The sequence below is a fragment of the Paenibacillus sp. 2KB_20 genome (assembly GCF_052115765.1).
Lineage (GTDB): Bacteria > Bacillota > Bacilli > Paenibacillales > Paenibacillaceae > Paenibacillus_AQ.
The window spans coordinates 403,701-461,371 of record NZ_JBFRHH010000002.1 but is presented as its reverse complement, the minus strand read 5'-3'; the positions used below and the strand labels follow the sequence as shown (position 1 = coordinate 461,371).

General features: G+C 49.2%; 42 protein-coding genes (2 of these 42 cut by a window edge). 36 read left to right on the top strand and 6 right to left on the bottom strand.

The window, feature by feature from the left end; all coding sequences use genetic code 11:
* The 12 genes from AB4124_RS07865 to AB4124_RS07810 all read left to right on the top strand — a co-directional run.
* Positions 1 to 272 carry the end of an ABC transporter permease gene (locus AB4124_RS07865; RefSeq protein ID WP_076322523.1) on the top strand. Its footprint begins 784 nt before the window's first position, so only the last 272 of its 1,056 coding nucleotides appear in the window; its start codon lies beyond the left edge, outside the window; its stop codon occupies positions 270 to 272.
* A 6-nt stretch (positions 273 to 278) separates the two neighbouring features.
* The gene (locus tag AB4124_RS07860) at positions 279 to 1,232 is read left to right on the top strand and encodes an ABC transporter permease (RefSeq protein WP_076322522.1); all 954 of its coding nucleotides are present in this window, start codon (positions 279 to 281) and stop codon (positions 1,230 to 1,232) included.
* A gap of 227 nt (positions 1,233 to 1,459) precedes the next feature.
* Positions 1,460 to 7,687: a 5'-nucleotidase C-terminal domain-containing protein gene (locus AB4124_RS07855; protein ID WP_441972199.1), complete on the top strand. Its 6,228-nt coding sequence runs from the start codon at positions 1,460 to 1,462 to the stop codon at positions 7,685 to 7,687.
* Positions 7,688 to 7,937: 250 nt separating this feature from the next.
* On the top strand, positions 7,938 to 8,720 hold the full coding sequence (gene rfbF / locus AB4124_RS07850; protein ID WP_441972197.1) for a glucose-1-phosphate cytidylyltransferase: 783 nt from the start codon (positions 7,938 to 7,940) through the stop codon (positions 8,718 to 8,720).
* A gap of 53 nt (positions 8,721 to 8,773) precedes the next feature.
* The gene (locus AB4124_RS07845) at positions 8,774 to 9,472 is read left to right on the top strand and encodes a hypothetical protein (RefSeq protein ID WP_441972195.1); all 699 of its coding nucleotides are present in this window, start codon (positions 8,774 to 8,776) and stop codon (positions 9,470 to 9,472) included.
* Positions 9,469 to 10,386, top strand: coding sequence for an NAD-dependent epimerase/dehydratase family protein (locus AB4124_RS07840; protein WP_441972193.1), 918 nt, complete (start codon positions 9,469 to 9,471; stop codon positions 10,384 to 10,386). Before AB4124_RS07845 ends, AB4124_RS07840 begins: the two co-directional genes overlap by 4 nt.
* Complete coding sequence (locus AB4124_RS07835; protein WP_441972191.1) at positions 10,334 to 11,461, top strand: class I SAM-dependent methyltransferase; 1,128 nt, start codon at positions 10,334 to 10,336, stop codon at positions 11,459 to 11,461. The genes AB4124_RS07840 and AB4124_RS07835 overlap by 53 nt, the downstream gene beginning before the upstream one ends.
* Positions 11,462 to 11,524: 63 nt before the next feature.
* Positions 11,525 to 12,103: a dTDP-4-dehydrorhamnose 3,5-epimerase gene (gene rfbC, locus AB4124_RS07830; RefSeq protein ID WP_441972189.1), complete on the top strand. Its 579-nt coding sequence runs from the start codon at positions 11,525 to 11,527 to the stop codon at positions 12,101 to 12,103.
* Positions 12,093 to 13,913, top strand: coding sequence for a glycosyltransferase family 2 protein (locus AB4124_RS07825; RefSeq protein ID WP_441972187.1), 1,821 nt, complete (start codon positions 12,093 to 12,095; stop codon positions 13,911 to 13,913). Before rfbC ends, AB4124_RS07825 begins: the two co-directional genes overlap by 11 nt.
* A 39-nt stretch (positions 13,914 to 13,952) precedes the next feature.
* The gene (rfbG, locus tag AB4124_RS07820) at positions 13,953 to 15,035 is read left to right on the top strand and encodes a CDP-glucose 4,6-dehydratase (protein WP_441972185.1); all 1,083 of its coding nucleotides are present in this window, start codon (positions 13,953 to 13,955) and stop codon (positions 15,033 to 15,035) included.
* Between the two features lie 155 nt (positions 15,036 to 15,190).
* Positions 15,191 to 15,679: an RNA polymerase sigma factor gene (locus AB4124_RS07815; RefSeq protein ID WP_430137532.1), complete on the top strand. Its 489-nt coding sequence runs from the start codon at positions 15,191 to 15,193 to the stop codon at positions 15,677 to 15,679.
* The gene (locus tag AB4124_RS07810; protein WP_441972183.1) at positions 15,679 to 16,665 is read left to right on the top strand and encodes a hypothetical protein; all 987 of its coding nucleotides are present in this window, start codon (positions 15,679 to 15,681) and stop codon (positions 16,663 to 16,665) included. Before AB4124_RS07815 ends, AB4124_RS07810 begins: the two co-directional genes overlap by 1 nt.
* A 139-nt stretch (positions 16,666 to 16,804) precedes the next feature.
* Here AB4124_RS07810 and AB4124_RS07805 read toward each other — a convergent pair whose 3' ends face one another.
* Positions 16,805 to 17,242: a helix-turn-helix transcriptional regulator gene (locus AB4124_RS07805; RefSeq protein ID WP_441972181.1), complete on the bottom strand. Its 438-nt coding sequence runs from the start codon at positions 17,240 to 17,242 to the stop codon at positions 16,805 to 16,807.
* Positions 17,221 to 17,652: an AraC family ligand binding domain-containing protein gene (locus tag AB4124_RS07800; protein WP_441972179.1), complete on the bottom strand. Its 432-nt coding sequence runs from the start codon at positions 17,650 to 17,652 to the stop codon at positions 17,221 to 17,223. Before AB4124_RS07800 ends, AB4124_RS07805 begins: the two co-directional genes overlap by 22 nt.
* 160 nt (positions 17,653 to 17,812) lie before the next feature.
* Between AB4124_RS07800 and AB4124_RS07795 the strand changes: the two genes are divergently transcribed.
* Complete coding sequence (locus AB4124_RS07795) at positions 17,813 to 19,132, top strand: sulfatase-like hydrolase/transferase (protein WP_441972178.1); 1,320 nt, start codon at positions 17,813 to 17,815, stop codon at positions 19,130 to 19,132.
* Between the two features lie 115 nt (positions 19,133 to 19,247).
* On the opposite strand, the gene AB4124_RS07790 is transcribed toward AB4124_RS07795, so the two are convergent.
* The gene (locus AB4124_RS07790) at positions 19,248 to 21,164 is read right to left on the bottom strand and encodes a beta-N-acetylhexosaminidase (RefSeq protein ID WP_441972176.1); all 1,917 of its coding nucleotides are present in this window, start codon (positions 21,162 to 21,164) and stop codon (positions 19,248 to 19,250) included.
* Positions 21,165 to 21,536: 372 nt separating this feature from the next.
* Between AB4124_RS07790 and AB4124_RS07785 the strand changes: the two genes are divergently transcribed.
* From AB4124_RS07785 to AB4124_RS07730, 12 genes are all read left to right on the top strand, one after another.
* Positions 21,537 to 22,010 (top strand): hypothetical protein, encoded by a 474-nt coding sequence (locus AB4124_RS07785; RefSeq protein WP_430110226.1) that lies wholly within the window; start codon positions 21,537 to 21,539, stop codon positions 22,008 to 22,010.
* Between the two features lie 438 nt (positions 22,011 to 22,448).
* Complete coding sequence (locus AB4124_RS07780) at positions 22,449 to 27,410, top strand: pullulanase (protein ID WP_441972174.1); 4,962 nt, start codon at positions 22,449 to 22,451, stop codon at positions 27,408 to 27,410.
* Positions 27,411 to 28,018: 608 nt separating this feature from the next.
* On the top strand, positions 28,019 to 28,762 hold the full coding sequence (locus tag AB4124_RS07775; protein ID WP_441972172.1) for a hypothetical protein: 744 nt from the start codon (positions 28,019 to 28,021) through the stop codon (positions 28,760 to 28,762).
* A gap of 15 nt (positions 28,763 to 28,777) precedes the next feature.
* The gene (locus AB4124_RS07770; RefSeq protein ID WP_441972170.1) at positions 28,778 to 30,466 is read left to right on the top strand and encodes a VWA domain-containing protein; all 1,689 of its coding nucleotides are present in this window, start codon (positions 28,778 to 28,780) and stop codon (positions 30,464 to 30,466) included.
* 67 nt (positions 30,467 to 30,533) lie between these two features.
* Positions 30,534 to 31,673 (top strand): toxic anion resistance protein, encoded by a 1,140-nt coding sequence (locus AB4124_RS07765; RefSeq protein WP_127594015.1) that lies wholly within the window; start codon positions 30,534 to 30,536, stop codon positions 31,671 to 31,673.
* Positions 31,674 to 31,839: 166 nt separating this feature from the next.
* The gene (locus tag AB4124_RS07760) at positions 31,840 to 32,790 is read left to right on the top strand and encodes a phosphotransferase enzyme family protein (protein WP_441972168.1); all 951 of its coding nucleotides are present in this window, start codon (positions 31,840 to 31,842) and stop codon (positions 32,788 to 32,790) included.
* Between the two features lie 267 nt (positions 32,791 to 33,057).
* Positions 33,058 to 34,656: an ABC transporter substrate-binding protein gene (locus AB4124_RS07755; protein ID WP_430110236.1), complete on the top strand. Its 1,599-nt coding sequence runs from the start codon at positions 33,058 to 33,060 to the stop codon at positions 34,654 to 34,656.
* 99 nt (positions 34,657 to 34,755) lie between these two features.
* Positions 34,756 to 35,706, top strand: a complete 951-nt coding sequence (locus tag AB4124_RS07750; RefSeq protein ID WP_441972166.1) for an ABC transporter permease — start codon at positions 34,756 to 34,758, stop codon at positions 35,704 to 35,706.
* 15 nt (positions 35,707 to 35,721) lie between these two features.
* Positions 35,722 to 36,627 carry an ABC transporter permease gene (locus tag AB4124_RS07745; RefSeq protein ID WP_430110241.1) on the top strand — a complete coding sequence of 302 codons (906 nt, stop codon included), beginning with the start codon at positions 35,722 to 35,724 and terminating at the stop codon, positions 36,625 to 36,627.
* A 22-nt stretch (positions 36,628 to 36,649) separates the two neighbouring features.
* The gene (locus AB4124_RS07740) at positions 36,650 to 37,672 is read left to right on the top strand and encodes an ABC transporter ATP-binding protein (protein ID WP_441972163.1); all 1,023 of its coding nucleotides are present in this window, start codon (positions 36,650 to 36,652) and stop codon (positions 37,670 to 37,672) included.
* On the top strand, positions 37,656 to 38,657 hold the full coding sequence (locus AB4124_RS07735) for an ABC transporter ATP-binding protein (RefSeq protein ID WP_430110246.1): 1,002 nt from the start codon (positions 37,656 to 37,658) through the stop codon (positions 38,655 to 38,657). The genes AB4124_RS07740 and AB4124_RS07735 overlap by 17 nt, the downstream gene beginning before the upstream one ends.
* A 31-nt stretch (positions 38,658 to 38,688) precedes the next feature.
* The gene (locus AB4124_RS07730; protein WP_441972161.1) at positions 38,689 to 39,108 is read left to right on the top strand and encodes an OsmC family protein; all 420 of its coding nucleotides are present in this window, start codon (positions 38,689 to 38,691) and stop codon (positions 39,106 to 39,108) included.
* A gap of 150 nt (positions 39,109 to 39,258) precedes the next feature.
* On the opposite strand, the gene AB4124_RS07725 is transcribed toward AB4124_RS07730, so the two are convergent.
* The 3 genes from AB4124_RS07725 to AB4124_RS07715 form a co-directional block, all read right to left on the bottom strand.
* Positions 39,259 to 39,672 (bottom strand): DUF2500 domain-containing protein, encoded by a 414-nt coding sequence (locus AB4124_RS07725; protein ID WP_441972159.1) that lies wholly within the window; start codon positions 39,670 to 39,672, stop codon positions 39,259 to 39,261.
* An 86-nt stretch (positions 39,673 to 39,758) separates the two neighbouring features.
* A complete protein-coding gene (locus AB4124_RS07720; RefSeq protein ID WP_441972157.1) occupies positions 39,759 to 40,352 on the bottom strand; it encodes an NAD(P)H oxidoreductase in 594 nt (197 codons plus the stop codon).
* On the bottom strand, positions 40,349 to 41,353 hold the full coding sequence (locus AB4124_RS07715; protein WP_441972155.1) for a hypothetical protein: 1,005 nt from the start codon (positions 41,351 to 41,353) through the stop codon (positions 40,349 to 40,351). The genes AB4124_RS07720 and AB4124_RS07715 overlap by 4 nt, the downstream gene beginning before the upstream one ends.
* 178 nt (positions 41,354 to 41,531) lie before the next feature.
* Here AB4124_RS07715 and AB4124_RS07710 point away from each other — a divergent pair, with 178 nt between their 5' ends.
* The 11 genes from AB4124_RS07710 to AB4124_RS07660 all read left to right on the top strand — a co-directional run.
* Entirely contained in the window at positions 41,532 to 41,870 is a 339-nt protein-coding gene (locus tag AB4124_RS07710) for a winged helix-turn-helix transcriptional regulator (RefSeq protein ID WP_076322498.1), read from the top strand.
* Between the two features lie 375 nt (positions 41,871 to 42,245).
* Entirely contained in the window at positions 42,246 to 44,261 is a 2,016-nt protein-coding gene (locus AB4124_RS07705) for a bifunctional diguanylate cyclase/phosphodiesterase (protein ID WP_441972152.1), read from the top strand.
* A gap of 301 nt (positions 44,262 to 44,562) precedes the next feature.
* Positions 44,563 to 45,573, top strand: coding sequence for a LacI family DNA-binding transcriptional regulator (locus AB4124_RS07700; protein WP_076322496.1), 1,011 nt, complete (start codon positions 44,563 to 44,565; stop codon positions 45,571 to 45,573).
* 149 nt (positions 45,574 to 45,722) lie between these two features.
* Positions 45,723 to 48,053: a glycoside hydrolase family 65 protein gene (locus tag AB4124_RS07695; protein ID WP_441972149.1), complete on the top strand. Its 2,331-nt coding sequence runs from the start codon at positions 45,723 to 45,725 to the stop codon at positions 48,051 to 48,053.
* Between the two features lie 20 nt (positions 48,054 to 48,073).
* On the top strand, positions 48,074 to 49,369 hold the full coding sequence (locus AB4124_RS07690; protein WP_076322494.1) for an ABC transporter substrate-binding protein: 1,296 nt from the start codon (positions 48,074 to 48,076) through the stop codon (positions 49,367 to 49,369).
* Positions 49,370 to 49,428: 59 nt separating this feature from the next.
* Positions 49,429 to 50,325 carry a carbohydrate ABC transporter permease gene (locus tag AB4124_RS07685; protein WP_441972146.1) on the top strand — a complete coding sequence of 299 codons (897 nt, stop codon included), beginning with the start codon at positions 49,429 to 49,431 and terminating at the stop codon, positions 50,323 to 50,325.
* Positions 50,326 to 50,339: 14 nt separating this feature from the next.
* On the top strand, positions 50,340 to 51,182 hold the full coding sequence (locus AB4124_RS07680; protein WP_076322492.1) for a carbohydrate ABC transporter permease: 843 nt from the start codon (positions 50,340 to 50,342) through the stop codon (positions 51,180 to 51,182).
* Between the two features lie 28 nt (positions 51,183 to 51,210).
* Positions 51,211 to 53,436, top strand: a complete 2,226-nt coding sequence (locus AB4124_RS07675; RefSeq protein ID WP_441972144.1) for an alpha-L-rhamnosidase-related protein — start codon at positions 51,211 to 51,213, stop codon at positions 53,434 to 53,436.
* Positions 53,437 to 53,695: 259 nt separating this feature from the next.
* Positions 53,696 to 54,451, top strand: a complete 756-nt coding sequence (locus AB4124_RS07670; RefSeq protein ID WP_083659640.1) for a response regulator transcription factor — start codon at positions 53,696 to 53,698, stop codon at positions 54,449 to 54,451.
* Complete coding sequence (locus AB4124_RS07665) at positions 54,420 to 56,069, top strand: sensor histidine kinase (protein ID WP_430204462.1); 1,650 nt, start codon at positions 54,420 to 54,422, stop codon at positions 56,067 to 56,069. The genes AB4124_RS07670 and AB4124_RS07665 overlap by 32 nt, the downstream gene beginning before the upstream one ends.
* 196 nt (positions 56,070 to 56,265) lie before the next feature.
* Positions 56,266 to 57,671 carry the 5' portion of an ABC transporter substrate-binding protein gene (locus AB4124_RS07660; protein WP_441972141.1) on the top strand. It continues 232 nt past the right edge of the window, so 1,406 of the gene's 1,638 nt are visible here — the first part of the coding sequence; its start codon is at positions 56,266 to 56,268; the stop codon falls past the right edge of the window.

The window sequence follows — 57,671 nt, the reverse complement described above, 5'->3', positions numbered from 1 at the left end:
AGATCGGCATTCTGCCGAGCCAGGGATTTGACGGGATTGCCGTAGCTCTGCTCGGAATCAATGCACCTATCGGTGTATTGGTGTCGGCCTTGTTCTTCGGAATTCTCTATTCGGGCAGAGGGTTTATGAATGCCATGACGGAGATTCCGCCGGAAATCGCCGATTCGATTATCGCCATCATTATCTATTTTGCGGCAACCAGCATCTTGATCGAACGACTATACCGTAAAATGAAGCTGCGCCGCGCGGCTAATAAAAAGCAGGGGGAGTAAGGACATATGTGGACAACGATTGAACAGATTTTTCCGTATGCCATCGCTTACACGATCCCGCTTTTGATTACCGCCTTGGGCGCGCTGTTCAGTGAACGAAGCGGGGTCGTCAATATCGGCCTTGACGGCTTGATGATTGTTGGTTCTTTCATCGGAGCCTTTGTCATATTCAAAATGCAGGCCCAATGGCCCGGCCAATCGTGGGTACTTTGGGTAGGATTATTGGCAGCAGCGGCAGCGAGTGCACTATTCTCGCTATTACATGCCTTTGCCAGTATCAACCTCAGTGCCAACCAGATTATAAGCGGTACGGCGATCAATATGATCGCGGGTGCCCTGACGATTTTCCTTGCCCGTAACATTACGGGTAGCGGCAAGATCAGCATCACGAATGGTTTTGCACCGTTTGATGTGCCTGTGCTGTCTAAGATACCGGTTATTGGGGATTTGTTTTTTACCAAAACCTATGCAACAACTTGGCTTGTTCTATTAGTGTTAGTGCTCAGCGCACTAATATTGTACAGAACGCCGTTCGGTCTGCGACTCCGGTCCTGCGGCGAGCATCCGCACGCAGCGGAAGCAGCAGGTATTAAGGTACAGTCCATGCGGTATGTCGGTGTCATGATCTCGGGTGCTTTTTCCGGACTTGGGGGGGCTGTCATTCTGTTGACGTATTCCGGTGAATTTACGGGGAACGTAGCAGGACTAGGGTTCCTGGCGCTGGCGTCCCTCATCTTCGGACAATGGAAGCCGCTCGGCATCCTGCTGGCCACCTTGTTCTTCGGATTTGCCACGACGGTAGCCAACGTATCGCAGGTGATCCCGTCATTGGCGGTGATCCCGCCGGTCATTCTCAAGATTTTCCCTTATGTTGTCACGCTGATCGCACTCGTGATTTTCTCCAAATCCTCGAATGCGCCGAAAGCCGTAGGGGAGCCGTTCGATTCAGGTAAACGGTAACGGATTGCGCAAGTCGATGTAAGACATCTAGAACCTCTGATATGCCTATGCCCACTTAGGGTTAGGTCTATTGGAGGTTTTTTTACATTTAGCATACTTTAGGTTAGAACTCCCAAAACATCTCTGGTATATATAGTAAATAAGGCTACAGAATTTAATAGAATAGAGGAGTGAAAACCTGAATGCGCATTCGATTACATAGGTGCCAAAAGCAGCTAAGTATGTTTATGGCTATTGTAATGCTTCTGAGTCTCATCGTTCCTTTCAGTCCCGTGAAGGTGGCGGAGGCTGCTCCCCAACATGATCAGGTTGTAATCAGCCAAGTGTATGGCGGCGGCGGGAATGGCGGGGCAGTGTATACGCATGATTTTATCGAATTGTTCAATCCGACGGGCAGTCCGGTTGACCTTACAGGCTGGAAGGTACGTTATGCAAGCGCAGCAGGCAGTTTTAACGGCACGACCTCTTTAACTGGTATTATAGAGCCTTATTCTTATTATTTAATCCAACAACAGAGTAGTGGCTCGGTAGGTGCTACTTTGCCGACAGCTGATGTTGCAGGAACACTGAACTTAAGCGGCTCTAACGGCAAAGTAGATCTGGTAAACGCCGCGGGCGATCGTATCGACCTCATTGGCTATGGATCGGCATCAGAATCTGAGACGAGACCGACAGCAGCTCTATCCAGCAGTACGGCTGCGATTCGCAATGAATTGACCGTTGGTCAAAATGACCGCGGCCGCGACACGGATAACAATGTTTCCGATTTCACCGTTACCAAGCCGGAGCCCCGGAATAGCGCGAGCCCGAAGACACCGGTCGCTCCTAGTACGGGTTTAGGACCAGTAACAGCCAATCCGGAACCTAATGCCTGGCCTGCCGGAACGGAAATCACGCTGAATCCGCCTACGGTGGGTGCTTCCGTTTATGCGGATGTATACCTGTCCGGAGGAAACGGATCCGGCTTCCAGCTCGTCAATGGCCCGATCAAGATCAACGAGCCTACACGAGTGGATGCCTATGCAGTCCAAGATGGCTTACCGGATGGACCGATCTCCTCCTTCCAATACGATATTTTAACGCAAACGTCCGTCGCTGAGGCCCGCACCAAGGCAAAAGGCGAGCATGTCTGGACGGAAGGCGTCATTACGCATATCGAAGGCAGAGAAACCTATATACAAGATGATACAGCCGGTATCGTGCTCTATGACTACCCGCTTAATGCCAGCGTTGGCGATCGGGTGAGCGTGGCCGGCGTAATGGAGATTTATAACAATCTTCAGGAGATTAAACCACACGCTTTGCTGCCACAAGATGTGACAGGGAACCAAGTCGGAGTACCACAAGCTCTCCCAATCACCGGAGCAGATCTATCCGAAGCTGCAGGAGAGACTTATGAGGCAAGACTAGTCTACCTGGATGATGTGACTATCAAATCCGAAAATAGACCTGGCGAATACACGGCTGAGCAAGGCGGGCATGAATTCATCATCTATTCCGGGTTGTCCAAGCTGAAGACGGTGAAAACCTTCAGCCGCGTCACGGGCGTGGTCAAGCAGTTCGGCAACATCTATGAGCTGATCCCTCTCGGCGAGCATGCCTTAATCGAGGAGATGTTCTCCGTGATTGCCAGTCCGGGTGCGGGACCGATCATCATCGGGGGAACGGTGACGCTGTCCAGCCCTACGCAAGGGGCGAGCATTTATTATACGCTCGATGGGTCAGACCCGACGCAAGCTAGTACACAGTACAGCTCGCCGATTCAAATAGACCGTGACACGACCATCAAAGCGGTTGTTGTCTCGGGTGCAGATGTGAGCAAGGTATATGAATTTGCTTATAAAGCTACTCAGCAGCCGCGCATCGCGGATATTCAAGGCGAGGACCATACTTCGCCGTATACAGGACAGACGGTAACCGATATTGAAGGTGTTGTAACCCAATATGGTTATACGTTCTCTAACGGCAATATCAAGGGATTCTATATCCAGGATCCGAAGCCGGATTCCAATCCGAATACCTCGGATGCGATTTTTGTGTATTCCACGGATCCAAGCCGGCCTCAAATCGGAGATCTGGTGAGCGTAACCGGAAAAGTGGCCGAGTTTAACGAGGGAAGCTCCAGCAACTTGACCTCCACCCAAATCGAGCTGCAATCCATCAAGAAGCTTGATCAGGCTCAGCAGCTGCCCGAACCGGTTACCTTAGGTAAAGGCGGGCGCCCGATTCCTGCCGCCATTATCGATAATGACAGCATGACAACGTTCGATCCGGGCGAAGATGCCATCGACTTCTACGAATCTCTGGAGGGCATGCTGGTCAGACTTCCGCAGCCAACGATCATTAGTCCGTATTGGACAAGCAGCGGAACCTACAACATTGCGACCCGGGTCGAGAATGATACCGCGGATGTCATTACGCCTGCTGGAGGTCTCGTTCTGAAAGAACAAGGCAATTTCAACCCGCAGCGTCTTATCATTGCTTACGGCAATCCGGGGCAGGAAGTAAGCACCGGCGATACGTTTGCCGATGATGTGATCGGTGTAATCGGTTATAACAGTGGCAATTTCAAGGTGATTCCGGCTAAAGGCGAGTTGCCTGCAATCCACAGCAGCTCTTTTAAGCAAGAGGTATCCACTATCGACGTGAATGACGGACAGCTCAGAGTAGCGACGTATAATATTGAAAATTTTTATCCGGGCGTAAGCTCCACCAAAATCAACAAGCTGGCGGAGTCGATCGTAAACAACATCAAGTCTCCGGATATTATCGGCCTTGTAGAAGTACAGGATAACAACGGAGAGCTGAACAACGGAACTACCGCGGCAGATCAAAGCTACCAGACCTTGATTAACGCCATCAAGGCAGCGGGAGGACCCACGTACGGCTTTACCGATATTGATCCGGTGAATAATAACGATGGGGGAGCGCCGGGAGCGAACATTCGGGTCGGATTCCTCTATAACGCCGATCGTGTCCAGTTATCGGACAGTGTAAAAGGCAATAAGGGGTCGCCGACGGAATCGGTTGCGTATGATGCGGCAAAGGATCAGTTAACCCTGAATCCGGGCCGGATTGATCCGCTGAATTCGGCATTCAACGCATCGCGTAAGCCTCTGGCCGCACAGTTCGAATTCCAGGGCGAGAAAGTGATCGTCATCGCGAATCATTTTAACTCGAAATCCGGGGACCAAGGACCATTCGGCAATACCCAGCCGCCGGTTCTCTCCAGCGAAGCTCAGCGCCATCAGATTGCAGCGGTCGTGAACGGGTTCGTGAAAGACGTTGTGTCCGCTAATCCTGATGCGAACGTCGTCGTTCTGGGAGATTTGAATGATTTCCAATTTACCGAGACGGCGAACATTTTGAAAGGAAACGAATTAGACAATCTGATCGATACGCTTCCGCTTAAGGAGCGGTATACCTACACGTATGATGGGAACTCGCAGGTACTGGATCATATTCTCGTCAGCAAGAATCTGACCCGTTCTACGCAAGCCGATGTCGTGCATCTGAACGCCGACTTCCCGGCTTCCAAGGGCCGCGTATCGGATCATGATCCGGTTGTCGCGCAGATCGACCTGAAGGGAGAAGCCGTGAACGGCTTCCCGCTGACGATTTTGCATACCAATGACACTCATGCCAATCTGGATACTGTAAGCTCACCGGATAACATTGCGCGCCGGGTGACGGCGATCAAGGAAGCCAGAGCAAACGCGGTCAATCCTCTGCTCGTGGATGCAGGGGACGTATTCTCCGGCACGCTGTATTTTAATCAATATTTGGGACTGGCGGATCTGGAGTTCATGAACCTGGTTCAATATGATGCCATGACCTTCGGTAACCATGAGTTCGATAAAGGATCTGAGGTGCTGAACGATTTCATTGAGCATGCGGAATTCCCGTTTGTTTCCTCGAACGTGAATTTTTCGGCCGATGCTTTATTGACCCAGAAATTCAAGAATGAAGTGACCCGGGATGCCAAGGATGCAACCATCTACCCGGCCATCATCATGGAGGTAGACGGGGAGCAGGTTGGCCTCATTGGACTTACAACCGAAGACACGGCGAACATCGCTTCGCCTGGAGACGTCACCTTCGATGATGCGGTGCAAAAGACAAGAGACACCGTGGCGATGCTGCAGAAGGAAAGCATTAACAAAATCGTCGTGCTGTCGCACCTCGGTTATGACGTGGACGTTAACCTTGCTAAGGAAGTTGAAGGCATCGACATCATCGTGGGCGGTCACAGTCATACCAAGCTGGATCAAGCGGTCGTGGACAGGTCGGACAGCGAACCGAAGCTGATCGTGCAGACAGGGGAAAAAGGACAATTCTTAGGTCGGCTTGAGGTCGTATTTGACGACGAGGGTGTTCTGCAGGAGTGGAACAGTAACCTCATTTCTGTTGACGAGAAAGATAGTGCCGGCCAATACGTGGTACAGCCGGATCCCGAAGCCTTGCAAATTCTGAACACCAAATATAAGCCGGGCGTGGAGGAACTAAAACAAACGGAAGTCGGTTTGACCGAAGTGAAGTTGAACGGCGTCCGGGCCGATGTCCGCACGAAGGAAACGAATCTCGGCAATCTGATTGCCGATGGCATGCTGGATGCGGCGCAAGCAGCCGGCACGAATGCGGTCATCGCCCTGCAGAACGGCGGCGGGATACGCGAATCTATTGAGGCAGGCAAAGTCACAATGGGTGACGTGATGACGGTGCTTCCGTTTAACAATGATCTGGTCACGATTACGTTAACGGGCGCCGAGATTAAAGAAGCCATGGAGAACGGGGTTTCCAAGACGCCGGCACAGGACGGGCGCTTCCCGCATATCGCGGGCATGAAGTTTATCTATGACTCCACCAAGCCGGTTGGATCACGCGTCCTGCGTATCGAGGTCAAAGGCAAGAACGGATACGAGCCGATCGATATGAATAAATCCTACGAGGTAGCGACGAACGCGTTTACCGCTAAAGGCGGCGACTTCTATGCTTCGCTCGAGAAGGCTTATCTGGAAGGGCGTGTGAACCTGCTCTATAAGCCTGACTATGAAGTATTCTCGAACTATGTGAAAAAAGTAGGCACCATCACAGCCAAAACCTCCGCCGTCGAAGGACGGATTACGGACTTGAAGGGAGCGCCGCTTCCAGGAGGACCTGATCCGGGCGGACCGGGAGAGCCTGGACCGGGGAACCCTGGGAACCCGGGCACCCCTGGAACTCCAGGACCGACGACGCCTCCCGTGAATCCTTCGAATCCTGGCACGACACCTCCGGTCGAACCAGGCAAGGTAAAGGTTCCGGTTAAGGTGGAGAATGGTGTGGTAACAGGCAGCGTCACTGGGGCTGCCATGAAGGAAGCACTGAAACAGCCTGTTGGCGGGAAAATTACCGTAGAGGTAACAAGCACGCAGCCAATCTCTTCTTCATCCGTTACCATCGAGAATGAAGCGCTCCAGGCATGGCTTGATCAAACAAGCGCACAGGTGCTGGTGGTAGCGACGCCTTACGGAAGCTATGAGCTTCCGAAGAAGGAGATCAATCTCCAAGCTCTGGCTGCGCAAACCGGCTCGGATATTAGCGGCCTTCACTTGGTCATTCAGCTTGAAGTGGATTCGGATGCTCTTAAATCAGCAGCTTCCAAAGGATATCATGCGCTGCAGGCTGTGAGCTACACCTTGACAGCGAAGTCCAGTAATGGCAAGACCATCACGCTCGGTTCATTCCAATCGTATGTGAAGCGGTCCCTGAATGTCGACAAAGCGCATGCTTTGACCGATATTGCGGTTGTTCGAGTGGGCGGAAACGGCAATGAATATACGCCGGTACCATTCAAGGTGAATGGTCAACGAATCGATATCTATAGCCGTACCAACAGCACGTACCTGGTGCTGCAGAACCCGGTAACGTTCCAGGATATTGCTACGCACTGGTCCAAGGCAGACGTTGAATCGCTTGCGGCCAAAATGATCGTAACCGGACGCACAGAGCAGACCTTTGTTCCGAACGCATCGGTCACTCGAGCCGAGTTCGCAGCGCTTGTCGTCCGGGCATTGGGCCTTTCTGCAGACGCTGCGTCAGGCAGCTTCCAGGATGTGGTGTCATCCGACTGGTATGCCGGAGCTGTCCAGGCAGCCGTCGATTCCGGTATCATTACCGGCTACACGGACGGCACCTTTAAGCCGAACCGGACGATCACGCGCGAAGAGATGGCAGTGATGGCCTACAACGCGCTGGAGTATGCCGGATACAACCAAGCCGATGCGGCAAAAGCCCATTTTGCCGATGCGACCTCGATCGGTGGTTGGTCCAAGACAGCGGTGTATGAATTGGCGGCTCTTGGTATTCTGAACGGAGACCAGAATCAGCGCTTCAACCCTAAATCGAGTGCCACCCGTGGGGAAAGTGCTGCTGTGCTCCATCGCATGATGCAGGATTTGACGTATACCAAATAAACATGATGTATAGCGGCAGGCCGAAGGCTGATTTCGCAATCTGCGTGAAAAAAGCCGAAAATAAAGATCAAGAAGAGGGCTACCCTTAGGGGTAGCTCTTTTTAATTCGTTTATAGTTTGGTCTGTGCAACAAACCTTTCCCCATGTTTCTAATTAATTTTTATTGGAAAGTAGTCGATTAGTATAAGAGAAGATAATATCTTTGCTATTAATAGATTTACATTAAAAATCAGTTGAGGAAGTGCAAAATATGAAAGTTGTCATCTTGGCAGGTGGAAGAGGAACACGAATAAGTGAAGAGTCTCATCTTAAGCCCAAACCTATGATTGAAATCGGAGACGCACCAGTATTGTGGCATATTATGAAGACATACTCTCACTATGGATATCATGAATTTATCATTTGTCTTGGTTATAAAGGCTATATCATCAAGGAGTACTTCGCTAACTATTACCGACATATGTCCGAAGCGGTAACCTACGATTTTACTTCTGGCAATACCGTCGAGGTGCATCAGAACACGGTAGAACCCTGGAAAGTTACTTTGGTGGAGACGGGACTAAATACAATGACGGCTAGTCGTATTAAACGAATTCAGCCTTATGTCGGTAACAATCCTTTCATGCTTACGTATGGAGATGGTTTGGCAGATATTAATATTGATCAGCTTGTTCGCTGCCATAAAGAAAGTAATAAGCTTGCAACCATTACAGCCGTGCAACCAGACGGCCGATTTGGACGGTTGGAATTGGATGGCGATACGGTTACTGGATTTACTGAAAAAGTTAGGGGAGATGGAGGTTGGATAAATGGAGGGTTCATGGTGTGTGAGCCCCAAGTATTCAACTATATCAAAGATAGGGATACGACGATCCTAGAACAGGAGCCTTTGCAAAATCTAGCGCGGGATGGTGAATTAAATGTCTATAGGCATGATAGTTTCTGGCAGCCAATGGATACTCTGCGCGAAAAGATTGTTCTTGATGGGCTCTGGGAAAGTCAAAAGGCACCTTGGAAAATATGGAATACCTAATATAACCGAAAATTGAAAATGAGTTGGAAATATTACTACTCTAGGAGCTGATTATGTTTAAACTGACTCTTTCAAAGGAAGATTTGCAAGCTTATGTGTTTCATCAGGTGAGTCGTTTTTTTCCTGATAATCGTTTGTCTCCCAAGGACACATTATTTAGCCGGTCATTTGATCTAGCCTTGGAGCGCTCGGAGTTTTGTTTTCAACATATCGCTTTAAGGTCGTTTCATCATGAAGGCACTACCTTTTTTTCACATCTTCATTCTGATCAATACACATTATTCCTGTGGTTTTTGTCTAATTCGACATGGAAGGAGTTTGAGACTGAGGAGATCGCGTCCAAATTCTTTTACTTAAATAAGGCGTTAAACGGTGTTGTATGTATGTACGATGCGGGAATGCCTGATATCTTTCTTATTGTGCATGGTGGTGGTGTAGTGTTAGGTAAGGCGGTTTATAGTGACTTTTTTGTATGTTACCAGGGATGCACCGTAGGCGCAATAAATGGTGTTTATCCTGTTATCGGCAAGGGAGTGGCTATGGCCCCGCAATCAGCAATCATTGGTGACTGCTGTATCGGCGACCATGTGACGATCGGAAATCAAGCTTTATTACGTAACACCAACTTGAACAACGGATCATTATACTATCGCCATACAGAAACTGGTCAGCATATAACTCAGCAAACGGATAAACCCTGGGCACAGTCTTTTTTTAATGTACCAATTCCGCAAAATGGAGGAAGTTCATGAAATCAAACACCATATTGATTAGCGGTGCTAATGGTTATATAGCACTTCATCTGGCCCAATGCTTAAAAAAGCACCATTATAATGTTTTGACTGCTACGAGAGATAGTGGAGGGGATCTTGGAATGGATTTCTCTAAACCGACTGAAGTAGCATCGTTGATTAGTAATGGAATCGATACGATGATTCATACGGTTTCTCCAAACGAAATGCTTTATAAAACAGATCCTTACCGAGCCTTGTCTGAAAATGTAACCGGAATCCGAGCAGCACTTGATTTTTGTAAAAATAATAATATTAAGAATTTTATATATTTTTCGAGTTTTCATGTTTTTGGAGTACAGGAAGGGAAATTGACAGAGAGCACTCCTGTCGCTCCAAGTAACGATTATGGATTGGCACATTATACAGCCGAACAAACAGTTAGGATGTACGATCGAGCTAATCTGCTAAATGCATGGATAGTGAGACCCTCTAATCTATTTGGAGTTCCCGTAAACCTTAATACATTCAAACGGTGGAATTTGATTCCGTTTTTATTTTGCAGGGAAGCTGTAGAGAGTAACACGATAACGCTTTTGACTCCAGGGAGCCAACTTCGTAATTTTGTAGGTGTGTCGGATGTATGTAAGAAAGTGAAATGGATATTGGAACAAAGACCAAAAGAGCGGCTGTTTCATGCTTACGGAAATGAGACGATGAGTGTTTTACAGTTTGCCTTATTAGTTCAAAAGGTCGCGTTAGAGATTTTCGGAATGCCCGTACGAATCATTCGCCCCGAGGGGAACGACCGAGTTGTTGACTTTAACTTTACTAGTGTAAACGAATATAAAGGCCTGGAACCAAATGATAAGGTGGAGACTTTTGTCATCGAACTACTCAAAGCCCTTCTCACCAGTAATGAAAGGATTGATTAACATCATCTGTAATATTTGTGGTCAAACATGTGCTTTTGAAGAGAGATATATTCGAGCGCCTCATAGTTTAATGAGTGTATATAACTCGGATAAACTGAATTTACGTGATCTGGAGATTTATCACTGTGATTTATGCGGGCATACCCAGATTCCGGTGCACATTACTGAAGAGTATTACCAAGATTACTCCATGGGCTCTTTTTGGGGAGCTAGCTTCAAGCGGATCAGGGAAAGTCAACTTGAGCGTCTGGCGATGCTAGCGCCGGCACGTGGGCGATTTTTAGATATTGGCTGTGGTGTGGGGCATTATCTAGCACTAGCTAACAACCATTTTGAAGAACTATTTGGGGTTGAACCATCCACTTCTAGTGCTATGACAGCACGGCAACAAGGATTTACCGTCATAAACGACTATTTCCATGAAGAGTTAACATTTGAGTCGGGATTTGATGCAATAAGTATAATTGAAGTGCTGGAGCACCTCGAACAACCTGCCGTTTTATTTGCTCAGGCAGCCCAATTATTGAATGAAAATGGCATTCTTTTAGTTGAGGTTCCAAATGGACAACGAATCGTTGAAAAGCGCCTGTATTATAATTTATGTACGGATCACATCCAGTATTTCTCTGTTACTAGCTTGACAACAATGGCACACAGGGCAGGTTTGACAGTTGTTTGCGTGCAAGAATCACCCGACCCTAATTTGCTTGAATTATATGTAAAAAAGGTCTCTAAACCCTCCTATACTTTTACTAGTAAACGGCAATCATCACTCGATCAGCTTGTTTCAAAGCTTTCGGCAAATGCGAGAGTAGCGGCATGGGGTGCAGGAGCTGAGTCGACTTGTTTTCTTGCAATGATGGAGGAGAAGGTTCATATTGAATGCCTGTTTGACAACGATCTTAATAAACAGGGACACCACATTGCGGGTATTCCCATCATTAAGCCAACTTCCGAATATGTTTGTTTATTTGACACCATTATTCTTTTTGCAAATGCACATAAACAGCAAATCCAAGAGCAACTTATACAGCTAGGGTTCATTGGAGCACTTTTTACTTTTGATGTAGGTTAATTTTGGAGACCTATAAGAGCTTAAAAGTTCAAGACGAAATTTTAGGTTATAAGGGGGAGCAGGATGTTAGTTCATACTACACCGCTTGAAAAAGCCGCAGTAATTGAAATGGAGCCCGTTCAGGACAGTCGTGGTTTTTTTGCCAGAAGTTTCTGTAAAAAAACGCTGGCTGAGCAGGGGGTTTTTTTTGATGTGGTTCAAACAAATGTGGCATTTAACCATCAAGCTGGCACGCTAAGGGGGATGCATTTCCAGTTTGCTCCTTTCTGTGAGCAAAAGATCATCTCTTGTCCTCAAGGAGCCATCTACGATGTTATCATTGACCTAAATCGGGATAGTCTTACATTTGGGAAATGGTTCGGACTTACATTATCTGCCGAGAACCGTTTGTCTCTATATGTACCAAAGGGATTTGCCCATGGATACCAAACGCTTACCGAAAATACAAGCATTCATTATATGGTCAGTGAGTACTACACTCCTAGTCATGAATCTGGAGTTCGTTGGAACGATCCTGCTTTTGAGATAGAGTGGCCTCATGTGGAAGATCTCATTATTTCACAGAAAGATAAGCAGTGGAAAGACTTTGATTTGAGTACAGATGGTGTAATTTTGTCTGAAGGAGAAGGACATGGATCATAATATAGCAGCGCAAATTCTCGATAATTTAGAGGTTGGACACGAAGGTATCTGTTATTTGGAAAGTTGTATTCAAAAAGGTGAGTTAAGTCTGTCTGATTTATTAGTATTGGACACCATGGTTGAACTGCTCGATGCAGTCGAAAATGTGACACTGGAAGTGTCTGTTCCTCACCGGATAAAAGATATCAATGCTAATATTTTCTTCTATATAGAAAAGCTAAAACAGAATGCAATAAATGATAATGTTGAGGTTTTTTTATATGATTTTCGCTTTCACTTTCGCTCTCTTTTTCGGATACTAGAGTTCGAAGTTGCTTATATCGTGGAGAATCTCGTCTCTAAAAAGGACTATCCACGTTTTTATCCAGATGTAGGAATCGTTGATCACGATGATATCTGGACAAAGGGGGAGAAGGCGGATTGCAAAGTAAGTGTGGTTTTACTTGCATACAATAATCTAGACTATACACGGGATTGTGTTGAAAGTATTTTGAAGAATACTGCTGATGTGGAGTATGAATTGATATTGGTTGATAACGGCTCTACGGACGGAACCAAAGAATATTTTGATTCCATACCTGACGCAAAGGTTATTCATCTGAAGTATAATATCCATCTTGTGAAGGGCTTTAATATTGGTTTGATGGCGGCGGAAGGTAGATATTGCGCTGCAGTATGCAATGATTTTATTTTTACTCCGAACTGGTTAAAAAATCTGATGATTTGCATTGAATCGGACCCCGGCATTGGGTTTGTGTCTCCGGGTGCCACTTCTATTTCCAATTTGCAGCAAATTTCGATTCCGTTCCACTCTATAGAAGATTTTCAGGAAAAAGCCAGAGAATACAATGTAAGTGACCCTTCAAAATGGGAAGAACGAGTGGTTTTGTTGCCCAATGTTTTATGTTGCCCCACAGCACTACTGGATCGAATAGGCTATTATGACACCCGCTTTTTTCGTGGTGAATTTTTAGATGATGACATCAGCTTTCGAATTAGACGAGCAGGATACAAGCTCGTTTATTGTGCGGATACCGTGACTCACCATTACGGTAGTCTAACAACCTCCAGTGATCATCAGACGAATTCTATGGAAGAAGGAAGACAAACCTTTGTAGAGAAGTACGGTTTGGATGCGTGGTTGGATGCGCGTATGAATCTTGCTCATCTGAAGATAGATTTCAGTCAGCTATCTACCGTGAAGACCATACTTGGAATCGATGTAAAGTGCGGTGCCACTCTGCTTCAAATTAAAAACCGCATATGGTCAAATCATGGTATTAAGCCACATGTCTCCGTTTGCACAACAGAGCACAAATATGAAGTGGATGTAAGTTCTATCTCGAAAAAAGTGTTTCTGCTGGATCATATCGGTCGGTTACCGGAAGAACTTAATGGCACAATCGATTTGGTTTATATTGAGAAGCCCTTGGATTGTTACTCTGAGGATTTGGATTCCATCTTCAGCGCTATCTCAAAGGTCATGAGTGTTAACGGAAAAGTGATTTTTATGGTTAACAATAGTGCGAGTATAGAAACATTATATGAAATGCTTTCTTCTTCGCATACCGTACACAATCGCAAAATCTATATACGTGACGTACTTTGTTTGCAGGCAAAAGCACACGGGTTTGAGCAATCTTCAATTATTAGTTTCGTACCGGAGCGGAGCCCGCAGAGCAAACAGGTTATTAAGGACTTCGCAATGTTTCTTGCTGGAGGACGGCAAGCGGATATGAATTATTTGGAGTCGTTATTGGAATCCAATGTTGGAATGTATCAAATGAACTACCAGGGAACATCGACATAATTATTCAGCACATAAATTCAAATCAGGAGTGTCTATATAATGAATTCAGGTATGGTGGAGCATAGTTTCTGGTCGGGCAAAAAGGTATTCCTTACAGGACATACAGGCTTTAAAGGGAGCTGGCTCAGCATTTGGCTTCATAGTATGGGAGCCAAGGTAACGGGGTACTCGCTATCAGCCCCAACCACTCCGTCTTTGTTTGAGTTGGGAAATGTTGAGGAAGTTCTAGTAGATTCAGTAATTGGTAACGTGACTAATTTGGAAATACTAAGGGACACCATGCAAGATGCAAATCCGGAAATCATTATTCACATGGCCGCGCAGCCTCTAGTCCGGAAATCTTATGAAGACCCTGTCCTAACCTATCAAACGAATGTTATGGGTACTGTAAATGTAATGGAAGCCGCACGTACTTGCAGTTCGTTACGCGTTATTCTCAATGTGACAACAGATAAGTGTTATGAGAATCAGGAGTGGCATTGGGGGTATCGTGAGAATGAGCCGCTGGGAGGTTATGATCCATATTCCAGCAGTAAAGCATGCTCAGAGCTTATAACCTCAGCGTACCGCAGCTCTTTTTTTGAATCATCAGTGGTCAAAGTGGCCACTGCAAGAGCCGGCAATGTAATAGGAGGAGGCGACTGGGCTGAAGATCGGTTGATTCCTGACTTAATGAAAGCATTGGCGAACGGAGAGCTCATCAAAATACGGAATCCCGAAGCGGTTCGACCTTGGCAGCATGTACTTGAACCGTTGTCTGGATATCTGTTGCTTTGCCAACAACTGTATTTGGAGGGTCAGGAGTATGCGCAGGCATGGAATTTTGGACCTCAGGATCGTGATGCCAGGTCTGTTCAATGGATTGTCACTCAAATGTTAAGCAAGTGGCCGCATCAGCATCCTGGCTATCAGGTGGTTAATCTGAATTCTAAACATGAAGCAAATATGCTTAAGTTGGACTGTTCAAAAGCATCACACGAGCTCAATTGGAACCCAAGGTGGACATTGGAACAGGCATTGGATGTCACCATCCAATGGTTTGAGGAATATTTGCAAGGTAAAGATGTAAGAGAACTGTGTAAGCGTCAGATTGCTGAATATGAGCGTGAGGGTTTATCCTAGACTTTAGGACTTTATAGATGGCTTTTAAAAACACTCAATGAGCTAAAAGGGCTACCCCTAGGGGTAGCCCTTTTATAATCCGAAAAAATCCGTAAACAAAATGTGACCGATTCGCGTCCATAACTGTGTTAAGGGTAAAAGGAGGTCTAAAGGCGATGCAGATCGATTCGCTCCGGCCGGGCGGAGATATTACGGAAACCTATGAATTATACGGCGACATGCTTTTTAAAATAGCAATGGTGTACCTGGGAAACAAACAGGATGTAGAAGAAGCTATTCAGGAGACGTTTATGAAGCTGATATATAAATCGCCTGACTTCAGGGACCAGGAGCATAAGAAAGCTTGGCTCATTCGAGTGATTACGAACCATTGCAAGAACATGCAAGGAAGCCTGTGGCGCAAGCGGGTAACCAAAATGGAGCATATGAATGATTATTTTGTGGAGCCGACAGAACGAACCCTGATGGATAACGTCATGAGTTTGCCGTTCAAGTATAAGTCGGTGATCCATCTGTTTTATTACGAGGATTATTCCGTTAAGGAAATCGCCGGGATCTTGCAGATTAATGAGTCTGCGGTCAAGATGCGTCTTCAGCGCGGCAGGAAGCTGCTGCGCATGGACTTGGAAGGAGAGGACGATTGATGAATCGGAATGACTACAAAACATTGATAGATCGAATAGAACCTGATAAAGGATTGGAGGAGCGCCTGATGAAAGGAATGAAACAAAATCAGTATCAGACGACAAGAAGGAATCGATGGGGTATGGTAGGCGTTAGCGCGGCCATCATGCTGGGGCTGGTGGTGGTGGCTTCGCTGGTATTGAATCTTGAGAACGAGCCAGCGGTTAGCGATATCCCGGTTGCTAAACAAGGGACTGGAGAGCATACCCCGCCGACCGCCCAGGCCGGTCATGACCCGGTAACCATCCCTAAAATCGAGCTTCCGGGTGAGAGCAACGTCAAAGCCGACATGATCGGTTTGGTTGTATACCAGGGCAATATTTACACCCAAACAGGTACGCAAATCACGCCGGAAATTGCCAAGCAGCTGCGGGGCGACAAGCTCGGTCGGTCGAAATCGGGGATTACGGAATGGAGCTCCTCCGAAGATTACACGGAGCTTGCTTCGACAATCGGCGAAATGGACATTTTCTCGGTTAAGGGATATGACGCCGATTTTAGAATCATGTCCTACATGGAGCACGACGGAGAAGTCTATGCTGAATTGTATGAGCATCTAAATGGGATTACGGTGGCCAAGGGCGAGGATATCATAGGCAAACTGAATCTGATGGGGAACATGACGTCTGTCAAATGGCAGGATTTCGACAGCTGGAACATGGGCGAGAATAAGCAACACGAGCTTTCCGGTGATGCGGCGGTGCAAGCTTTCGTCGAGGCATTATACGAGGCGAAGCCGGTAGCGGCCGAACCTTTGTTTGAGCAAGGGATCTACGAGACCGGGTCGGGCGAGCAGAAGTTTCTATATATCCAGTTGCAGGACGGGACGGAGGTCCAGTTAAGATTGTTTAAAGGCGGCCAATATGTGCGATATGCCAACGCGCCTGTGTTCTTTCAATTGGAGGACGAGGCGTTCACCACGCTGTGGAAGCTGATGGAGGAGTAGGTCGTCCTACCGTTTATAGCAACGAAAAAAAGGTAATGTAAAAAACTAGAGGCTATCCCTAATCGGATGGCCTCTAATCATTGATGTAGGGTCACTAATGGCGCCCCCTTTATCGCATGGCGGTCCCTTGCTATTCGCGTTAAGTCGATGATGGGCGGTTCGCTTTCACGAATGCACTCGGCGTCATTCCGAAATACCGGGTAAAGGCGCGGGAAAACGTGAACAAATCCGAATAGCCCAGGGATAAAGCGGTCTGCGTGATGCTGATGCCCTCGGCGGATAATAGGCGGGTCGCTTTCTCCATGATCAACTGCTGCATGTAGCGGGACGGAGAGATGCCGTATCGGCGGGTAAACGCGCGGGTAAAGTGACTGCGATGCACGCCGGCCCACGCGGCAAGCTCCTCCACGGACAGGTTCTCGGTACAGTGAAGCTGCATATACCCGGGGATGGATTCGAGCCAGTCGGATGCAGCAGAAGAAGGAGATTGGTGCCGGTTCGAATTGATGCTGTGGATCAATTGGAATCCCAATGACATCAGCTGAAGACTGTGGTCTAGCTGGGGCTGCCGGAGCAATCTCTGAATCTCCTTGATGATCGCCAGGGTATCGTCCCCGAAGGCGTTTGTCGATAGGGCCGCTCCGGACATAAATCGACATGCTTCAATATGGATGGCATCAACTCGCCCATAAAAGCCGTCCAGGTGATCGTGGTAGACGGCTGCTCGCAGTCCTTGACATAGGTATAGACCGAGCCGGGGAAGAGGCAGAACAAGTCGCCTTCCGAGAGGGAGACGCTGCTGCCGTCCCATCCGAATTTCACCTTGCCGCTTGCAACGAAATGTATACTATAAAATCCGACGGACCGGGGACCGACTTTTTCGGTGAAAAAGGGGTGCGTACCGGATTTGTATATCCACAATCCCATTTTTGTCTCAAATGGAACCGGATTGTTAAAGTATTCTTCTCTGGATAGTCTTGGGTTCACTGTTACGCCTCCTCCTGCCAGCTGTTCCTGATCATTTTTCTTGTTGTTGCTACTATGCAACATATTGTATAACGATTGCAAGGATTGAGCATTCCTTGTGGGCCTGTCAAAAGGTACGATGATGAGGAACAAGTCGAACATAGTAGAGGTGAATTAAGATATGAAACAACCGAATTTTATCGTCGTATATTGCGATGATCTAGGGTATGGGGACCTTGGGTGTTACGGTTCGGAAACCGTGAAAACCCCGCACCTGGACGGATTGGCTGATGAGGGTATTCGTTTTACGAATTGGTATTCCAACTCTCCGGTCTGCTCTCCGTCACGAGCCTCTTTATTGACAGGCAAGTATCCAGTCAGAGCGGGAGTCGGTGAAATCCTGGGGGCGAAGCGCGGCTCGCATGGCCTGCCTGCCGCCGAGGTAACGTTGGCGAAGGCGCTTAAACCCGCCGGCTACAGAACGGCATTGTATGGAAAATGGCATCTGGGTCTGTCAGAGGCAACCAGTCCGAACGCGCATGGGTTTGATGAGTTTTTCGGATTTAAGGCGGGCTGCGTCGATTTTTACTCGCACATCTTTTATTGGGGCCAAGCCCATGGCGTCAATCCCCTTCATGATCTATGGGAAAACGAAACGGAGGTTTGGGAGAACGGCCGGTATATGACCGAACTGATTACGGAACGATCCGTTGATTTCATTAAGCGGTCTCGGGAGCAGAAGGCTCCGTTCTTCTTGTTTACGTCATACAATGCGCCGCATTATCCGATGCATGCACCACAGGAATACATGAACCGGTTTGCGCATTTGCCTTGGGATCGGCAGGTCATGGCCGCCATGATTGCAGCGGTGGATGACGGCGTCGGGGAGATCGTGAAGGCGCTGAAGGAAGTGGGTTGTTATGAGGATACGGTCATCTTCTTCTCCAGCGATAACGGACCGTCCTCCGAGAGCCGGAACTGGCTGGACGGGACGGAAGACATTTATTACGGCGGGAGCGCGGGGATCTTTCGCGGGCATAAAGCAAGTCTGTTTGAGGGCGGAATCCGCGAACCTGCCATACTAAGCTGGCTGAACGGATTGGAGGGCGGACAAGTACGCGATGAGGTGGCGGCCATGATGGACATCGTACCGACCTTTCTGGATCTGGCGGGCGTCGATCCGGCGGCGGGACCGCTTCAAGGCGTTGCACTGGATGGAAGCAGCCTGAAGGGGATGCTGCGAATGGGCGAGCCGTCGCCGCATAAGCAATTGTTCTGGGAGTATCAAGGCCAACTGGCTGTCCGGGAAGGGAATTGGAAGCTGGTGCTGAACGGGAAACTCGATTTCGACCGCGTGGTTCCCGATCAAGTTCATCTGTCCGATCTGTCCAAGGATCCCGGGGAGCGCTCCAACCTGGCGGACCGTTACCCCGAGATTGTGGAACGGCTTAGCCGGGACGTGCGAGCTTGGTACGAGGAAGTGCAAAGTAACGGATCATAAGCGTGGATTAGAGCGAATCATATAAGCCTTAGCGATTATGCAAAAAAGCCCCGGCAACGGGGCTTATTCATATCGGTTGGTGACAGGTATCAGCAGATTCCGGTAGCTGGGTCCCTTAAAAAGGATTCAGCACATGGTAGAACACGTTCGGCGAAGCCATGCGGTAATAATGACTGCACCAGCCGACCCCTTTGTGGTTGTCGCGGTTGGTCGTGCTGAACACCAGCCGTTCCTGCTCAAGCTCTTCAATGCTTGCCGTCCGTCCCTCAACGTATTCCAAAATGCGGAACGATGCGGTATCCAGGCGAGTGATGACGCCGCCATAGCGGATGTCGATGACTTCCCAGCCGAAGGGCTTAAACATCCGGTGCCACTGCGTGCGGTGGGCAATGCGCAGCTCTTGAACGGCTCTGGAAATGGCAGGGAGCACGACCTTGGCCATATGTCTTAAGGTATCGGTGTCCTTGGCATCATAGGCTTTCTTCAGCAGAATGCCAATCTCGCTCTTGCGTTTAAGGACGGCGCTCAGCTTCTCCGGCATCTCGAACAGATAGTCCAGCTCGGCGCTGCTATCGCGCTTCACACGCAGGTTTTGCTCCAGCTCGGCATAGTGGTTCGAGAGATCCAGACCTTCGATCTGTTTGTCGAACATCCCGAGGAGCACGTCCTGATACAGCAAAAATTTCGACGGGTTGCTCTGCTTGGCGTTGTTCGGCTCCTGGCCGGGGATTTCGTCCAGATCCTTCAGCAGGAAGAACATGTCCATATCGATGCCCGTACAGAATTTCACCCGTTCCGCCAACAGAGCCAGTGAAGGCTTCTGTTCCGAGTAGGCATGCTCGGCATAGAGCTGCAGACCGAGCAGCGCCGCGAACGGATTTCCTTCGTTGCCGTCATCACCCCACATCGTGGCGTATACCTCGCGGATTCCCTCCTGCTTGCACACTTGAAGCGCAACATCCGAAGCGTTCAGGGACAAACCGTAGTTGACGCCGAAGGTGTTGAAAATCCAGACAGCGCCTGCAAACACGAGGTTGCAGCCCAGCGGACGGTGATTGGCGATCAGCTTCTCATAGTCCTCCGGCTCCATGTGGGTATAGTCCCAGTACACCATGTCCACATCCTTCGGGATGCGGCGGGCCATATCCTCCGGAATCGAGGTGTCCTTATCGTAATATGCCGCATCGCCGCCTCCGCCGGAAGCGAGCTTCAGAAACATATCGCTCCACATCATCGGCTTCAGGCCGCGCTTGCGGACCGCAGCCAGAACCTTGTCCAGATGGGCGATCATAATGTCGAAACGGCTCACATAACCGTTGTGATCCAAATATTTTCCCCGTCCAAGCTCCTCCGCTTCGTCCATCCCGATATGAATCTTGCTGCTGCGGAACGGAGCGCTGGCAGCCTCGATCATTCGTTCAATCAGGGAATCGGTCTGCTCGCTGCCGACGAACAGGGCCCCCTTCGTATCACGGTAATGCTTGATAGGCTCCCACTTCAGAAACTCCTCCAGGTGCGCCAAGGTCTGGATGCTCGGAAAAGCCTCGATGCCGAATTCATTGGCATAATCGTCTATCTCTTTCAGCTCCGCCTGCGTATAGCGCCCGCGCATATAACCGAAATAAGGCTCGCCTTCGATCTGGTAGGTATCCTCCAGGTATAACATCACGCTGTTCATTCCCATCAGGGCCATCTTGTTTAGCATGAGCTTGAAGCTGTCCACGGTCAGCACGGCGTTGCGGGACAGGTCGAACATCGGGCCGATCTGATCAAATTGCTGACGTTCCTGTAGGTGGAACGAATCGCTTTTGCGGCTATGTTGAACCAGCAGGCCCAGTCCTCGGAAAAATTGATGCTTCCTTCCGTAACGAATATAAGCGTGAGTCCGGTCCCTGCCGACCTCCAGGTCGCCCTCCGACAAGTCTATCTGAACGGGGACTCCGTCCTCCGCAAGCCCTACGCCAAGCTCATCCAGCAGCAGCTGAATACCTGGCATGACATCCGTAACAGCGCCCTCAAAACGAAATTTCATATGAAATCCCCCTGCATCCATGATTTTATGAACATTAAACATTATATCATTATAATGTTTAATGTTATGGGAATCGTTGCGGGAAATCAATCATTAGTTTGCGAAAGTATCCTTCCAATTCATCTTACTAGAAACGCTATATTTCTCGCTTATGCGAGAACATTGGATAACAAAGTATGCATGCTAACAAAGATATTACACATGGGGGGTATGTATGAAAAAGATATCATCCCGGTTCAAAACAAAAATAGTAATAATGATGATATGTGACATGAATTCTGGAAAAAGTGATGTTACAACGAAACATTTACTGGGCAATCCACGTCTGAATAGGAAAGTATTGTAAATCAAAAATGATAAGGTGGGAATTTGATGAAGACACGAAGAAAAGTAATCATTTCCTCAATTGCCTTTCTCTTATTTATTCCTTCAGTGGCCTCAGCTAAAGAAGCAGAATTGAAGGCATCTGCTGTCAAAACAGTGAAGGCCCAAAAAATCTGCCCTGCAGCCAAGATCGAAAGAGAGAAACAAAAAATGGAGGGAGACCGAACCGTGAAAGGTGCAGTAATCCTTGAACCACTGCAAACGCTTATGGACGACTACAAACTGAATAAAACAGAAGAACAGATCGAAGTAAGTATTATGCTTAGATATGATCTGAACATATCGAAACAAAACTTTTTAAAAACGAAGTTCTCTGCGTTTAAGGAGGCTGTAACGGACAAGGATGGTTTCGGAGGATACAGTTTTTTTGCTAAGTTGACAATCAAAGAAATTGAGGAAGTGAGTACATGGGATGAAGTCTCCACCATTTCACTTCCATCGGATACGGTGTCCATTTATTAATTATGTTGAGAAGCCTGTACTACGCTGATTCTTTGGGAATTTGGCGAGGTATTGGTTTTTTTTTGATTTTCGGAAATATAGGAGCGCAGCATGTATCCGGTTCCTCTGACAGAGATAATAAATCGGGTCGTTCTTGGATGGCCCTAACTGGAGAGAGTCCCGCTTGAGCCGGAAAATAGTTCTTGAAAACAGGCCAAAATGTGGTTGACGGCAAGGAACCTCGATACTACAATAAAGAATGCAAACGTTTCCATTGTAATCGCTTTCACCTAAATTGTTTCATTCTATATTTCGAACATATTCTCTAACCATTGTCAGTAACTGTCGTACTTTACTTGATGGAAGATCAAACCTGTTTATGCAAGCGTTTGCGCAATGATTGGCATCAACATCGTATCAACTGCACCTAATTCAAGAACAGAAGGAGGCTATTTGTTCATGGGAATGACTGTTTCAAGCAAACGAACGTGGTCCATCATCATGATTTTCTCGTTGATTTTCTCCATGCTTGGTGTTCCGCCATCACCGGCTAATGCCAATAACACGCCAAGCCAGGTTACGCTGGTGGGGACTCTGCAATCCGAATTAGGCCATAGCTCGGATTGGGATCCGACTGCCGCCGCGACAACGATGCACGATATGGGGAACGGAGAATACAGGTTTACCGGGAACTTGTCTGCAGGATCGTACGAATACAAGATTGCGATCGATGGCAAGTGGGACGAGGATTACGGATTTACTAATTATACGAATCCTAATGGGGTTAGTCAGGGTGAGAATATTGTAATTAAGCTGGATCTGGATACGGAGGTCACTTTTTACTATAATCACGAGAGCCACCGGATCGCCGATTCTACATACTACGCTCCGATCGAACCGGATAAGCTTCCAAGAGTGATCGGCAGCTTCCAGTCGGGTATTGGTGAAACGGCCGACTGGTCGCCTGCGGATGCGCGCTTGATCATGCAGGATTCCGATTATGACCATGTATACACGGTGACGGCCGATGTGTACGAAGGGGATCATGAGTATCAAATCGCTTTGGGCAGCGATGCGGCAAGTCCGGTTTACCCCGCTAATCGGGAAAGGCTTCAACTGCCGCAAGACGTGAAGGTTACGTTCAGCTACAATGCGAACGATCATGGTGTTGCCGCTCATTTCACGGTGCCTGCAGATCCGGGAACGCCGGTTCCCGCTAATCATCTGCGCGTCCATTACAACAGGGCAGACGCGAATTACGGCAGCATCGGGCTGTGGGTTTTTGATGACGTTGCAGCTCCGTCCACCAACTGGCCGACAGGGGCAACGCCATTCCCTAGTGGTCAGCAGGACAGCTACGGTGCCTTCGTCGACATTCCGTTGAAGGAAGGTGCCCAAAAAGTTGGCATCGTTGTTGTCGACCGTGTCAGCGGCAACAAAGACGGCGGCGACAAAAAATTTGCCTTAGCCTCGCCGGACATGAACGAAGTATGGCTCAAAGAAGGCTCCGATACGGTATATAGCTTTGAGCCTGTTGACCTGCCGGCAGATACCGTGCGTATCCACTATCAACGGCAGGATCAGAACTACGATCCGTACGGTTTGTGGATATGGGGTGATGATGTCGCTGCGCCTTCGAAAGACTGGCCGACAGGAGCCACCATGTTCCCTCCAGGCCAAACCGACCGTTACGGTGCTTACGTGGACGTACCGATGAAGCCGGGGGCCCAGAAGATTAGTTTCCTCGTGCTGGATCCGTCCAAGGGAGATGCCGGGAAAGACGGCGGCGACAAGGGTTTTACCTTGGTAGACCGATACCAGCATCTGTTCATTAAAGAAGGCGACAATACCGTCTACACATCTCCGCATGGAGAGGTGCCTACGGGGTTAGTCTCGGCAGAGGTATTGGCTCCTGGAAAGCTCCAGCTCGGATTTACGATGACCGATGGCTTGGAAGCGGATACGCTGAAGAATGAGCTGCAGATTAAAGATAAGGACGACCATACGGTTAGCATTCAAGACGTGAAGATTGTCGGAAACACTACCATCGAAGTGTCGGCATTATTCCAGTTGGATCAAACTCCGCTTAAGGTAACCTACGCCGGAAAAACCGTATCGGCCTCGACCGGATGGAGAATGCTGGATGAAATGTACGCTTACGACGGCGATGATCTCGGGGCGACCTATCAGGCTGGAGGAGCCGAGCTCAAGCTGTGGGCACCGACGGCAGCCGAGGTCACCGCGAATGTGTACAGCAAGGATGATGCAACGGAGTTGATCGGCAATGTAACCCTGCAAAAAGGCGATAAAGGGGTCTGGTCGGTTCAACTGAAACCGGGGGATCTCGGAATCCCGGATTTTAGAGGATACTTTTATCAATACGAAGTGACCAACAACGGCGTGACGAAAACCGTGCTTGATCCATATGCCAAATCGATGGCGCAGTTCAGAGTGAACACCAAGGGTGAAGCAGGGCCGGACGGCGATACCGTCGGCAAAGCGGCTATCGTCGACTTCAGCCAAACGGATCCCGCCGGTTTCGGTTTTGCGGACATTCCTGGTTATGAGCAGCGGGAAGACGCCATCATCTGGGAGATTCACGTCCGGGATTTCACCTCGGATCCAATGATCGAGAACGACCTTCATAACGCCACTTGGGGCTCCTACGATGCGTTCAAAGAGAAGCTTGAATACATCAAGTCCTTGGGCGTTACCCATGTTCAGCTACTGCCCGTGATGGCTTGGTATTACGGGGACGAAGCCGCCATGAAGAACAGGGAGCTGGAATATTCAGCAAAAGACAATGAGTACAACTGGGGGTATGATCCACACAGTTATTTCTCCCCTGATGGTGCTTACTCCGAGGATCCTACGGATCCCGAGCTTCGTATCAAAGAACTGAAGGCGATGATTAACGCCATCCACGAGGCGGAGATGGGCGTCGTGCTGGACGTGGTGTACACACATATGGCCAAGGCAGAATTCTTGAATGATATCGTGCCGAACTATTACGCCTTCCAGGACGCCAACGGCAATTTCATCGGAGGCTTCGGCAACAACTTGGCAACCAACCACAAGATGGCCGAGAAGCTGATGGTGGACTCCGTGAAATACTGGTTTGACGAATACAAAATCGACGGTATGCGCTGGGACATGATGGGCGACGCCACGTATGAAGCCGTGCAGAACGCCTATGATGCCGCGACCGCCATTAACCCGAACGCCCTGTTTATCGGCGAGGGCTGGGTCACATTCGGCGGACATCTGTCGGATCCTTCTCTGGCAGGTAAGGGCGCAGACCAGAACTGGATGGATAAGACGGACGACGTCGGTGTCTTCTCGGATGAGTTCCGCAACGAGCTGAAATCCGGTTTTGGCAACGAAGGCGAGCCTCGATTTATTACGGGCGGCGCACGCGACATCCAAACGATTTTTAACAATATCAAGGCGCAGCCGAGCAACACGAAGGAAGATGACCCGGGCGACATCGTTCAATACATTGAAGCCCATGACAATCTGCCGCTGTACGACATCATTGCACAATCTATCAAGAAGGATCCTTCGATAGCAGCGAATGATCTGGAGATTCATAAACGCATTCGTCTGGGCAACCTGATTACTTTGACTTCGCAAGGAACGGCTTTCCTCCATGCAGGACAGGAATACGGGCGGACCAAGCAATGGCTGGGTCAGGGTGTACCCGAGCAAAAATATCACGAATTAGAGGACGAGGCGGGGAACCGTTTCGGTTATTTCATCCACGACTCCTACGATTCTTCCGATGCCATCAACATGTTTGATTGGGAGAAGGCTACGGATGAAGCTAAATATCCGGAGAACAACAAGACGAGGGAATATACGACCGGGTTGATCGAGTTAAGAAAATCGTCTAACGCTTTCCGCCTGGGCGATCAGTCCATGGTGAATTCGAATGTGACGCTGCTGCAGATTCCCGAAGTGAAAGCGCAGGATCTGGTTATTGCGTATAAAAATAAAGCTACGGATGGAACCGGCACTTATTATGTGTTCGTAAATGCTGATAACCAGTCGAGATCGCTTACGCTTAGCGAGGATCTGACCTCCGGTGAGGTGCTGGTCGATAACAACGAAGCGGGCACGACCGGCGTTAAGGAGAAGTCCGGATTTACGTTAACCTCCGGCTCGATTGCGCTAGAGCCACTAACGGCCGTTGTGATTAAAATGAATGCTAAGATCGATGACGGCGGCAACGGAAGTAACCCTGGAAGTGGAAGTGGAAGCGGAAACGGAGGCGGGGGAGCAGTCGGCAATCCGTCGACCAATCCCGGACCGAAGCCAAATCAGGGTCAGCGGGTCATTAACGAAGAATCGCTGCGCGGCGAGCAAGAGAAAGTGACGATTCAGCTGGGTGCCGAGGATATCGAGGTTCTCTTGCCGCTGACGGCAGGGGACATCCTGGGAGCGAAGCCGCTTGCGCTGAAGCGGGATGGCGTGAGTATACAGCTTCCATCCGCGCTGCTCAAAGCGCTGCGCCAGCTCGTACCGGCCGATCAGGCTAAGGATGCGCTTATCTCGTTTAAGCTGGAAGAGGTTGGATCGCAGACGACTGCCTCTCTTATAGCCAAAGCAGCTGCTTCCGAGAAGGCTAAACTGAAGCAGGGCAGCAAGATATATGATTTAAATCTTTCGATCCGCACGAAAGACGGCAAGGAATATAAGCTGGAGCATTTTATAGCACCCGTAACGATTGGGTTTGCAGTCGACAGCACCATTCATGGCAAGTTAGCCGGTATCTACCATATCTCGGATCAAGGCCGTCTGAAATATGCTGGCGGCAAGCTGGTAAACGGGCTGCTAACGGCTGAAGTAAGCCAATTCAGCACGTATGCTGTATTGGAATACGACAAATCGTTTGCAGACCTTACCGGCCATTGGGCGGAGCAAGCGGTAAAAGAGCTTGCCGCCAAGCAAATTGTGAATGGCACCAGTGATACGATATTCAGTCCGAATCAGCAGCTGACACGCGCGCAGTTTGCCTCAATGCTCGTCCGTGCCCTGAGCCTAGAAAGCACGGAAGGCACGACATTCACGGATGTGGACGACGAAGCATGGTATGCTTCGGCGATTGCGGCGGCTTACCAGCACGGGCTGGTGAGCGGCAGAGGCAAGGACACCTTCGCGCCGAACGCGGCCATCACCCGCGAGGAGCTGGCCGTCATGCTTTACCGTGCATACGGGGCCAAGGGGAATGCTACCACTTCGGCGGAAGCACCAAATCTGAAAGATAAGCAGCAAATTTCTCCATGGGCAGTCCAAGAGGTGAATAAAGCCTTGTCCCTTGGCTTGATGAAGGGGCATGCCAATGGCACGTTCACGCCTAAAGCGATGACCACCCGGGCAGAAAGCGCCCAGGCTATGTTGAATTTGCTGGACCGACTCTGAAGTAGCACCAGATATTCTTAAGCAAGAAGATTAAATCAGGAAAAGAGCCCTGGATGATGGATGATTCCAGAGGCTCTTTTTACCGTCATACGACAGTATTTGCGTTTTTCTTACTCATCCGCCTTATAAATAGAAAGTAGCAACTCTAGCCTACCGTCGACTCTAGTACGCAGAGTTATATGAGTGGTCTTGGTTGGTTCGACTGTCATTCTCTTATAATTTAGAAGTCTTCAGGCAATCCCTGAAGGACTTTTTTTGTGCCTTTTGTCGCAGAGCCATTGGATTATTTATGTGATTTTGTTATAGTTACCCTGATCTAGCTTGCCTCAGCTCGACCTCCTGTTCTTCCAGCAACTCTCTGCGTCTACACCTTGCGTTCAAGGCACAGGACGAAAATGTGAACGTCATCTTGACCAGGTGAGGTTCTGATACCAAATGGAATGAATTGTGAATCGGCAGGCCTATCGCGCGAGGAAAATGCATCTAACTTCGATTTGAGACGTAGTATGTGTTATATCCTTCATTTACCTATGTTTTACGAATATTTAAAAAGGCGGTTATAAGTCGAATCAGTCATCGCTCTATAGGAGTAAGGGAGGTGTTAATTCTTGAATGGCTCGAAATCCGTGAAGCTGCTCCTGCTTATGGCGGTTATCGCGATCGTGAATATCGTGCTGGTTTCACCCGGGCTGCTCGGATTCCATATTGGCGGCGATAGCGCCTTCCAGTCGGCATCGGTCCTTACCGTATGGATTGTTAGTGTTCTTGCACTCTTTTATGGCAGTTATGTTTTATTATTCAAGCCTCCGGCTGTGAAGGCGATCCAAACGATTCAGACCCGTGAGGATTACATAGACGCGCTTCATCATTATCGCAACGTGAAAGTGCTGAAGAATGATATCGCCCTTGCCCTGGACCAGTTGGAACGAATCGAGAAAAAGAGAAACGCGCTGCTGGATGTCCTGGGTCAGCGTTTTGAGCAAACGGAGCTCAGTTACAAGAAATTCATTGCGGTCATCGATGAGGTTGAGAAGCTGTTCTATCTCAATATCCGAGGGATTCTGAACAAGCTGGGCGTCTTCGCCGCATCCGATTTCAACCACATGGCCGATCAGCCCAAAGCATCCCAGCTATCCAGCAAGGTGGCGCAGAAAAAAACAGCCTTATACCAAGAGTATCTGGCTTACGTGACCGGTTATCTGGAAGCGAATGAAGAAATCATGCTCAAGCTCGATAAACTGCTGCTGGAGATTTCCTTGCTTGGCAGCACCGATTACCGGGATGTGGAGGAGATGCCATGCATGAAGGAAATCGATACGTTAATCAAGCAAACCAAACTATATAAGCAATAAGAGAGGGAGATGATTATGCGAAGCAAAGGGAGTGCCTTTGTCGTATTAGTGGCCATTGCAGTGGTCGTGTTTGTTCTGGTGTATGCGGGGATCACGTTAACCTCCAATCTGGGGAAGAGCCAGTCTGAGGTCGATTCGGAAGGCGCGGCTAAGAAAATCAACAAAATCTACAAGGACATTGTGGTCACGACGGCCGATCCCATAAAAGGCCAAGTCGATCTGGACCCGGTTGCCGTAGCCGACTCTCTGCCCGATATATCCAAGTTTCCGATCTCGGTCGAGAATACGACGGACTTGTATGTTGAGATCTTCTCTTCGCCCGAGAAGGCAGGGCCTGGCATTGACGGTTGGTTGAATGAAGTGGCAGCGGAGTTCAACAACTCCAAGCCGGTGGTGAACGGCAAGCCGGTATCGGTTAAAATCCGTAATATCGCGTCGGGAACCGCAACCGATTACATAACATCCGGAAAGTACGTGCCGGACGCTTTTACGCCTTCTAATGAACTGTGGGGGGAGATGGTCAAGGAATATGGCGTCAAGGCCGAGCTTGTATCCAAGCGCCTCACGGGGAACGTGACCGGCGTTGTCACTCGAAAGGCCAAATACGATGAATTGGTGGAGAAGTACGGCTCCTTGAACGTCAAGACGCTGACGGATGCGATATCGAATAACGAATTGGCGATGGGTTACACAGATCCTTTTGCGAGCTCCACGGGTCTAAACTTCCTGATCACGGCCCTTGAAACGTTTGACAGCTCCGATCTGCTTAGCGAAAAAGCGGTACAGGGCTTCGAGAAATTCCAGGCGAACGTCCCTTTCACGGCTTCGACCACGATCCAGATGCGCGATGCGGCGAAGTCCGGCATGCTGGATGCCTTTGTCCTGGAGTATCAGACCTATGTCAACGCGGCGGACATGAAGAGCGGTTACGTCTTTACCCCGTTTGGCGTAAGGCATGACAGTCCCTTGTATGCGCTCGGGAAAGTGCCGAAGGAGAAGCTGGACATCATTAAGAAATTCGCGGCGTTTGTTGAGCAGGACAAATACCAGAAGTTAGCTGGCAAAAAAGGGTTCAATGGTCTTAACGATTATCAATCCGAGCTTGAAGTTGTCGACAGCAGTCTGCTGCCTTCTGCGCAGAAGCTTTGGAAAGAGAAAAAAGATGGCAACAAGCCGGTTGCGGCTGTGTTTGTAGCGGACGTGTCGGGAAGCATGGACGGCGAGCCGTTAAACCGCCTCAAGGAATCGCTGTTGACCGGTCAGAAATATTTGGGCCGGGACAACAGTATCGGCTTTGTATCGTATTCCACGGATGTCACGATTAATCTTCCGATCGGCAAGTACGACTTGAATCAACAGTCGATGTTTGTCGGGGCGATCAACAGCCTTGAAGCCAGCGGGAATACCGCGACCTTTGACGGCATTGTAGTGGCAATGAAGATGCTTCAGGACGAGATGGCGGTGAATCCGGACGTGAAACCTCTGATTTTTGTGCTGAGTGACGGGGAGACGAACGTTGGGCACTCCCTGGATGACATCCGGGAACTGATCAAAGCGTATAAAATCCCAGTATACACGATCGGCTATAATGCCAACATTCAGGCGCTCCAGAGCATATCCAGCATCAATGAAGCAGCCAGCATCAACGCGGATACCGACGATGTCGTATACAAAATCGGCCAGCTGCTGAATGTGCAGATGTAGCAGCATTACAAGCGTTTTTCACATATAACGAAATGGTTCACACAAGAAACTTGTAGGAGGGGTTATATTGTCATTTACGATGGAAGTCATTAGTCCCGAAGAGATTAAGACGGCGATTGAAGAGCAGGTGAAGCCTGAGCCGGAAGAAGTCACGCAGCTGAAGGAGCTGGCGGCTAACAATGTGCAGGCCATCATGGAGCTGGATATCGAATCGCTCGAGAAGCGAAGACAGGTGCTGCAATCCATCGAGAGCTTTGGCATCAGCTCGATGAGATCCTCCTCGGAGAAGAATGCGCTTCTGCAGGTTCAGGTGGGAAGATTATCGAAAACCGGGGATGAAGGCGGTCAAGTGGCCAAAGGGTTAACGGAGCTGCAGCTGCAGCTGAAGGATTTGGACCCGAGCGTTGTGGATTTTGCGAAGAGCGGGCTGCTGGGCATGGTGTTTAACCCGCTGCGCCGATATTTTGCCAAGTTTCAAAAGGCGGATGCCGTCATTTCAGATATCATCATTTCTCTTGATAAAGGTAAAACCGTATTAAAGAACGACAACACCACGCTGGAGATTGAACAGCAAACCCTCCGCGAGCTGACCAAAAAGCTGCAAAAGGAAATTCAGCTGGGGATGCTTATGGACGCAGAGATCGAATCCCAGGTCGAGGCGGCCAAAATCCGGCAGGAGTCGGAGGATAAAATCCGGTTTATTACCGAAGAGGTGTTGTTCCCGCTGCGCCAGCGCGTGATGGACCTGCAGCAGATGCTGGTCGTAAACCAGCAGGGGATTATGGCGATTGAAGTGGTCATTCGGAACAACAAAGAATTAATTCGCGGCGTAGATCGGGCGAGAAACGTGACGGTAACGGCGCTGAAAATCTCGGTCACGGTGGCTAGTGCCCTGTACAACCAGAAGATTGTCCTGAAGAAAATCGAGCTGCTGAACGAAACCACGAACAATCTGATCAGCGCTACTTCCAAAATGCTGAAGGATCAAGGTGCGGCGATCCACAAGCAGTCGCTGGAAACGAGTATCTCCGTCGATACCTTGAAGCAAGCGTTCACGGATGTGCTGTCGGCGCTCGATTCCATCAGCACTTACAAGCAGGAGGCGCTCCCGCGGATGCGTGAGACGATCCATCAATTCAGTGAGCTGGCGGTAACAGGCGAGCAGCAGATCCAGCGCTTGGAGCGGGGGCAGAAGCTGGGACTGTAAGACAGGACGGGACATATTTTAAAAAAGAGTGTGTAGGTACGAGACTGCGCACTCTTTTTGCTGCTGGGCATGCTTAGGTTCGAAAATTATTGATCAGGTAGGCATATGCAGAAATCAATGCCCAGTGAATGCTTGATCATCCGGATGGTGAAGGGAGGCGATGCAATTGGAACGAAGAAGGGAACTTATGGCCGCCGCTGTAAGCAGGTTCGGACTCTTGGAGAGGGAAAGACTCCAGACGCATTTTTCCGAACACAGCCTTGTCTGTTCTTATCGAAGGGGTGCGGAGACCGTGTATGTACGCTTGACCGACGAGTCCCATAAACCATATGCGAAAATTGAGGGCGAGGTGCAGTGGGCCGAGTTTCTTGGAAGTAAGGGAGTATGCGTTTCGAGACCGCTTTATTCAGTGGAAGGGAATCTGGCGGAACGTATCCGGATGGAGGACCGTGAATATACGGCGGTGTGTTACGAGGAGGCCAAGGGGCGTCCGGTCGGAGAGAACGATGCCAATGAGCGATTATACAAGCGAATGGGCCAATTCATGGGCTCCATGCACCGCATCACCAAAGGGTACACCCATCTGGATCCCGTTACAAGACGCCCTGATTGGTCGGATGAGGAGGAAAAGGTTCGGTATATCGATTTACCGCTAACCGAGAAAGGCGTCACCCGTCGTTACGAGGTTTTGCTCCATTATATTTCGGAGCTTCCGATTGCTGCGGACGCTTATGGACTGATCCATGCGGATTTTCATTACGGCAATTTTTTTGTAAATGGGGATACCTTGTGTCTGATTGATTTTGATGCAAGCCGGTATTCATGGTTCATTGATGATATTGCGGTCGCCGCGTTTTTCTCAGGTTTAACCGAAGGGGCAGATGCGGAGCCGGATCAGTTTCTGACCCCGTTTCTAGAAGGATACCGTCTGGAGCATCATCTGGAGGATAAGTGGTTTCGAGAAATTCCGTATTTCATGAAGCTGCGAGAAATGGGGCGTTATATCAAGCTATTCCATGCTTGTAGCGGGAAGCTTGATAAACTCCATCCGTGGGGGCAATGGTATATGAGGGGACGCAAGGAAAAGATTTTGCGAAGTTTCCCGGCAATTGAATAAGCGAAAATGCCTTGGTTCGAGACGGAACCAGGGCTTTTTTTAGTTAATGAGTAAAGGTCTGCCGCAGCGGGTTCCTCTTAATAGGAAATTAATTCTAGCACGATCAATTATTGCATTGACAGCCCGTTTCGAATCCATTAGTATTTGCATAACTTATTAAACCTACCAGATAACTTAGATTTTAGGGGTGCGCTCGTTTCGCGAGTTTTTGACAGAGCATGATGCATACATTTCATATGCATATGTCTATTACATGGGGGGATTACAATGAAAGCCAGAAAGCTAGGTTTACTCTTATCGTCGATCGTGCTGATGATGTTGATCGCGGCATGCGGCAACGGTTCCGATCAGGCAGCAGAGGGCAACGCTGAAGACAAAGGAAGTGAGAAGCAAGCCGAACAAAAAGAGTATAAAGACGAGCTGAACATCGCGCTTACGGCTCAGCCGCCTACGTTGGATACAGCCTTGACGGTATCGGCGGTTGCGCTGGATACGGCAGGCAATATCTTCGAGCAGCTGTACACACTGAATGCAAAATATGAACCCGTACCGGCTCTGGCAGAGTCCGTTGAACGGAGCGAGGATGGTTTAACGTATACGTTCTTCCTTCGCCAAGGCGTGAAGTTCCATAACGGGAAAGAGATGACTTCCGAGGATGTTGTGGCCTCGATGAACCGCTGGCTGGTGACTTCGTCCCGTGCGAAGGTGCTGCTGACGAATGCTAAATTCGAAGCCGTCGATACGTATACCGTGAAGCTGACCGTAGAGGCGCCTACATCGGACGTTTTGATTCTTATAGCATCGCAAGCACAGTTCCCTTCCATCATGCCGAAAGAGATTGTAGAATCGGCGCCGGCTGACGGGATCAAGGAGTACATCGGTACGGGGCCTTATAAATTCCAGGAATGGAAGCAGGATCAGTACATACACCTGGTGCGAAACGACGATTACCAACAATTGGTGGATACGGAGCCAAGCGGCTTTGACGGGCGAAAAGAAGCTCCTACCAAGAATCTGTACTTCCATTTTGTTACGGACCATTCCACGCGCATTGCAGGTGTGAAGACCGGACAGTATGATGTGGCGGACAGCATTCCGATCGAAAGCTATGATGAGCTTGCTGCCGACAACAATATCAATTTGCTCTCGTTCCCTGGAGGTGCACTGACCGCATTTTTCAATACCAGCGAGGGATTGTTAAAGGACGTGAAGATTCGCCAGGCCATTCTCGCCGCGTTTAATAATGAGGAGATCATGTTAGCGAGCTTTGCCAAGCCGGATTTATACTCCTTGGCACCGGGTTACCTGAATACGAACCAAGTCCAATGGTCGACCGAAGCCGGAACGGAGTATTACAACCAGTCGAACCCGGAGAAGGCCAAGCAGCTGCTGCAAGAGGCCGGTTATAACGGCGAAGAAATCACGCTGCTGACGACCAAAGACTATAACGAGATGTACACGGCCACATTGGTCATTCAGGAGCAGCTTCGTCAGATCGGCATGAACGTCAAAGTGGAGAATTTCGATTTCCCGACGTTCCTGGAAACGAAGAACGACCGTTCCAAGTGGGACATTTTCGTTGCGAGCACGGGCTATCAGATTACGCCGCCGCAACTGCTGGCCGTCAATCCGGATTGGGCCGGACTTGACAATGAAACGGTCAAGCAGGCGCTGATCGATATTCGCGGCGCAGCCACGCCGGAAGCCGCCAAGCAGGAATGGGAGAAGCTCCAAGGCTTCCTGTATGAATTTGCTTCCTCCACCGTAATCGGCCATTATAATGGCGTCGTCGCCACAACGAAGAAGCTTGAAGGTTTCGAGCTGTTTGAAGCGCCGGTGGTCTGGAATGCCAAAGTAGCGAAGTAAGCGTATATGGAGGGTGTTACAAGTTACCGAAGTAACTTCGATAACACCTTCCTTTTTTGAAATTGGATTCATAGACCATGTACAAATGAGGGATTTGTAGTGCTGGCTTATATTACGAAAAGACTCTTGTCGCTGATTCCCGTACTGGCCGTTGTCACCATCGCTATTTTTTTGATCATCCACATTACGCCGGGGGATCCGGCGGCAGCGATATTGGGCATGGAGGCGTCGCAGGAGGAAATACAGAAGCTGAATCAAGACCTGGGATTGGATCGCCCGATCCTCGAACAGTATGCAAGCTGGGTAGCCAACGTATTCAAGGGAGATCTGGGGGACTCGATCTTCATGAATCAACCGGTCAGCGTTGCCATTGCGGAACATGTTACCCCGACGCTTTCGTTGGCCATTCTGGCGCAGGTTATCGCAATTATACTGGCGATTCCATTCGGGATTATCGCTGCTTACAAGCGAGGGTCCATCGCAGATTATACGCTGATGGGGATGTCCTTGCTGGGCATGGCCTTACCTAGTTTTTTGCTGGGATTGTTCCTTATGCTGTTTGTTGGCGTCAAGCTGCAGTGGCTGCCGGTCGCTGGATATGAACCGCTGAGCAGCGGGCTCTGGGAACATATGAAGTATCTGATTCTTCCCGGCATTTCGCTTGGGACCATACAGGCGGCCCTGATCACGCGGATGACCCGTTCGTCCATGCTGGAAGTACTGAATTTGAATTTTATCAAGACAGCCAGATCCAAAGGCTTGCATGAAATGAAGGTGCTGTTCAAACATGCGTTTCGGAGCGCGTTTCTGCCCATTCTGACCGTTATTGGACAAACATTCGGCACCTTGGTGACAGGGGCCGTGGTCGTGGAGGCGATATTCAATATTCCCGGATTAGGCCAATTGATCTTGAATTCCATTGCCAGAAGAGATTTTGCGGTAATCCAAGGCGTGGTGCTTGTCGTCACGCTCATGTATGTCACCATCAACTTGATTATCGACTTGCTATATGGTGCGGTTGATCCGCGTGTTCGATTGGAACGCAAATAAATGAGGTGTTATTGGATGGCAACTGTTCAGGAAAAAGAATACGTCGCTCAAGTCAGTAAAAAGCTGAAAAAAGAGCAGCGTGCACTAGGATATCGCCGACTGAGGTCGAACTACGGGCTGTTGATCGGAGCGACCATCTTTATCGTTCTGGTGATGCTGGCCATACTAGGACCTTTATTTACATCCTACGGACCTTACGATATGAAGGTTGTGGACCGTTTAACCCCGCCAGGAGCCGAGCATTGGCTGGGTACCGACGAATTTGGTCGGGATTTGTTAACCAGGCTTCTCTACGGTGCCAGAGTATCGATTAGCGTAGGGCTCGCGGTAGCGCTGCTGTCCTCCGCTCTGGGGCTCGTGATCGGCGTCTATGCTACGTACTACAAAACATTGGATCATATCCTCATGCGCATTTGTGACGGGTTGATTGCGATACCGGGTATCTTGCTGGCCATTGCCTTAATGGCTGCACTCGGCGCATCAACCATCAATGTCATCACGGCGCTAACCATCGTGTTCACGCCGAATATTGCCCGGGTCGTTCGCTCGGCCGCGCTGGTGGTACGAGAGCAAACCTACATCGAGGCGATGCATGTCCAGGGGGCAAGCTCCACGCGCATCATATGGCAGCACATCGTGCCGAATACCTTATCTCCGCTACTGGTGCAGGCTACCTTCGTATTTGCTGAAGCCATTATATCCGAGGCCGCGCTAAGCTTTCTCGGAGCGGGCATTCCTGCGCCTGAAGCCAGCTGGGGGAACATTCTGCAGGCGAGCAAGCTTGTCATTTACAAGGCATGGTGGATGGTTGTATTTCCAGGAGCAGCGCTTGTTCTGTCTGTCCTCAGCTTGAATATGCTGGGCGACGGACTGCGTGATTGGCTGGATCCCCGTTTGAAGCAAAAGTTGAGAAAGTCATGAATATAAAGCTGGAGGTATTTTCATGAATAACGAGCCTCTATTGGAAGTGAAAAATCTAAAAACGCATTTTCATACCGAGCGGGGGAAAGTGACGGCCGTCAACGGAGTCAGTTTTTCCATGAATAAAGGCGACATCATCGGCATTGTCGGAGAATCCGGCAGCGGAAAGAGCGTAATGTCCCAATCGATCATGAGGCTGCTGGACCATACGGATGCGATCGAGTACGAGGGAGAGATTCTATTTGAGAAGCAGGACCTGCTTTCTCTCTTGCCTTCTAACTTACGGGCGGTCCGCGGCGACAAAATCTCCATGGTTTTTCAGGACCCGCTTACGTCCCTAAGTCCCGTGTATACGATTGGTAATCAAATCGGGGAAGCCATACGCCTCCATCAGAAGAAGTCCAAGAAGGAGGCCCGTCAGCAAGCCATCGAGATTCTGCGAATGACGGGTATTCCATCTCCGGAAGTGAGGGTGGATGAATATCCCCATCAGCTGTCGGGAGGAATGCAGCAGCGTGCGATGATTGCCATGGCGCTCTCCTGTGAGCCGAGCCTCTTGATTGCGGATGAACCGACAACCGCACTCGACGTGACGATTCAGGCGCAGATTCTGGAGCTGATCGCCGACTTGAATCGCAAAATGGGCATGGGCGTCCTGTTCATAACGCATGATCTGGGTGTCGTATCGGAAATTTGTACAGGCGTGAAGGTGATGTACTTGGGACAAATCGTGGAGGAAGCTCCCACGGAACAGCTGTTTCATAAGCCGCTCCATCCCTATACGCAGGGGCTAATCCAATCCATCCCTAAACTGGAAGGAGATAGAAGCGATGAACTCCATGTCATTGAGGGAACGGTGCCGTCTCTGACGGATATTCCTCAGGGCTGCGGCTTTTCTACACGATGTCCTTATGCCGATGAGTTATGCCGTACCTCAGAGCCGCCGATGCGAACAGCTCATACCGAACATTGTGTGAAGTGCTGGCATTATGAGGCTATAAGTGAGCTGGAAGGGAGGGAGACAACCGTTGGAACAAGCAGCTGATCATTCGATTTTAGAAGTGAGCTCCCTTCACAAGCAGTTTCCGGTGTACGGATCTTTCGGTAAGTTATGGGGCGCCAAGGGATATGTGAAAGCCGTAACAGATGTTTCTTTTCAATTAAGAGAGGGGGAGACATACGGACTTGTTGGAGAATCCGGTTCCGGTAAAACCACCACAGGGCGTACGATCCTAGGATTAACCCCGGCAAGCCAAGGCCAGGTTCTATACCGGAACCGGGATTTGGCTGCGATGTCGAGGGAGGAACTCCGGAAATTCCGCAAGGACGTACAGCTTGTTTTTCAAGATCCTTTTTCATCGCTTAACCCGAGAAAAAGAATCGGCCGAATTCTTGAGGAGCCCCTGATTATTCATAAAATGGGAGACAAGGCAGAGCGTCAGGAAAAAGTCTTTCACATCTTGAAAACCGTGGGCCTGCAGCCGGAGCATTATTTCCGTTTTCCTCATGAATTCTCGGGCGGTCAGCGCCAGCGTTTGGGCTTGGCGCGCGCGCTCATCATGAATCCGAAGATTATCGTATGTGACGAGCCGGTCTCGGCACTGGACGTCTCCATTCAATCGCAAATTCTAAACATGCTCAAGCAGCTGCAGCGGGAATTGAAATTAACGCTATTATTTATTACGCATGATATCAGCGTGGTTCGTTATATTTCCGATCGGATTGGCATTATGTATCTCGGAAAAATCGTGGAAGAAGCTTTAACGGATGATCTATTCCATGAGCCCCTGCATCCTTATACGAAGGCGCTGTTCTCGGCGGTACCCGACTTTACCCGCAGCCGATTAAAGGATCGGATTATGCTGCGGGGGGAGATTCCGTCCCCCTTATCACCACCGAGCGGCTGTGTTTTTCATACGCGCTGTCCCTATGCAACGGATGTCTGTAAGGCAGAAGCTCCGGCTTTAAGAGAAGTTCGGCCCAACCAGAAGGTAGCTTGCCATCTGGTTGATGAGAGCCGTTCATCCTGAAACGAAGAATAGAAGAAAAGAGGCTAAGAACATGACAACGTTAAAAATCGTAGAGGGTCAGGATCAGATATTCAACGAGGCGGGGTTTCAGCTCGTCGGAAATCATGGACCGAATCTGGAGGGCGGCTTGTCTCCGAGAGAGCTGCTGGAAGCGTCCTTGGCGCTATGCGTGTCCATATCTCTCCAAAAAATAATGGATTACGACGGCGTGGAATATGATAAGTCTTCCATTCATATCGAAGTGTCATCGGTAAAGGCGGAAGATAAAAGCAATAAATTTTCGCATTTCAACGTCCTTGTCACGCTGCCGCCAACCCTGGAGGCAGCGTACAAGGAAAAGCTGCAATCTGTCGTAGAACGCGCCTGCACCATCGGCAATACGTTGAAGAGTGAGGCCGTTGTTGAACTGATCGAAGTGAATGAATCCATCGAGACGAGCAGCAATGCTTAATTCGTAAGCTACTGTGTTAATCTTTCAAGCCGATACAACAACAGCCTTAGTCCAAGATTCATCGCGGACTAAGGCTGTTCTGTTCTTAAGGGACCATGCAATCAAATATGAGTACGTGGTGGATCATTATACTGCTGTGGACGCGTCCGGTTACGACTGCGGCTGCACATCCCGCTCAAAAGCGACAATCCAATCGCCCTGAATGGCGGCATAGCCGGTGTCTCCCTCCACAACAAGGCCATACAGATTTTTGACATCGAGGAATTCTTTCCGGTCTCCATTATCAAATTCGAGGGTGATGTAGTAATAAGTTCGGGATGAATTGCTGGAATGCATCATGCCGTTATCCCCGTTGTGATGATTGCTGTGATGACGGATGTCCATGCGTTTGGAGACCACCCGGGCAAACTCGGACGTGCGAGGCGACTTGGCGTTCTTAACATAACGGGCGCCATTGGAAATGAAGCCCACAATCACAATCACGAATACAATTCCAATCAGAATGGGAACCAAAGTAAACATAAAATCAAGTCCTCCGCCAAAAGACGTTCCTTGCGGCATCATCGACTGCACTCCTCTCTGTCCGTTATTTTTTCATTGTATATATGTACGGTAAAATGGATTGAAATGTTTCAATCTTAAAGAATCAGTCATTTCACGCTTACTCCAGAGGCCGCATAATGCAATCCCAGCTGATAAGCACGCTCGAGCAAACTCTCCATATGCTCCGGTCTACCCTCCAACGTATCATAGAAGAATTCCACACGGGAATTCTTGATTCCGGAGTAGTCGGCCATTCCAATATTGAGGGAAAGGGATAACATCTGATCATAGCCCCGCTTGGCAAAATGATCTTCCGAAGCTCCCGCGAGCGCCAGCCATAATACCTGTTGGTGATGAAGCTTTGAGCCGCCGCCGTAAGCGAAGCCATGATTCCAGACACGGTCGATATACCCTTTCAGCATGGCCGGGATTCCGTACCACCACACCGGGAAGATAAAGGCCAGCGCGTCGTGTTCCTTCATTCGTGCAATTTCGGCTTCTACTTCAGGAGAATAGATCTTGGTAGGATTAGACCAATCAGGTTCGTCTGCCTCCCACAGGACCGGATCGAAACCGATGCGGTGGAGGTCCAGAATCTCCGCTTCATGCCCGGAGTCCCGAAGCCCTTGTACAAACTTCTCGGTAATTGCAAATGTAAAGGAATTTTCGCGTGGATGCGTAACAACCGTTAATACCTTCATGAGGGTTCACCGTCTCTTTCTTCTCTTCGAATTTGAATGCCAAATTGTTCAATACGTGTCATTGCAGTTACAAGAGGAACCAGCGTTTCAGGTAGATAGAAGCCTCCGGGAGCAGGAGGTGAGCCATCCCAGCCCAGAATACGCTCAATGGAAAGGAGGATACCGAGGGCCGTAAAATGCGCCTGTCCCTTCGGATCGGTCAACGTGATTCTCCGTTTCGCGGAACGGCCGTCAAGAAGAACACCTTCAAGATCAATGTAGAGGTCTTGAGAGGCCGTGCCTCCAGCCCGTGTCCCTATAGAGTCATGAATGGCGAAATCGAATCGAATATTAGGCGCTCCCGTAACTGCAGCGAGGCTTGGAACATCCAATAAACTCATGGGATGGCCCTCTACCCGGGAACCGTTTGAAAGACTTATGCTTCTCGGATACTTCGTAGCCTCAACCCATTTCCATATCCCGTTTTCCCGGATGAGGGCACGGTTGATAAATCCCTCGGTCTCCTCAAGCGTCATAGGCCCCATTGGATCGCGTTCATCATAGTGACCCGCCAAGCCGATCGATTGGATGCTTCGGAAAGACTTCGCCTCCTGATACGCGACCAAGGTCAGGATTCCCGCTTGCGAATGTCCCAGAGGCACAATCGGTGCTTGAGGGGGATGGCTTTGCATGGCGAATAGAATAGGTGTCAGTTCGTCGGCAAGCTTGGTGATCCCGATATGCGCAATTTCTTTTGCAAGGGCCTCTTGCATGAGGAGGTCGGCCGGATCCTGGATGGTAGAAACGATAAGGTCGGCTTGATCCAGCTCTGTTGGAGACAGACCCTGGCGGATATCTAAAAAAGCGGTACGGGCGTTTCCTAGCTCTTGTACTAGAAAGCTCCCCTTCTCGGGATGCCTTCCGGCGAGTATAATCTCGGCATCTTGATTGATCGTTCGGATATGCCGGGCAACGGCACTCCCGATTACGCCATAACCTCCGGCAATGTATATACGCTGCATGCCATTTCACCTCCAATTTTTATGCTTAAGCTCTGGTATAAGGGGATTATGTAACATATAATGACGGAAAGGAAGTACGCACTTAATGGTTCTATAGGTACCTAAAAGTATCATTAGTACCCCAAGGTGCCTGTTATCCGTCCTATGCGACTTACGTTCGAAAAGGAGAGAAGACCTTATGAATGGGGAGCGACAATACAATATTCCGTCCGAGGCAACTATGGATGTAATCGGCGGCAAGTGGAAGGTCATTGTGCTGTGCCACTTAAGTTATGGCCCCAAGCGAACGAGTGAAATTAAGAAGCAGATGCCGGATATTACGCAGAAAATGTTAACCCAGACGCTGCGGGAGCTGGAGGAGGATGGGATTATCACGCGAACGGTCTTTAATCAAGTGCCGCCTAAGGTCGTATACGAGCTGAGTGAAATGGGCGTTTCGCTACAACCGATCCTTGATCAAATCTGTGAATGGGGCGAGAAGTACTTGAATGGGAAATCGAAGGTAATTACACCTTGAGGACAGACAAAATAAAAGCTGCTGACCTAATAAGGGTCCGTAGCTTTTTTATTTTTTGAAATAGATTGTTGTCGCTCATAATTTCCATAGGGTAGAGGAAAAGCCTAGATATCCGCAGAATATTTAGTTCTTTAGACTCATTAAAATCCGGGCGATTTGAGCAATTTCTATGTTTGTCGAGAAATTGAATAGTTACTATAGATATAATAATGGATAGGGTGTAGGGCTGGGGAGGCCGTGAATATAAGGATTATCAATTTCTGATATGCAGCGGGACGAGTCACCCATGAATTAATAGAAACGTTTGTCCATTAGGAAACGTATGATCTTCATAGGACCTAAGGATTACTCACAAAAGGAGTGTGTACAGCTCAGATGGAAGGCAATTATAACTTATATATTGTTGGGCTTTCAATTGCGATTGCTATACTTGCTTCATACTCGGCTTTGAATATTACCTCTAAAATTTCGGATGCGAACGGCAAATCCAAGTTTTTTTGGCTTTGCGGTGGCGCCATGGTCATGGGAAGCGGCATTTGGTCCATGCATTTTGTCGGCATGCTGGCGATGCACATGAATATGAACGTGAAGTATGATGCCTTTCTGACCATCATATCGATGCTGGCCAGCGTGATTTCCTCCTTCATCGCGTTTTATATCACCATGCCCAAAAGCATTAACTGGTCCAAGATCGCCATTGGCGGTTTCATTATGGGAAGCGGCATCGTAACGATGCATTACATGGGAATGGAGGCCATGATTGTACACGCCGAAATCCGTTATGATCCCGGCATGTGGGCATTGTCCGCCATCATTGCGCTGGCAGCTTCCTATGCGGCCTTATTATTGTTTCTCCGTTTTCGCAACCATTCCAAGTCCAGCTTTCTTAAGTGGGGCTCGGCGGTCGTCATGGGATTTGCCGTGTGCGGGATGCATTATACAGGCATGAAAGCCGCGCGGTTCGAGGCTCATGCCGGCATGATGGTGCATCAACCGCAGTCTGTTGATTCCTTTCTTCTGTACTGTGTGACGGTCACGATTTTTGCCATTCTGCTGATATCCTGGGGAGCGATGTTCTTTGATCGGCATGTGCTGGAAAAGCTGGCCTATCAGGATACGATCACGGGATTGCCTAACCGCAATGAGATGAACCGGTTCTTTGGGGAGAATCCCGAAACAGAGAAGATTACGATCCTGTTTCTGGATTTGGACCAATTTAAGGCCATCAACGATACGCTGGGCCATAATGTCGGGGATTTGCTGGTCCAGGAAGTGGGTAAGCGACTGCGTGAATTCATTCGAGGCGGCCAGCAGGTATTCCGGATCGGCGGGGATGAATTTCTGGTTATTTTAAAGCAAAGCGACCCGAATTATGCCCAGCGCTTAGCCGACGATATACTTCAACAAATAAAAAACGTGTACCATATCGACGGCAACGAATTGTACGTGACGGCAAGCATCGGAATCAGCATCGGTTCCGTCCATAGCTCTGACCGTACGACGCTGCTGAAGAATGCGGATACCGCAATGTATAAAGCGAAGGGACTGGGCAAGAACCAGCAATGCCTCTATGACGAGGAGATGGGTCTTCAAGAGGTTCGCAAAATGGAATTGGAGAAGGACCTGCAACGAGCGTTTGAGCTGAAGGAGTTCTTCATTGTATATCAGCCCAAATGGAATGTGCAAAGTGATCGCTTGGTCGGATTCGAGGCGCTGCTCCGCTGGAAGCATCCCAGATTAGGCGTGATATCGCCACTTGAATTCATTCCGATTGCCGAAGAGACGGGGCTGATTATACCAATGACCCGATGGACGCTTGAGGAAGCATGCAAACAGTGCAGAATTTGGCAGGATAGAGGGGTTGTCCAGCCAGTCTCAGTAAATTTATCGATTCGTTTATTTCATGGTGACAATCTGCTTGAGCTTATTCAAAACGTGCTGGATCAGGCGAATCTGGAACCTCATTTGTTAGAGCTGGAGATAGCAGAGTCCATGGTGCTGCATGATGTGAATGATATTATCCGCCAGCTTGGGAATATCAGGTCCTTGGGGGTTAAGGTCTCCATGGATGATTTTGGAACTGGCTATTCCTCGATTGGTCTATTGGACCGGATTCCGATTGATGCTTTAAAGCTGGACCGCCAGTTCACCAATGATTTGGACACGCCCAGCAAACGCGCCATTGTCAACGCCATCGTTCTTATGGCAGAGAATTTGAATCTGGATGTAATCGCGGAAGGTGTCGAGAACAAGGAGCATATCGACTTTTTGACCGGACTTGGCTGCCACGTCATGCAAGGTTATTATTACGGAAAGCCGATGGATATCGATGAGATTAAGGTCTGGATGTACGAGCATAATCACAAAACCGAAGAGATCGAGACCCTCTAATGAAAAGTAGATGGAATAGATACAGATCATAAGAATAACGGGCACCGTGAAGGTGTCCGTTATGTTGTTGAAGGTACATATTCTCACATCCCACCCCACTGAATTCAGAATATGAGTATAGGATTGGCAATGGTCGTGGTGATCAATGCATGATACCTGCCTCCAAGAAGGTCGGAGTTCTTTACACTTTTTGTATGATACTCAATAGCTTATTTCTTCTTTGTTGCAGGAGTTTTGTTGCTATTTTACTGGTAACGGATACAATAGTATGTGAATCTAATGAATGGTAGTGGTGATATATATGGTGTCAATCAAAGATGTGGCCAAGCTGGCGAACGTTTCGATATCAGCCGTTTCCAAGACACTGAATGGCTATTCGGATGTAAGCGAAACCACGAAACAAAAGGTCATGAAGGCCGCGCAGGAATTGAACTATTTTCCGAACCGTCTGGCCAAAAACCTAAAGCACAAGGTCACCAAGACTATTGCGCTTATCATATCGAACTTTGAACAGGCGAACGGCAAGGACGGTGTCATGTTCCAAATCATGACCGGCGTCTATGCTGCAGCCCAGCATTATCAATATGAGGTGGTCATATATACGCGGAGCTTGTCCGAACAGCAGGATAAATCGTATTGGCAGTTCTGCAAGGAGAATAAGATCGCTGGCGTCGTAATTTCCGGGCTTCGTACCACGGACCCCTATTTTGAAGAATTGGTAAACAGTGAATTTCCATGCATGGTGATAGATGCTGATATTGTCGGTCCCCATACCGGTTCGGTGATAACGGATAACGTGGGTGCTGCCAGAAAAGCGGTGGAATATTTAATCGGCAAAGGGCACCGTGAGATCGGCATGATTAACGGACATAGCTTTGCGGCTGTCAGCATTCAGCGACTTCAGGGGTTCAGGGAAGCACTGGAAGGAGCAGGCCTGATTTATGATTTGAACAGGGTCATTGAAGCGGATTTTAGCGAGCAGGTGGCGTACGAAGCGGCCGAACCTTATTTGCAGCGTCATCCGAATTTATCGGCTGTTTTTATATCCAGTGATCTGATGGCAATCGGATTTATGACGCGCTGCCGCGAACTGAACATCCGAATTCCTGAGGACATCTCCATCATGGGCTTTGATGATATTGTGCTCTCCAGTTATACGACACCTAGATTGTCCACGGTTCGACAAGATTTTACAAAAATCGGCTATTCGGCATTTGAGGAAGTGATCAAGATGCTGGAGAATCAGACTCCCGGCTATCATAAAATTCTTTCATTCGAAATTGTTGACAGGGAGACAATAATGGTGCAATAATGTTATCGAAAACGTTTTCGCATTAGGAAGGCTTTTATTTTAGGCTCATTCCGAAATCGTTTTCGGTTCTTTTTTAAAAAAGATCGAAAACGATTTAGGTATCGCTTACAAAAATAGAGGGAAATACAACAAATGGAGAGGATAACAACATGCTGAGCTACAACGAGGTACAGTCTGAAGAGTTGAAGAAATGGTCATTTTCCGAAGTGCAATTCAATCCGCTGGCTTTAGGCAAGTGTGAAGCGATCATGTCGCTAGGGAATGGATATATGGGTCTTCGATCAGCTGCGGAGGAGTCGTATATCGGGGAGAAGAGAAATCTGTTTGTGAACGGAACCTTCAATAAATTCGATGAATTCGAAGTGACGGAGCTTCCGAATACGGCCGATATGACGCGTCTGGATATTCGGATTGACGGTACAAGGTTCTCCTTGGAGCGTGGAACGGTTGCCGAATACGAGAGAATGCTGAACATTCGCGATGCCGAGCTCGTTCGGAGCTTTATCTGGGAATACCAAGGGAAAAGAATTCGATTTGAGTTCAAGCGCTATGTATCGCTGGCCAAGCTGCATCAGATCGGCCTGAAGGTAAGCATAACTCCTCTGAACGAGGGCATAACACTGGTCATTAACTCCGGGATTGACGGCCAGGTGAGCAACAGCGGAAGTCAGCATTTTCACGAAGGAGAGAAGCGGATTTTCGATAAGACCTTCCTGGAGCTGATTCAGACGACAACCGAGTCCAAGGTGGATTTCATCCATGGTGTGGCCCATCGTCTTAAGTTAAACCAGCAAGTGCTGGATGTTGCTCCCAAAATGGATATCGACCGACGTAAGGTTGCCGTCTCCTATGCACTTGATGTTGCATCAGGGGAGTGCTTTGAATTTGAGAAAATGGCGACGGTATTCACTAGCCGTGACAGTGAATTTGCAGAAGGAACAAGCCTGGACGACATTCGGCAGCATGCACTCGCTGAATTGAAAGCGTTCCATTCTGCCGGATACGACCGGCTTTTTGAAGAGCATCGGTTGGCCTGGAGCAAGGTGTGGGAGCAATACAACATCTCGATCCAATCCTCCAATTCCTTTGATCAGTTGGCAGTCCGGTTTGCCATATACCATCTGGTTATCATGACTCCGGCACATGACCGGCGGATGGGAATCGGCGCCAAGGGGCTCAGCGGAGAGGGATATAAGGGTCACTCTTTCTGGGATACGGAAATTTTTATTTTGCCATTCTATATTTATACGAAACCCGAGGTTGCGCGATCCTTGCTTGAATATCGATATCTCGGTCTGGAAGGCGCTAGGGCAAAGGCAGTTGAAAATGGCTTTGCAGGCGCGATGTATCCATGGGAAGCAGCATGGCCAAGCGATGGCGAGGTCACGCCGGAGTGGGGTCAGGTGGATATTGTCACAGGCAAACAGATCAAGATATGGTCCGGATTTATTGAACAGCATATTACGTCCGATGTCGCTTACGCCGTGTGGCACTATTACAAAGCGACCGGTGATCAGGACTTTATGGATCGTTGCGGCTACGAAATGATATTTGATACCGCTAAATTCTGGGCGAGCCGTCTGGAATGGAATGAAAGCAAGGCGGTATATGAAATCAATGAGGTTGTGGGGCCGGATGAATACAAGGAGCATGTGGATAACAATGCGTTCACCAATTACATGGCTTCCTTTAATATCCGGTTGGCCATGGAATACTACGAGAGTCTACAAACATCGGATGCGAAGTTATTCCAGTCGCTGAACGGGAAGCTGGGGCTGGAGCAGGCTATGAATGAGTGGCAGAATAAGTTCCATCAGATCTACTTGCCACAGCCGAACCAAGATGGCATTATCCCGCAGGATGACACCTACTTGCAGAAGAAACTCATTGATTTAACTCCTTATAAACAACAGAGCAAGGTAGGCAGCATCTTTGACGATTACAACCTGGATCAGGTTGGAGAAATGCAGGTATCCAAACAGGCTGATATTATGATGCTTTTCTTCCTGCTGGAGGATCAGTTCTCTCCGGAAGTGAAGAAAGCCAATTACGATTATTACGAGCCGAAGACGCTTCATGATTCCTCGCTGTCGATGTCTACACATAGCATTCTGGCGAACGATTTTGGCGATGGGGATCTGGCATATCAATTGTTCGAACGAGCTTCAAAGATTGACTTGGGGCCGTACATGTACTCCTCAGATGCCGGCATACACTCCGCGTCACTTGGCGGCATATGGGAATGTGTGGTGCTCGGGTTCGCAGGCGTCCGCATGCTGGGCGGGGAGCTGCATATGAATCCAAATCTGCCTGAAGCCTGGGAGGAGCTTTCCTTCCCGCTATACTGGCAGGGGCAGCGGCTGGAAGTGCACATCGACCGTGAGACGCTGACGCTGACTACGAATTCGGAGCAGGAACTGCAGCTGGTGTTCCACGGCAACACCATCAAATTCTCGAAAGAGCTTCAAATCCAATATTGAATATTCAGGAGGGTCATTCAATGAAAAAGAATTGGAAATGGTCAACCATGCTCAGCATGGTCATCATCGCTGCGTTGGCATTATCCGCTTGCGGCGGTAACGGTGGCAGCTCGGACAAAGGCGCGGCCGGAGAGAAAGTTAACCTTACATTCACCGTCTGGGGCGATGTGAGCTCCGGTGCGAACGAACAGCAGCTCGCTGATGAATTCAATAAAGCACACCCGGATATCCAGGTGAAATTCGAGCCGATTCCGAGTGAAGGTTACGGCACCAAATTGACGACTTCGCTTGCAGCCGGGCAAGCACCCGACGTATTCCTGATCGGTGAAGGCGATTATTTCAAATATGTTGAAAAAGGCGTTGTTGAGCCGCTGGATGAATACTTGAGCAAGGACAGTGGTTTCAGTCTGGATATCTTCCAGAAGGATCTGATCGACAACATGAATATCAATGGCAAACAGTACTACCTGCCGAAGGATTTCAATCCGCTTGCGCTCTGGTACAACAAGCGCATGTTTGATGAAGCGGGCATGGAGTATCCGTCCGATAATTGGACTTGGGACCAACTGATCGAAACTTCCAAGAAGCTGACCAAGAAGGAAGGCAATAAGTATACCGAATTCGGTTTCAATGCCGGCAAATGGGAATATCCGATTTACACGTATCTGTGGGATCATGGCACGGATATAGCGAATGAAGACGGAACGCAAGCCGAAGGATTCATGAATGGTGAGAAGACGGTAGCCGCTATTGAAAAATACGTATCCCTGTCCCAAGGCGAAGACCGCGTATCGCCTACGCCTCAGGATGCCGAGACCCTTGGTGGAGACTCCTCCATGTTCATGACGGACAAACTGGCCATGATGGTCACCGGCCGCTGGGTGAAGGGCGATCTGGATAAATCGGATGTGGAATACGGATCAGCCCTGATTCCGACAGGCGAGGATGGTACACGGAGCAGCATTATCGCAAGTGCAGGCTGGGCTATCAATGCAAACGGCAAACACAAGCAGGAAGCGTATGAGCTGTTGAAATGGTTGTCCGGAACGGAAGCACAGAAGCTTCGCTCCGAGAATGGCAAGGTTCTTCCTGCAACCGTAGTGGAACTTGAAGAAGTGAAAGCAAAGGAAGTGTCAGACAAGCCGGTTATCGAGATGATGGATTATGCGAAGAAACCGGTCACATTGCGCTCTACCCATGGCCCCATTTTTGTTGAGGAATTCAACAAAGCCATAGAGAAGATTTTGCTGAAACAACAGGACGTGAAGGGCGCCCTGGATGAAGCTGCGAAAAACGTCGATAGCAAAATCAAGTAAAAACGACAGGTGAAGCGTATGACGAATGCGCTTCACCTGCTTCATCAAGGAGGCTTGTTATGCGAAAGTCTAAATCGGATTGGGCCGGCTACTTATACATCATGCCATGGCTTCTGGGACTTCTGCTGTTTACGATTGGACCGATGCTGTTCTCGTTGCTGCTAGCCTTCAGCAAATGGGACATTATAACGGGAGTGCAATCGATCGAGTGGGTTGGGCTGGACAACTTCAAGGCGATTTTCCATGACGAATTGTTCTATCAATCATTAAAAGTAACTTTTATCTTTGCTTTGGTATCTGTGCCACTCTACCAGATGGTGTCCCTCTTGATTGCGGTACTGCTCAATATGCGCAGCCGCGGCATGAAAGTGTTCCGATTGATCTATTTCATGCCGTCCGTCATTCCTGCGGTTGCGGTATCGATGATGTGGGTGATGATATTCAACCCCGAGTATGGGATTCTGAACAAAGCGCTTGGCTGGTTTGGCATCCAGGGACCCGCTTGGCTTCAAGATCCATCCTATGCTCTCGGAGCGCTCATCGTCATGGGGATCTGGGGCGTCGGCAACACGATCATTATTTATCTGTCGGGTCTGCAAAGCGTACCGGAGGACATGCATGAAGCGGCTGAACTGGACGGTGCCGGCCGTTTCCGCCGGTTCTTCAGCATTACGCTGCCGATGATATCGCCAACGGTATTTTTCAATTTGATCATGGGGATTATCGGCGGGTTCCAATACTTCACCCAGGCTTTTGTCATGACCAACGGCGGACCGCTGAATTCTACTTTGTTCTATAATCTGTATCTCTATAATAAGGCCTTTCAGGATTACGAGATGGGGTATGCCTCCGCCTTGTCCTGGATCTTGTTTGTCATCATTCTTGTATTCACACTGATTGTCATTCGAAGCTCGTCCATGTGGGTGTATTATCAGGGCGACGATGATAAGGATTAAAGGAGGCGTCATTCATGAATCAATCTGCCAAGCGTCGTATCAACGTGCCGCATATCCTATCCATGCTGGCGCTCATTGCCGGGGCTCTTATCGTCATTGTTCCTTTACTGTGGACCTTCTTCACGTCATTGAAGTCACCGGCTGAGGTGTTTAAAGATAATTTCTTCCCCACCGTGTGGCACTGGACCAATTACCGAGATGCCGTGCAAGCCGTTCCATTCTTCAAATTTCTGGGCAATACCCTCATTATTCTGATTCCGGTTTTGATCGGAACCGTATTATCTTCGGCTATCTGTGCTTACGGATTCGCGAGATTTAATTTCAAAGGGAAACGCATGCTGTTTCTGGTTTTGCTTGCAACCATGATGCTGCCTTCGCAGGTTACGATGATTCCGATGTTCATCATGTTCAAGGAAATCGGCTGGGTGGATACTTTCCTGCCTCTCATCATCCCTGCGTTTTTTGGCGGTGGCGCATTTAATATATTCCTCATTCGCCAGTTTATGCGCGGCATACCGCGGGACCTGGATGAGTCGGCCTTCGTGGATGGTGCCAACCGGTTCCAGATCTTTACGCGCATCGTTCTGCCGCTGTCCGTGGCACCGCTGATTGCGGTATCGATCTTTACCTTCATGGGCGTATGGAATGATTTCCAAGGACCGCTTATTTACCTGAATTCCAGCGATAAATATACGCTGGCTCTGGGACTTTCCATGTTCAAGGGATTGTACAATGTCGAATGGAACATGCTGATGGCGGCAACGATTCTGATTATGCTGCCGGCATTAATCGTATTTTTCTTGGCACAAAAATATTTCATCGAAGGCATTTCCATCTCTTCAGCCATCAAGGGCTGATCAGTTGACGATGCGTTAGGAGGCTGACATGCCAAAAACTACAGGATTAAGTAGCAGACATCCTTTCAATTTATACTATAATGCCAGTGAGTATATTAAAATCTGTGGAACCCAGGACGGATATTTCCCGGATTTCGGACATCATATTGCCAACGAGATGGGCGGGGTGTGGCTGCACCCGATCAAGCTGCTGGACGGCTTCTGGCTGAGAATTACGGATCTGGACCGGAATATCTCGGTTTGGTCGAGATCGGACGGCTTTACGAATGAGCCTTGGGGCAGCCGGTTTCAATACGATCACGGGCTGGGCCATATTCCGGTTCAATTGGAGCGCACGCAATTCGCACCCGAGCTGGAAAAAGGATTCGTGGCGGATTATAAACTGCTGTCCTATGGAAAAGGTACGACCCGCCTGAAGCTGGAGCTGCTGGCTCGCACCGATCTTCGCCCCGTCTGGTTCTCCGATGAAATCGGCATAACCGATGGCGAGCAGGATGAGGTGATCCTCAGCTCGGATCGGAAAGTCACCGTGAAAGACAGTGCACATGACTGGTATGTCCAGATCGGTTCGGATCTGCCGGGCAGCGTGGTTGAGACGGGGCCGTCTCTATATGGGCCCGAGTTCACCGCTGGAAACGGGACGGGTGTAGCCTTCCGGAGCGAAGTGATTGAGCTCCGGGAGAAGGAGACATTGCAATTCCGCTTATTTGTGGCCGGCTCCTATCAATCCCAGGAAGAGAGCGAAGCGGTATATGACAAGCTTGTCTCTTCGCATGAGGCTCTTTTTGACGAGAAAAAGGTTATATATGAAGAGGTCGCTAACCGGGCCAAACTGAAAATCGCCGGCGAGGACTTGCTGAATGAAGCCTTTACGTGGGCCAAATGGAACAATCAGTGGCTTGTGCAAAAGGTGGACGGGATCGGACGCGGCTTGACTGCCGGCGGACCTACCTATCCGTGGTGGTTCGGCTGTGACAATACCTATTCCCTTCAAGGGGTGCTTGCCATCGGGGATGCGCAGCTTGCAAAGGATACGCTGAACCTTTTGCTTGAAAAATCGGAGGAAGCCAATGGCAATGGCAGAATCGTGCACGAGATCACGACCATGGGGGCGGTGTCGAATCCGGGCAACACCCAGGAAACGGCCCATTACATCGCTTTTGTATGGGAGCTGTTCCGCTGGACAGGAGATGAAGAACTGCTGCGCCGTCATTACCGCTATTGCGTAAAGGGCGTAGACTGGCTGCTGCATGAAATGGATCCGGACGGCGATCTGTTCCCGTCAGGTTACGGCATCATTGAGATTGCCGGTCTGAACATGGAACTGATCGACAGTGCCGTGTACACCGCCCAGGCTCTGCGGGCGATGGTCGATATGAGCAGGCATCTCGGCGAGGAAGAAAACGCGGAGAAGTATGGTCAGCTCGCGGACCGGGCAGTACGCGCGATCAATGAAGTGTATTGGTGTGAGTCGGAGGGATTATACGCTGACGCCGTTGCGACCAGAGGCGATATTGAGCCAAAGGTGGACTATATGGTATCCCTCTCAGAAAAGGAAGGCATTCAGGGGTATCGCGAATACCTGGAGCAAATGCTGGCCGAAGCTAAAGATGCGAAGGCTGACCGGGGCTGGCTGCTTAACAAGAACTGGGTCATCGTGACGCCGATGGAGACGGGCATTGCCGATCCGGAGAAGGCCGAGAGGGCGCTTCAAACCATGCGTTCCGATGTGTTTATCGGGGAGCATGGCACCTATCTTGGGGGGATCTACAAGCAGGGCACGATGACCATCTCGACGGGGGTTCACGCGGTAGCGGAAGCGGCCAACGGCCATCCGGACGAGGCGCTGGCGCTGCTGCGCAGAATGCTGGGGACCTTCTCGAAGGTGCTTCCGGGTTCTTTTTCCGAGATGTCGCCGGATTACGGCTGCGTGGTGCAGGCGTGGACATTATATGCCCTCACGGTTCCGGTTATCCGCCATTTCTTCGGTGTGACACCAAACGCGTTTGAGAAGACGGTTTATATCAAGCCGCAGCTTCCAACCTCGTGGCATGATCGTGAATGCAGCCTGAGCAATCTTCGGGTAGGCGAAGCCGAGCTGGATATTTCCATAGCGCCACAACAAGCGGGGAATGGACGGACAGTAATCGTTCGCAACCCTCAGGGGTGGAACATTGTTATCGAGCTGGACGGTCAACGCCTGGAGAGCACAGAAACGCATATAATCTGGATAGTGGAATCAGTCCAGGTGTAAGCCAGCAAGAGAAATGCCCCTTGAACGAGGGGCATTTCGACGATTCTCATCTAAAATAAAGGTCCCTCAATCCGTGTAAAACGGAGGAGGGATCTTTTTTCGTGTCGAGTGATCAGGAAGATCCATTCGTTGAATTTGAGGGTTAAATTGAAAGCCCTTTCGGAAATCTATGATATACTACGACATAACAGGCATACCATTTATAACAACCTATATTTTCCTATATTAGCCTCATACTTTCACAAGCAAAGGAGATTTCATGATGTTTAATGTTCTTGTTGTTGACGATGAGTCCGTTCAAAGAGAAGGCATTAAGGATTTGATCTCTCAGTACCGCTTTCCCTTTCAAGTACTGGAAGCCGAGAACGGAATGAGCGCGGAGCGGATTCTGGTTCAGAACGCGATTGATATCCTCATCACCGATGTCAGAATGCCTCTGATGGACGGACTTGCGCTAAGCAAACAAGCCCGAAAGATGCAGCAGGATCTAAAGATCGTCATTTGCAGCGGCTATGACGAATTTGAATATGCCCGCAGCGCCATCCGGCTGGGCGTGGTAAATTACTTGCTGAAGCCGCTGGTCAGGGAGGAGTTTCTGGAGGTGATGGAGGATATTACGCAGATCAGTCCTTATGGTGGGGATCTTGAGCAGGAGACGGTGGAATCCAAGGTCATCCTTCAGGTCAAGGATTATGTGAAGGATCATTACCAGCGGGACATTTCGTTGTCGGATGCAGCCCACGATGTATACCTGTCCCCGGGGTATTTGAGTATTTTGTTCAAGAAAGAGACCGGCGAGAACTTCTCGAAGTATTTAACCGATTACCGCTTGCGACGGGCAAGCCATCTGCTCCTGAACTCCAATATGAAGGTAAATGATATCGCCGGAGCGGTTGGCATCGATAACCATTCGTATTTTGCCAAGCTGTTCAAAAGCAAGTTCGGCGTCAGTCCCTTACAGTACAGAGAGTGCGGGGTGCTCCATGATCGGATGGATCAAGAACAAGTTCAATGATATCAGGTTCCGCAACAAGCTGCTGCTGTCCCATCTGGTGATTGCACTCATTCCCATTCTTCTGCTAGGGCTGCTTTCCTTCATTCAGTCCTACCGCATTCAGATGAAAGAACTGCGGAGCGAAGCTAAAGCCAGCCTGGAGCAGGTGGCTAACATTATGGATTACAAGATCAACCGGTACAATACGCTGAGCGAGTTCATGGTGCTAAATCGGGAGTTGTCGCAGATATTTATTAAGGATTACGAAGAGAACTATTTTAACATGTACCTGGATTTCCGTGACATTCTGGAGCCGTTAATCTCGAATATCCGGCTGATGGATGATGATATTGAGGCCATCACCTTTTATACATCCGGAGAGCTGCTGGGGATTCGCGACAATATTTTGCCGATCGGGGATCTCAAGAGCAAGTCTTGGTACGATGGATTTCGGGGCAGGCGCTGGATTGTGGACGGGGAGAAGCTTTATCTCGTTCAGGAACTGATCAGCAATCCGAAGGACAGTAATTTCATGGTCATTTCCATTCAGCATGACAGCATTTTTGCGGACCTGGACAAGCTGTCGGAGCATGTGGCGGTTCATATCGAGGATGCTGAGCATCGTGTGATATTCAAGGTGAGCAAGGAGGCGGATGCTTCAGCCGGTTTGGAGAGTGGAGAGCCGAGCGGTCTGATCCTAAGTCGGTCGCTTGCCAACAATGGGTGGACGATTCACTACAATCTGCTGAATACGAATGCATATGCAAATTCGCTGGGTATTTTTCAAATTACGTTGTTTGTCATTATCCTCAGCTTGATCATTACTTTCCTGCTCATTTATGTGATCTCCAACAACTTTACGCGCCGAATTATCCATATCAAGAACAAGGTGGACAAGGTGGAACAGAACAATCTCGATGTGATCATCCAGAGCTCATCGAGGGACGAATTCGGCGAGCTGACCAATGGCATCGGCAAAATGCTGAAACGAATCAACAGCCTCATTTCCCAGGTGTATCAAGCCGAAATCGCCAAAAGGGAAAGCGAGTATAACAAGCTGGTCAATCAGATCAATCCGCACTTCTTGTACAATACGCTCTCCTTTATCCGTTGGAGGTCCGAGAAGAAGGCAGATATCGAAACGAGTTATATGGTATCGGCATTGGCCCGATTCTATAGAACGACATTGAATCAGGGGAGGCAAATGGCCACGATCAATGATGAGATGCAGCATATCAAGGCCTACCTGGACTTGCAGCTCATCATGAACGATGGCCGGTTTGACGTGGATTACCATATTGACGAGGGAGTGTTACATACCGAGGTCATTCATTTTATTTTGCAGCCGATCGTGGAGAATGCCATCAAGCACGGATTCGTGGAGGCAGGTGCGGTCGATTGTCGAATTCACATTGGGGTCAGCCGGGTCGGAGAGGGCATTAGGTTCACCGTTAGCGATAACGGGGTGGGCATGACTCCAGTACAGGCGGCACGCTTGTTAACCGGGGAGAATGGCGGGTGCGGCGTTCGGAACGTGAATGACCGGATCAAGCTGTACTACGGTCTGGATTACGGACTCGATATTCATAGCGAGCCAGGCAGCGGAACGGAAGTATCGATGGTCATTCCTGCCTCATGAACAGAGTGGATGCTATTCCTGCCATAGCGTTGGTAATGAAAGCGGTGCTGCAGCGGCCGCTTTTTTTGTGTTTGAGGTCGGAAAAGAAGGTCATGAAAAAAGTGATACATATCCGAAAAATGTTGCATATACGCCAAATTTGAAACCGCATACAATTTGATTATCAACCAAAACGAGAAAAAAAGGGGATGACAGGATGAACAAACGCAGAAAGATGGCTTCTCTGCTGCTCAGCTGTATGATGCTGGTCGTATTCAGCGGCTGCGGCGGGGGCAAGAGTGATAACGCGCAGCCGGAAATTTCAGAGCAGGATTATGAGCCTTACGGAAAATATGAGACGCCGGTGGAATTTACGATCGGCCGGAATACCAATCATGTGAACAACCTGCCACCAGGCGATACGATTGAGGACAATTTGGCTACCCGATACGTGGAGGACCGGGTGAATGTGAAAGCCAAGGTGGCTTGGGAGACGGATGATATGGATCAGAAGCTCTCGCTATCGATGACAACGGGCGATCTGCCGGACGTTATGCTGGTCAGCCGCGATATTTTCAACCAACTGGTGGATAATGACCTGATTGCCGATATGACGGAGGTGTACGAGAAGACCGCATCCGACGGGGTCAAGAATATCTACGCTTCCTATGGCGACTTGCTGCTGAACCAGGTGAAGGTCGACGGTAAAATCATGGGCCTTCCGATGACGAATATCGGCAACCAGCACCAGCTGCTGTGGGTTCGGAAGGACTGGGTGGATAAAGTCGGCGCGAAGATGCCGGAATCCGTCGAGGATGTATGGAACCTCGCCAGAACATTCGTGGAGCAGGACGCCTCGGGAACAGGCAAGACGGTCGGAATGGTGATGGATTCCAATGCCATGAACTTTACGCCGGTATTCGCTGCGCATGGCGCCTTTCCGATGAACTGGATCGAGGAGGACGGCCAGGTTGTATATGGTTCGGTCCAGCCCGAGATGAAGCAAGCGCTGACGGAGCTGAGCGCCATGTACAAGGAAGGTTTGATTGATAAACAGTTCGCCGTCCGGTCGAATGAAGAGAAGGAAGCGCTTGTGATCAACGGTCAGGTAGGCATGCTGTTTAATCCATGGTGGATCGGCTACACCAACTACAAGGACTCGATCAAGCAAGATCCCGATGCTGTCTGGGTTGCCGTATCGGCACCGGTAGACGAGAACGGCAAATTCAAAACGATCCGTCAGGATCCGGTAGGCGGCGGTATCGTTGTGGTGAAGAAGGATTTTGCCCATCCTGAAGCGATCATGAAGTCGGTCAATCTGACTACGGATTTCCTGTACTCCTTAACGGATGATGCAATTAACTACAAGAAAGAGCATCCGGACGAGATGCTGACCGATGCCAGTCGTTGGAACAATGATCCGACGCAAATTCCGATGCAAGTGGATTATGACGACGTGTTGAAGCGTTATTACGACGATCTGATGAAGGCGGATCAATCCGGGGATGCTTCGGCCGTTCAGGAGGACAGGGTGGTATCCTTCAAGGCATATCAGGAGTTTAAGGAGAAAGGCAATGCCGTCGATGTGAACACCTATGGCGAATACCTCTCCCGTATCGAGGG

Excerpts from the sequence above, each read along its gene's own strand:
- AB4124_RS07860 (WP_076322522.1), top strand. The coding sequence starts at position 279 with ATGTGGACAACGATTGAACAGATTTTTCCGTATGCCATCGCTTACACG.
- AB4124_RS07855 (WP_441972199.1), top strand. The coding sequence starts at position 1,460 with ATGGCTATTGTAATGCTTCTGAGTCTCATCGTTCCTTTCAGTCCCGTG.
- rfbF (WP_441972197.1), top strand. The coding sequence starts at position 7,938 with ATGAAAGTTGTCATCTTGGCAGGTGGAAGAGGAACACGAATAAGTGAA.
- AB4124_RS07845 (WP_441972195.1), top strand. The coding sequence starts at position 8,774 with ATGTTTAAACTGACTCTTTCAAAGGAAGATTTGCAAGCTTATGTGTTT.
- AB4124_RS07840 (WP_441972193.1), top strand. The coding sequence starts at position 9,469 with ATGAAATCAAACACCATATTGATTAGCGGTGCTAATGGTTATATAGCA.
- rfbC (WP_441972189.1), top strand. The coding sequence starts at position 11,525 with ATGTTAGTTCATACTACACCGCTTGAAAAAGCCGCAGTAATTGAAATG.
- AB4124_RS07825 (WP_441972187.1), top strand. The coding sequence starts at position 12,093 with ATGGATCATAATATAGCAGCGCAAATTCTCGATAATTTAGAGGTTGGA.
- rfbG (WP_441972185.1), top strand. The coding sequence starts at position 13,953 with ATGAATTCAGGTATGGTGGAGCATAGTTTCTGGTCGGGCAAAAAGGTA.
- AB4124_RS07815 (WP_430137532.1), top strand. The coding sequence starts at position 15,191 with ATGCAGATCGATTCGCTCCGGCCGGGCGGAGATATTACGGAAACCTAT.
- AB4124_RS07810 (WP_441972183.1), top strand. The coding sequence starts at position 15,679 with ATGAATCGGAATGACTACAAAACATTGATAGATCGAATAGAACCTGAT.
- AB4124_RS07795 (WP_441972178.1), top strand. The coding sequence starts at position 17,813 with ATGAAACAACCGAATTTTATCGTCGTATATTGCGATGATCTAGGGTAT.
- AB4124_RS07790 (WP_441972176.1), bottom strand. The coding sequence starts at position 21,164 with ATGAAATTTCGTTTTGAGGGCGCTGTTACGGATGTCATGCCAGGTATT.
- AB4124_RS07785 (WP_430110226.1), top strand. The coding sequence starts at position 21,537 with ATGAAGACACGAAGAAAAGTAATCATTTCCTCAATTGCCTTTCTCTTA.
- AB4124_RS07780 (WP_441972174.1), top strand. The coding sequence starts at position 22,449 with ATGGGAATGACTGTTTCAAGCAAACGAACGTGGTCCATCATCATGATT.
- AB4124_RS07770 (WP_441972170.1), top strand. The coding sequence starts at position 28,778 with ATGCGAAGCAAAGGGAGTGCCTTTGTCGTATTAGTGGCCATTGCAGTG.
- AB4124_RS07755 (WP_430110236.1), top strand. The coding sequence starts at position 33,058 with ATGAAAGCCAGAAAGCTAGGTTTACTCTTATCGTCGATCGTGCTGATG.
- AB4124_RS07745 (WP_430110241.1), top strand. The coding sequence starts at position 35,722 with ATGGCAACTGTTCAGGAAAAAGAATACGTCGCTCAAGTCAGTAAAAAG.
- AB4124_RS07740 (WP_441972163.1), top strand. The coding sequence starts at position 36,650 with ATGAATAACGAGCCTCTATTGGAAGTGAAAAATCTAAAAACGCATTTT.
- AB4124_RS07730 (WP_441972161.1), top strand. The coding sequence starts at position 38,689 with ATGACAACGTTAAAAATCGTAGAGGGTCAGGATCAGATATTCAACGAG.
- AB4124_RS07725 (WP_441972159.1), bottom strand. The coding sequence starts at position 39,672 with ATGATGCCGCAAGGAACGTCTTTTGGCGGAGGACTTGATTTTATGTTT.
- AB4124_RS07720 (WP_441972157.1), bottom strand. The coding sequence starts at position 40,352 with ATGAAGGTATTAACGGTTGTTACGCATCCACGCGAAAATTCCTTTACA.
- AB4124_RS07715 (WP_441972155.1), bottom strand. The coding sequence starts at position 41,353 with ATGCAGCGTATATACATTGCCGGAGGTTATGGCGTAATCGGGAGTGCC.
- AB4124_RS07710 (WP_076322498.1), top strand. The coding sequence starts at position 41,532 with ATGAATGGGGAGCGACAATACAATATTCCGTCCGAGGCAACTATGGAT.
- AB4124_RS07705 (WP_441972152.1), top strand. The coding sequence starts at position 42,246 with ATGGAAGGCAATTATAACTTATATATTGTTGGGCTTTCAATTGCGATT.
- AB4124_RS07700 (WP_076322496.1), top strand. The coding sequence starts at position 44,563 with ATGGTGTCAATCAAAGATGTGGCCAAGCTGGCGAACGTTTCGATATCA.
- AB4124_RS07695 (WP_441972149.1), top strand. The coding sequence starts at position 45,723 with ATGCTGAGCTACAACGAGGTACAGTCTGAAGAGTTGAAGAAATGGTCA.
- AB4124_RS07690 (WP_076322494.1), top strand. The coding sequence starts at position 48,074 with ATGAAAAAGAATTGGAAATGGTCAACCATGCTCAGCATGGTCATCATC.
- AB4124_RS07685 (WP_441972146.1), top strand. The coding sequence starts at position 49,429 with ATGCGAAAGTCTAAATCGGATTGGGCCGGCTACTTATACATCATGCCA.
- AB4124_RS07680 (WP_076322492.1), top strand. The coding sequence starts at position 50,340 with ATGAATCAATCTGCCAAGCGTCGTATCAACGTGCCGCATATCCTATCC.
- AB4124_RS07675 (WP_441972144.1), top strand. The coding sequence starts at position 51,211 with ATGCCAAAAACTACAGGATTAAGTAGCAGACATCCTTTCAATTTATAC.
- AB4124_RS07670 (WP_083659640.1), top strand. The coding sequence starts at position 53,696 with ATGATGTTTAATGTTCTTGTTGTTGACGATGAGTCCGTTCAAAGAGAA.
- AB4124_RS07665 (WP_430204462.1), top strand. The coding sequence starts at position 54,420 with ATGATCGGATGGATCAAGAACAAGTTCAATGATATCAGGTTCCGCAAC.